Source organism: Paenibacillus ihuae (genome assembly GCF_001368795.1).
Classification (GTDB): domain Bacteria; phylum Bacillota; class Bacilli; order Paenibacillales; family Paenibacillaceae; genus Paenibacillus_AQ; species Paenibacillus_AQ ihuae.
Genome location: NZ_LN831198.1, coordinates 1,250,273 through 1,303,148 on the forward strand (window position 1 = coordinate 1,250,273; position 52,876 = coordinate 1,303,148).

Genomic DNA, 52,876 nt, shown 5'->3' on the forward strand with positions numbered 1-52,876 from the left:
GAAGACGAATATGAAGGTAAAGAAATATAGAGAAAGGCGATACGGTGAAGGTAATCTGTGAGAGGCAATTCGTGAGAGGCAATCCGTAAGAGGCAATTCGTAAATGCCTATCTGTAAAATGACATGGCTGGCTTTGGCGACTCCTGTCTGCTGTATTTTGTGCAACAGATTCGTCACTTCCAGCTTAACAAATTGTTTCTATTGCACTTTGTGCACCAGATTTCTGGAAAACCGCAGATGAGGGCTGGATTTGTGGAATTTAATTGCACAAAATACAATAGAATCGAATTTCTCCTTCATTAAGCTGGATTCTGTTGTGCGAAATACAGTAGAACTCAAAAAACGGACAGCTAGCATGAACTTGAAGTGAATCCGCTGCAGATTGATTGCTTAGCCTAGCAAGCCCTTGGTTAGATGAGGGCTTGCTTTTTATTTGGAGAAAATGAAAGCTAGTGCAAATTTTCTGATGATCACGGTGGGTAGATATTGCTTAGGTGCTGTTATTGCCAATGTTACTGATGGATGTTGCTGTTACGATTGCTTTTGCTGAGCTTTTAGTGCTTGCCCGCGCTGACCTCGGCGATCGCAGCATATTCCAGCAGCGCCGCCGTGCCCGCCGGCGTAAGCGTGTACCGGCCGCGGTTCACCCGGGTGAACCAGCCGTAGTAGTTGCGCTGCAGCATCGCCGCAGCGCCGGGCACACCGCTCCGCCGGCGCAGCTCGGCGGGCGTAATGCCGGCCTGGCTGGGCGCAGCCGCCGGGCCCTCTGCAGGCGCCGCTGCGCCTGCCTTAGGCGCGCGGCTCCGCTTAGCGCGCCCATCCAAGAGGCCGAGCGCAGCATCGGCCTCGGCGGCCTGCAGCGCGAGCGCCACGCGCAGCGCCTTCTCGCGGTAGGCCGTCACGAGCTTGACGCGCGTGCTGCCGCCGGTGTTGTAGTCCCCGCTGCGCTCGCGGAACTCATAGAGCAGCTTCTCGCGCCGCCGCGCGCCGCTGCGGACCTGAGGCGGCGCGTCGCCCGGCTCCGCGAGCACCTCGACCAGCGGGGCCTTCGTCTTGTAGAAGACGATGGTGATCAGCCCGAGGCCGAGGCGGCGGCACAGCCCGCTGAGCTCGCCCCAGCGCTGGTTCACCGCGCCTTTTTTGTCGCGGACGCGTTCCACGGCGAGGTAGACGTTGGGGCTGAGGCGCAGACGTTCAACCCCCTGCAGCAGCAGGGCGAGATTGAACGTTTTTTTCATCTCGACAATAAGCGGCAGCTCCTCCCCCTCCCGCAGGCCGACCAGATCGCAGGTCCGTACCTCGCCCTTGATCGAATAGCCCTGCCGCTCAAAAAATGCCTTCAAAGGAGCATAAAGCTCCGTTTCATGTTTTACCGCCATCGTATTCACTCCTGCGCCTAATTTAACATTATATGTGAAGTTCTAGTTTTTTTAATGATTCTCTATTATAGCACAGCAAAAAAGAGGTCAACTATTCCGGGCTCGCCGCATAGGTATGTAATACACTTTTAAAGCCAATCGAGCAAGTAGGAGCGCAAGAGGAGGCAGCGAGCAATGGATATTTTTGAGCGTATAGCTTCGTATCGGGCTGAGAACGACCGTTTGGCGTGGAGCGGCACCTTCAAGGACTATATAGAACTATTGAAAAAAGACCCCTCTCCCGCTAAAACGGCTCATTCCCGCGTATACGACATGATCAAGTCACACGGTGTAGAAGACATCAACGGACGCAAACGGTATAAGTTTTTTGAACAGGAAATTTTTGGGCTCGACCGTGCGGTGGAGAAGCTGGTGGAAGAGTATTTCCATTCTGCCGCCCGCCGTCTCGACGTCCGCAAACGGATACTGCTGCTCATGGGACCGGTCAGCGGCGGTAAATCGACACTGGTTACTCTGCTGAAACGGGGTCTGGAGCAATATTCGCGGACGGATGCAGGAGCGGTGTATGCGATTGAGGGCTGCCCGATGCATGAAGATCCGCTGCACCTGATTCCGCTGGAGCTGCGCCCGGAGATTGAACGCGAACTCGGGGTACGCATTGAGGGCAATCTGTGCCCCTCCTGCCAAATGCGGCTCAAAAATGAATACCGCGGCGACATTGAACAGGTTAAAGTCGTGCGGGTGATTCTGTCGGAAGAAGAGCGCGTCGGTATCGGGACCTTCAGTCCGTCTGATCCGAAGTCGCAGGATATCGCCGATCTTACCGGCAGCATCGACTTTTCGACCATTACTGAATACGGCTCGGAATCCGATCCGCGCGCCTATCGCTTCGACGGGGAGCTGAACAAGGCCAACCGCGGGGTGATGGAGTTCCAGGAAATGCTGAAGTGCGATGAGAAGTTCCTCTGGAACCTGCTCTCACTGACCCAGGAAGGCAACTTCAAGGCGGGCCGGTTCGCACTCATTTCGGCAGATGAAATGATCATCGCCCATACGAATGAAACGGAGTACAAATCCTTCATCTCCAACAAAAAGAATGAGGCGCTCCAGTCCCGTATGATCGTCATGCCGGTGCCTTACAACCTTAGAGTGTCGGAGGAGGAAAAAATCTACGCCAAGCTGATCGCCCAAAGCGACATGAAGCATGTGCATATTGCCCCTCATGCGCTGCGCGCAGCGGCGATTTTCTCGATTCTTACCCGCCTCAAGGAGAGCAAAAAGCAGGGCATGGACCTGATCAAAAAGCTGCGGATGTACGACGGGGAAGAGGTAGAAGGCTACAAGGAAGCCGATCTGAAGGAAATGCAGTCGGAATACCTGGATGAAGGCATGTCCGGTATTGACCCGCGCTATGTCATCAACCGGATTTCCAGTGCCCTGATCAAAGGCGACCTGCAGTGCATGAACGCGCTGGATGTGCTGAGGGCCATTAAAGACGGGCTGGATCAGCATCCTTCGATCACGAAGGAGGAACGAGAGCGGTACCTGAACTTTATTTCCATCGCCCGCAAGGAATATGATATTCTGGCCAAAAGCGAAGTGCAGAAGGCCTTCGTCTACTCTTTTGAGGAATCGGCCAAAACGCTGTTTGAGAACTATCTCGACAACATTGAAGCGTTCTGCAACTGGAGTAAAATCCGCGATCCGCTGACCGATGAGGAGATGGAGCCGGATGAGCGGCTGATGCGCTCGATTGAAGAGCAGATCGGAATTTCCGAAAATGCCAAAAAGGCGTTCCGCGAAGAAATCCTGATCCGCATTTCAGCTTACTCCCGCAAAGGCAAAAAGTTCGAATACAACAACCACGACCGGCTGCGTGAGGCGATTGAGAAAAAGCTGTTCACCGATCTGAAGGATATTGTCAAGATCACTACCTCCTCCAAAACGCCGGATGAAAGCCAGCTCAAACGCATCAATGAGGTGAGTAGACGCCTGATCGATGATCACAACTACTGCCCGATCTGCGCCAATGAGCTGCTGAAATATGTCGGAAGTCTGCTGAACCGCTAGTCTAATGATAGATAACCCAGGTTTTTAAAAAAAGGGAATATCGCGAAGCCGCTGTTTCTGGCTTTGAGATATTCCCTTTATTGATGCAGTGTTCAATGAGTGAGTGCGTTATTCCTCCCCGTGGCTGGAATCCTTCTCCTTAGATCCGCCGACGGTGAACCCCAGGCCGCCGGTATAGCTGCCTAATTGTCCGGTAACTCCAAGGCCTGCGCCCTGACCCCCTCCGAGCTGTGCCTGTGCCTGGGCTCCGAGTCCATTCTGACCGCCGAGCTGCAGTCCGGCATTGAAGCCTGCACCTTGGCTGATACCCAAGTGACCTTCCGCATCAGCTTGCAGTCCGTACGCTCCTCCCACATTGGCCCCGGTATGAAAACCAGCCCCCTGACCACCGCCGATCTGTGTTTTAGCCTGTGCAGCAACTCCGTATTTGCCGAAGGCCGCAGCTCCCGTATCGATTCCAAGCCCTTTTTGCGTGTCGAGATGGGCGTTGCCCTGTGCTTGAATTCCATAGGAGGCGCCGCCCAGATGCCCATTCGCGTAGAGCTCCGCGCCGTCTTTTGCTACATGTCCGCCTGTATTCAGGCCTAAGCCATGCTTGCCTCCGACTTCGCCGCCGGTTTTCAGGTGGATCCCCTGCCCGCTGCCTGCGCTTGCATTTAAATACCCGTCGGCCAGCTGTTTGGCGGTTGTGCCGGAATGGTCTGCTGCCGGCAGATCTGCCGGGCTGCTGTCTGAGCGGTAGTGATGATAGTAGTGGGCATAGGGAAAAGATTCCTGACTGGCAGTCCGGATATAGCTGTACCGGTAATTTGACGAGACCGGATTTTCGTTCTCAAGGGTCATCCAAGATTCCTCCATTGTTATCAATAGGTTTAAATTAGCCTATTCATCATGGGCATGAAATGATACCTTGTTTTCAGCAGGGACATCCTTTTAGCTGATAAAAGGAGTGTGAAAGCTCTTAGGACCGGGAATGCACGGTAACTGATATATAGCAAAACAGGAACAGTTCTCCCGCAATACAGTTGCTATAATAAAATTACCGTACGGGAAAGGCTGGGTTGCTCAGTGAATTACAGTAAGGATATAGAGAGATGCATTGAATATATTGAGGAGAATATTAAGGAAAATCTGACTGCAGGGCAAATTGCCGCGGTGGCCGGATATTCGCCGTATCATTTTTGCCGTCTGTTCAGCCTGTGCAGGGAGATGTCAGTGATGGAATACGTGCGAAGCCGGAAGCTGTCTTTGGCGGCGGTGGATTTGTTTAGAGGGCGGAGCGTGACCGATATTGCGCTGGATTATGGTTTCGAGACTCATGGCGGGTTTACGAAGGCATTCCGCAAAGCGTATGGTTACCCTCCCTCACAATATGCGGCGCGGATGGCCGGTTATCTTCAAGATGTCCCAAAGTTTGAAATCGGAGGTTATATCATGAATCCTGTAATGGTGAGTAAGCCGGCCTTTAAGGTCGCAGGCTACGGTATTGAAACGAATGTGGCCGGAGGCAATTATACGAAGGATATTGCGTCCTTCTGGATCCATTATGAAGGCGAGAATCTGGAGTCGAAAATGTACGACATTCTCAATCCCCCGAGGCATGGCGAAGTGGGGCTGTGTGTTCCGTCTTTTGACAGCGGCAATGCCACTTACCTGCTGGGTGTGATCGTGGACGATTTATCCAAGGTCACGCCGGATATGCTGACAGCTGAAGTGCCGGAGGCCGAATATGCGGTGTTCACCACGCCGCCAGTAGATACCTCGGGGGTTTCGAAGCAGGAAGATTTTGTGCAGGTGATCAAGAGCACCTGGAAGTACATTTTTGAAGAGTGGTTTAAGGACAGCGGTTATGTCTACGACGAGGGCAAGCTGAATTTTGAATTCTACGATGAACGCTGCCATTCGCGCGTGGATACGGTGATGGAGATTTATATTCCGGTGAGGGTGCGGGCGGAAAAATAGGACTTTAACTGCGCCTCTGCAAATGTTGACCGGGTGTATAAGCTTCACTGCGGAATGTTTGGACTTCCGGCCGCTGTTAAGGTTGGATTTCTTCATTGAACCGCTGTGCAGCGGTGGAAATCCAACCTTAGCCTATGCTTCCGATGCGAGCTTTCCTACGGAAAGCTTTCAGGCGGACGCTATCGCTCCTACAGTTCCAAAATTCCCTCCGTTACGCTCACCTGGGCAGTATTTGCCTTGTATTATTCCTATTTACCGGCCGCTTGGGGTGGCAGCCGTAGTTGGGCCCGCAGCGCACGTAACCGTGCTGGCGGGCCTATTGCAGCATGTAGGTAGCAAATACTGCCGGGTGTATAAGCTTCACTGCGGGAATGTTTGGACTTCCGGCCGCTGTTAAGCCTGGATTTCTTCATTGAACCGCTGTGCAGCGGTGGAAATCCAACCTTAAAGGCGGACGCTACCGCTCCTACAGTTCCAAAATTCCCTCCGTTACGCTCACCTGGGCAGTATTTGCCTTGTATTATTCCTATTTCAAATGACATTCGTAAGATCATCTAATACCAATCATTCCCGGCTGGCACTATAATGGGTTAGGAAATAATTAGGAAAATAACCTGTGCCGGAAAGGAATGTTTGTACATGCCGTTAATTGATATGCCGCTTGAACAGTTGAAGAAGTATGAGGGAAGGAATCCGCGGCCGGCAGATTTTGATGCTTACTGGGAGCGGGCGTTGGAAGAGCTTGAAGCTGTAGAGGCCAATTTTGAGCTGATTCCAAGCGCTTTTCAGACCCCGCAGGCGGAATGCTTTGATCTCTACTTTACGGGAGTGCGGGGTGCTCGCATTCATGCCAAATACATTCGCCCCAAAAAGGTGGACACGCCGCAGCCGGCGATTCTGCAATTCCACGGATACACCGGTGACTCCGGTGACTGGCAGGACAAGCTGGCGTATGCATCGCTAGGCTTCTCGGTCTTGGCGCTCGACTGCCGGGGGCAGGGCGGTTCTTCGGAGGATACAGGAGGCGTGAAGGGCAACACCCATAATGGTCATATTATCCGCGGATTGGATGATCATCCGGACAACCTGCTGTTCCGCCATATTTATCTGGATACCGTCCAGTTAGCCAGAATTGCTTTTGGCCTGCCGGGGGTTGATCCGCAGCGTGTATATGCAACGGGTGGATCCCAAGGAGGCGCGCTTACGATTGCCTGTGCAGCACTTGAGCCCCGGGTAAAAAAGCTAGCACCCACATTTCCGTTCCTATGCGATTACAAACGCGTTTGGGAGATGGATCTGGATAAGGATGCCTATCTGGAGCTGAATACGTTTTTCCGTAAGTTCGATCCGCTTCATGAACGTGAGGATGAGATTTTTGAGAAGCTGGGTTATATCGATCTGCAGTATTTGGCCCCCCGTATCCAAGGGGAAGTTTTATTTTTTACCGGCCTGATGGATACCATCTGTCCACCTTCCACCCAGTTCGCAGCGTATAACAAAATCATTTCACCGAAGCAGCTGGTCGTCTATCCGGATTTTGGACATGAATGGCTTCCCGGCAGTGCCGACCGTGTCATGCAGTTTTTCCTGGAAGAGTAGCTTCATAGATTGATATTCGGCGGATCTTGCAGAAATTGGGGCAATCAGTTAAAGCCCGCTGAGTGTTTCAAATGCTCTAAATAACGGGCACGGATCAGCAGAAAATACAGGATTTGTGCGGCAAGGAAAACGATGCTGACCGTAATAGCCGAATGAACCACCGGCGAATGGAACAGGTTATGCAGAGCATAGAGCGCAACCGAGCTGTGAATGAGCGCGACCGCGAGCGGTACGAAAAACAACAACGCGATCTGTAAAGTTGCCACCTTCTCAAGCTCCTTGACGGTCAGCCCGAGCTTCGATAGGGAACGGTACTTCTGCTTGTCATCATTCAGGTCGGTAAACAGCCGGAAATATAGAAAGCTTCCCGTTGCAACAAAAAATAAGCAACTGACAAACAACCCGACGAAAAGCAACAGATTATAGGTCCGCTTCATTTGTTGCTCCAAATAGGCAGGGGATGCGAACCAAAAACCGGAGGGTTCTGCAGATCCGAGCTGACCGGCGATGGCCTCACCTGTGTCCGCTGTTGAATCGGCGCTGTCCGTATCGTAAGCGATGAGAAGCTGTTCTTTTTTCGGATTGCCCAAGGAGTCATACATCCGGTCCGCAACGATCAACAGCGGTTCATCGGCCATGGGAGGCGTGACCGCCTTTCCGACGGTTTGTTTCAGGTTGAATGTGATGGATGTTCCCTTCACTGACCACTCGTGCTCCGGTAACGGCCGGTTTTTCGTGGTCCAGATAGTTGCGGCTTCATTTCCCTGCAGCGACAGTACCGGGTAATCCAAGGCTTTTGCAAGCTTGTTATACTCGGATAGGTTGATGAAGGTCAGGGAGGGTCCATTTATCGAATCGAAGCTCGCTACATGGACGGACCATTTATCATAACGAACTCCCCGTTTTTTGAGCACTTGTTCGATTATTTTCGTGTGATAGGCTGCCTGCCCGGCATCACCGCTGGTTTGGATGTAATTATAGGCGAACGGGTACGCAGCCGTGATTTGTTTGTGGATGGTTTCCAGAAATCCCATCAAACCGCCCATAGCGCAAATGGCAACTGTCGTAACGATCGTCACGAGAAAGAACATCCGGGCGTTGTCCTTCATGCGGTAAGCCATGTCAGACAGAACGAGCACATTCGTTTTGCGCAAAAAGACAGAGCGGTTGCTTCTTAACCTGCGAATCGCAAACACGCTTAATTGTGTGTACAAAAAGTAAGTGCCGATGATGGTTAGGACCGTGACCGGTAATAGAGCGAAAACGACCGTGGGACCTTTAACCTGGAACGATATGATATATCCGCCAAGAAGAAGGCAGAACGCTGTAATTGAAAGAAAAACGGATGATTTAGGCTCAGGCTTCGGTTTGGCGTTGCTTTTCAGCAGATCGATCGGCTTGCTGGCCCGTACGAACACAGCTGTGAACGCGGAGATGACGAGAAACAACAGCACGAATGCGGAAAGAGTGAGCAGAATGGCTGTGCCAGGCATGTAGTATGGGAGCGGGCTCATGTGCATCACATCGGCTCCAATCATCATGAATAGCTTGGCGAACAGCATGCCGGCGGCAAGACCAGCCACAATGGAACCGAAACTGATCACCATGTTTTCGATAAAGACGATCTGTCGCAGCTGATTATAAGTCATGCCGTGCATGATGAGCACTCCGAATTCCCGTTTGCGGGATTTCAGGAAGGCACTGCCTGAATAGAGTACGAAGAAGATGGAGAACACATATACGATATATTCCGCAACCGTCATTGCCTGAGCCGCCGACCCGTTGAAACCGGAATTTTTAATGGCGGGGTGAAAAATAAAAACAGCATACATGAAAAAGATCATCACCGAAAACGTGCTGCTTAGAAAAAAAGCGGCATATGTCCATTTGTTCCCGCTAACATTCCGGAGGGCAAATTGTCGCAACGTCATTTATTGCCCCTCCCGTAACTCCTCTTAATGGACACGAAGCGGTGAAAGCTCATGTGTGTTCCCTCCCATTAGCGAAAGCATATCGATAATCTGCTGGAAGAAGGCCTGGCGGTTGTCTCCCCTGTAAAATTCATTATAGAGCCGGCCGTCCTTGATGAATACGACCCGGTGGCAGTAGCTGGCGGCGAGAGCGTCATGGGTGACCAGCAGCATGGTCGTTTGATCGGTATGGTTGATAGCCTCCATCATTTCCATGACATCCCGTGAAGATTTGGAATCGAGATTTCCCGTCGGCTCATCGGCCAGCAGCAGTGAAGGGGAATGAATGATGGCCCTTGCAATGGTGGCCCTCTGCCGTTGCCCTCCCGACACTTCATAGGTTCGTTTATTCAGAATTTCGGTGATGCCCAGTTTTTCGGCTACCGGATGAAGCTTGGCATCCATCTCTTTCACACTTTTCCCGTCCAGCGTAAGAGGGAGGATGATATTTTCCCCGATGGTCAGCGTATCCAGCAAATTGAAATCCTGAAAGACAAAGCCCAGCTTCCGTCTGCGGAACAGGGCCAGATCGTGTTTGGATAACAAGTGTGGATTTTCTCCATTAATCAACACTTCCCCGGAGGTAGGCGTGTCGATTGTGGATACTACGTTCAGCAGGGTTGTTTTTCCGCTGCCTGAAGGGCCCATAATGCCGACAAATTCGCCTTTGCCGACAACCAGATTCATATCGCTCATCGCCCTATACGCAATGCTGCCATCATAAACTTTTTCCAGATTGCGCACGATTAACATATCCATTTCAGGTATTCTTCCTTTCATACGGTCGGAATTTCGAATTTCCATGGCTCTCCGTATAATCATAACTGCTCCTTAGGCCGATATCCCATCGATTATTCTTAAACAAACCTTACAATGCTGTAATAAAAAAAGCATGTTCATGAAGCTTAAACATGCGTGATCCCCATCCATATACGTACTGCTGTCCCTTGTCCCTGCTCGGATTCAATTTCGACATGATGATCTAGCCGCGAGGCGATTTCCCGAACCAAGTAGAGACCCATGCCGGTGGATTCGCCGAACTGTCTTCCGTTTTCCCCTGTAAAATAGGCATCGAACACTCGCTTGATATCTTGTTTCGGGATTCCCGCGCCGTTGTCCCGAATCTCAAGAGCGGCTTGCTGTCCGCGCACATCAGAGCTAATCAGGATACGGCTGCTTATTCCTGCCGAATACCGCACCGCATTGGTGATTAATTGCCCGAGTGCGAATGCAAGCCACTTGTCATCAGACATGACCATCAGCCGGTCATCCACCTGGATTTCCGGGAAGACCTTATTGCGGATAAATAAATTTTTGTGTTCAGCCACCACTTTCCCGACCAGCTGATGAAGATGAACCGGCTCCGCCACGAAATCCTGTTCGAACGCATCCAAACGTGAGGTATACAGCACCGTGTCAAGCCCCTTCTTCAGCTTGTCTATTTCCTCTCGAATACTGTCAAAGAAGGGGGCGGTTTCATTCTGAACCGCAAGGTGCATAACGGATAGCGGGGTTTTCATCTGGTGCACCCACTGATTGATAAAGGTGATGTGATCGTTCAGCTTTTTACGGTATTGTTGGATATCATTCTGATACAGACGATACTTCCCCTGGAGCAAATGCCCAAGTGCATCCGCGAGCGGTGCGTTCCCGACAAATTCGGCCGATTCGTCAATGGACAGGAGCGGACGAGTCAGCCTCCGGTAAAACCGGTAATGGCGGATATAACGGTATATCAGGTAAAACGCGAATAAGGCCGTATTTACGATGCAGATGTACGCAAGATCCAAGGTATTCCGGAAACCGGATAAGCGGCACATATAAACAGTCAGCAGAAGCTGTCCGGCATACATAAAGATTAACGGAGCCTGCTCTCTCCAAAATAGCCTCATGGCTCATCCCTCCACAAAGGCCGCAGTCTATATCCGGCTCCCCGCACGGTTTCCAGCGCTTCTTCAACGCCGAGCTCGGATAATTTTTTGCGGATACGCGTGATATTGACATTAAGCGTGTTGTCATCAACTACCTGTTGACTGTTCCACAGCTTGTCCAGAAGATAGTCGCGGCTAACCACCTTGGAGCTGTTTTCCATCAGTGTTTCGATCAGCAAGGATTCTTTATGACTGAGATCTACGGTCTTGCCGGATAAGGTCAGCTCAAGCCTTTCGGGATACAACACGAGTCCTGTGCATTCCACGGTCCGTTCCCTCTTGCCCAGGGCGTAGGAGCCGTAAGCACGGCGAAGCTGGCTCTTGATCTTGGCCATGACCACTTCATAATCGAAGGGCTTGGCGATATAATCGTCCGCCCCGTTCTCCAGCGCCATGACCTGCTCCATCTTGCCGTCACGGGCGGAGATGAACAGAATCGGGCAGGTGGAGACCGTTCGGATTTGCCTGCACCAGTAATAGCCGTCGTAACGGGGCAGATTGACGTCCAGCAGCACGAGATCCGGACGAATGCCCTGGAACACCTCCATAACCCGGTCGAATTCCTGGACTGCTTCAGCCCGATACCCGTATTTCTCCACATAGGATTGAAGCAGCTGCGCCAGCTTAAGATCGTCTTCTACAATCAGGATACTAGACATAGATTGGCTCCTTTTCTGATTTGAAAAAACACCAGCATGCCGTCTCCGAGGAGCGATTGGAACTTACTGAGTTTCTATGGTTTGAATAGGCTGGCTTAGGTTCAGCTGTAAACAATTATAACCTTAAGCGGCACTCTTTCAAGCTGATGAGATACCATTTTACAGGTCCTCTCATCCCACAGGCAAATTTCATACTTGTAAGATTAATGTAAGGTAAATCGATAGCTTAGTCCGGTCTCTGAGGATAAGATTGGAACAAACAAAAATAGAAATTTTTAAAAAGGAGAATCAGGATGAGACTGTTTGAACTGTTGCTTTTTATATCAAACATCGGCTTGTTTGCATTAACAGTCCTTCTAACAAAAGGACGGCGTAGAATTCCAGTGTTTATTGCAAGCGGGATCGCTACACTTTTACTGGTCATTCATTGGACGTTGGAAGGATACAGAGTTCAGCTATTGTTTCCATATTGCCTAACGATCCTTTTTTTAGCCGCTTCAGGGTATAGCTTTTTAAAGAAAAACGGCCCCAAAAAAATTCCGCGATTCATATTGGGTTCAGCTTATAGCGCTATAGCGGTAATGCTGGCCGTAACAGCGGTCCTTATGTATGCTTTTCCTGTATTTAAACTACCTGAACCGACAGGCGAATTTAAGGTAGGATCGCAAACTTTTCATTTCGTGGATACTAGTAGGAAAGAGATTTTCGACGAAACCAGAGTGGGCAATAGAGAATTAATGGTTCAGGTATGGTATCCGGCTCAAGCCGGCACCGGCAAGTATGCTCCCTTTATTCCTGATACCCGAATTTTACGTTACATGGCCGCGGATTATGGACTTCCCGGGTTTACTTTTGGGCACCTGAGGTACGTATCCAGTCATACTTATTCGGGGGCGGAAGCCTCTTCAGCACATACTTCATACCCGCTGATCCTTGCGAATCCCGGCAACGGCTCTTCCAGGTTCCTCCACACGTCGCAAGCTGAATATCTCGCGAGTCACGGATATATCGTGGCAGTGATCGACCACACCTACAATACATTTGCCACCGAGTTTCCGGACGGGCGAATTACGACCAGCACAACCAACGACTTATTCTCGCCCGACGATGATTACCGGACAGGAAGAGAAATTCGCGACAATTTGGGAAAAGTCTTAACCGGAGATGTAGCGTTTGTGCTGGACCAATTCGGGCTCATCCAATCGGGGCAGATTCCAAGTCATCTACAAGGGAAGATTGATCTCGGTCATGTCGGGGTGTTCGGTCATTCCATCGGCGGAGCGACGGCCTATGACGCTGCTTACGATCCGCGAATCGCGGTTGGCATAGACCTTGATGGAGGGCTTTACCGGTTGCGTGACAGAGAGGGGCTGCGAAAGCCATTTTTATTCATTAACTCGGAAAGCTATGCCGAAAAATTAAGAATGGTGATGGATAACCGGGTCTACACGGATGCAGAACTTACCCGTATGGGCTCAACTAGAGAGTGGGAGGACCAAGTCACAGAAGATAAAAAGTTGGAGCTTGAACGGATGCGCGAAACAGCCGGCGCAGGGGGACAAGTCCTATATATCGAAAATACAGAGCATTTAAATTTTACCAACGTACAGTTCATTTCTCCGATTTTCAAAAGGCTGGGCATTACAGGCAAGATTCAGCCCGAAAGAGCGGACTCCATTATCAATGCCTATATGCTGGATTTCTTCGATATGTATCTGAAAAATCAAGGCGGAATCTTAATGAAGGGACCGGATAGCCGCTTCCCGGAGGTGAAGTTCGTAAATTTGCTATTATAAAAAGAAAAGGGCACGGTCTTGCGCATTTCCGCCAGGGAAACACGCTGATCGTGCCCATAATTCCATAATTCTGCTACAAAAACTTCCGCTGCACCTTTTTGCCGTCATAGGTAAAAAGGGCCTTTTTGTCTTCGACCACGGTTTGCAGGTGGACCGTACGGCCCCAGAGGTTATAGATATGCGGGAGGGTGCGCTCCAGGTATTTCAGGTCCAGCTCGATGCTCTCGTAGCGGTGGGCAATCATCAGCTCGCCATTACGCTCGTAGTCAGCATCCTGGATGACCAGGTAGGGTGAGCCGCCGTTGACCCTGGCGAGCACGAGCTGGTCGCGCACATTTTCCCAGGCCTTATCGGTGATTTTCCATTCCGGGCCTTTTTTCTCGAACACGTAGAGGTCCAGGTCATTGACCAGCTGTTTAGACAGGTAGCTGCGGATGAATGAGATGTCGGAGTCGAGCTCGCGGACCTCGAAGATTTTGTCACGGTCCCAGCGGCGCTCGATGTCCTCGAAGATTTTGAGGCCCAGGTAATACGGGTTTAGACTCTGGCGCGAAGGCTGCACTACAGATGAGTTAAGCTTCGAGTACTCAATCGTCTCCTCAGGAGTCAGGTCCAGCTCGCGCATGATGCGCTGATGCCAGTAGGAGGCCCAGCCTTCGTTCATGATCTTCGTCTCCATCTGCGGCCAGAAATAGAGCATCTCGTCCCGCAGCATGGTCATAATGTCGCGCTGCCAGTCCTCCAGCGTCGTCGAATACTGCTGGATGAACCAGACAATATCCTTCTCCGGCTCTGGCGGGAAGGTACGTTTTCCGGCTGCATCGGGCGCTGCAGGTCCGGCTTGGGCCTGATCCAGCTTCCAGAGCTCGCTGTAGGCATTCTCCTCAGCGGCTCCGCCTGCCGGAGCATCCTTGCGCTCTTTCATTTTGGCTTCCAGCAGGTGGGTTTTGCCCAGCTTGCGCGGCTGGATCAGGCTGGGGTCGATATGCTCCTGAATCGCCAGCACCGAGTCGATGAAGCTCTCCACGGTATCAATCCCGTAGGTCACCGAATAGCCGGCAATCCGGTCGGCCGTGGCAGACATGCTCTCAACCATATCACGGTTGGACATGGAGAAGCGCATATTGTTCTTGAAGAAATCGCAGTGCGCCAGGACGTGGGCGACGATCAGCTTATTCTGGATCAGCGAGTTGCCGTCCAGCAGGAAGGCATAGCAGGGATTGGAGTTAATGACGAGCTCGTAGATTTTGCTGAGCCCGAAGTCATATTGCGACTTCATCTTATGAAAGGTTTTTCCGAAGCTCCAGTGCCCGAACCGGGTCGGCATCCCGTAGGCACCGAAGGTATAAATAATGTCGGCGGGGCATATTTCATAACGCATCGGGTAGAAATCGAGCCCAAACCCGGTAGCGATCTCCGTGATCTCGGCAATCGCCCGCTCCAGCGCTTTTATCTCATCTTCTTGAGGCATGCATCCTTCTCTCCCTCCAGCTTGCTGTGTTTGCTGCAACTTATTCTGACTGCGCCGCAAAAGTTCCGCAGCTGCGTCCGGAACTGTTCTTATACAAGTATATGGGGGGTGGGGGGAGAGTATGATGCCGGGATGTATGGGCAGGTGATACAGTGCGTGAGATTAATGAAAATATGCAGGATTTTCCACATAATACGTAGAAAGTTATACCATTCACTATGTATACAGGGGGAATTCAAATGGATGTCGCTTTGTACGAGGGGGAAACACTCAATATTACAGCCGAGATAAGCAGATATAGTGATTCAGAAAAGGAAACAATGATTGATAAATATCGAAAAGCTGCTGAAAAAAAGGCAATGATCTGCCCATTCTGTCACGAGGAGCTGCGACTACGTGCTGGAGAAATTCGTGATATTCATTTTGCTCATCTCAAGGGCAAGTCCTGCCAGGGAGCTGAGGCATACGATACTTATCATAATCAAACGAAACGGGAGAATAAAAAACATACCGTTATCAAGGAGATTATCTATAACGAGCTTAAAGGTCAGGAACTGATAAGACCAGATTTGAAAGTTGAATACGGTTATAAAGAAAAAGCTGAAGAGAAATGGAAGCATTACCCTGACATCTACCTAAATAAAAATGGTCGTGAGTTTGCTGTGTCTGTGATTACAAATGTCCATGAGATTGGTGACGAAAAGATAGTAAAGACAATTAATAAACGGAATAAATACTTTAAGGAAAAAGGTCTTGAGTCCATCTGGTTTGTGGAAGATAGGGAATTAGCGGATGATTACGAGCATAGGGTTCTTCACCTGTGGGAAGCAGAGTACGGCTTGGCCATAAAGACAGAAGAGGACTACAAATGGGATAAATTATTGAAGGAACTGAGTGAGGAATTTCCAGGTCAGAATATTCCTCGTTTATTTGGATACAGAGCGAATGGCGCAATGAATCAAGATGTTAGGAGTCTGTATTATGTTCATTCCATCGGAGATGAAATTACGTTCTCTGTGTATAGATTGATCCTAGATCAAATGCAGTCACCATTCAGAGGATTTGCGCTAACTGAAGGTTATCGAATGAATATTTCGCAAGCTTTGATTATTCGGGATGAGATTCTCCTAAGCGATAAGGATCAGGAGGATATGAACAGGCTCGAATTTGCCAATCAAGTATTATTTCAGATTGAAGCGTTGAAAGCAGAAGCGGCGTTAAGAAGACAAGCCAACGAAGTCAGGTACGGACAGCAGACAAGGGAGGAGTATTATGGATCAACTGTTCAAGAAACAATTGCAGAAGTAGCTGGAGCTTATATGACAGTAGATATTGATGTGGTTGAGTATGTCTCAAAATTAAAATATCTATCACTGTCTCCCCAGGAAGCAGAATCGCTGTTTTATTATCTCAAGGTACATAGAAGAGAACTCGAAGATTATGGATTAACACTAACAGAAGTGAAGAAATGGGTCAGATTTGCTTTAGGAAAAATTAGCGAACCGAAGATCCGCGAATGGCTTGTTGAGATCGAAGTATTATAGGACAAAAAGATAGCCTAACCCATGCGTGATTACGTTTGTGGGTTAGGCTATTCTTCATCTGGGTCAATTCCCAAAAATACATAATGAGACAGTCCAGTATTAGCAAAGTAACAAGCATCCACATACACTTCGCGAAGCTCCTCGTCAATCCTGTAGATAATGATCACATTGCCGATTAGCACCCAGTAGTATCCGTTAAACTCAAAGCCAGGGAAGTCCGAAACTCCATCAGCTTTGTATCTCGGCTCATCGGCTAATACAGACTTAGAACGTCTGAAGACATTCATGGGGTCTACTTTGAATTCCTTCATTCGGGCAAGAGCTACCCGAGCGTAAGTGGTCCACAGAACTTTGAATTGGTCAGATTTCATTCTGGACCTCTTTCAGTAATTGTGCAAACTCCTCTTCGCTGTCACTGTATGTGGAAATTCCATCTTTACGATCTTTTTGAGCTTGCTCCAGCTGGGACAGAACACTTTCATCTTTAAAAATTACTGAAGTCATTCGCTTCTTCTGTTCATCAGTAAATGTAGGCTGTTCATCTTTCCTTTGCAGCGTAACGTTGAATCCAAAGTTCTCTTCGATTAGCTGGACCAAATCTTTAAGATCTACGTATGATTTTCCCTGAAAGCTCTGTTCTAATTGTTCCTTGGAAATGGACATTCTGCTCACCGCCTTTTTGTTATTATAGCATAGGGGAAGCACCTATCTAAAGTTGATAAATGTTAATACAGTGTTGTAAATGATCTCTTTCTTATCTGTAGGGGTATAATGGAACTTATTATAGTGGTATTATAATTATGGGTATTATTTCCTAGTCATTAATAATAATGAGGTGCGAAATATGCAAGAGCTGATTTCAATGTACAGAGATCGTTTGACGGATCTTACTGCAAAAAATAAAAGTTTGAAGTTAATGAAAATTTATAACAAAAATCATTTTGATATTCACTCTTTCTCAAATATAGAAAATGGACTGGATATTGTCATTATGGAAAAGATATGTGCACTAGAAGAAGAAATTAGTTTGATTCCACAAAACAGCTTAGTAGAAGAATCTATATTAGCAAACCGTAAGTTGGTTCAACTTAAAAGAGAAGTTGATCTGATTGAACAAGAAACGGGTAACAATCCGTTTTACGTTGCCTATGGGTTTCTTGAAGGGTTTCTAGTGCCTAATTTTTTCATTAGATGCCCAATATTATTCATCCCAGCTAGGCTTTACAAGGCTGCCGTAAATAATAAACCTTATTGGGTACTTGGCGTTGGAGAAGAGGCCAGCCCTTTCATTAATCAAACCTTTATTATGGCAATTCAAAAATACATAGGTGGGGACATTAGTTTATCTATTCAGGATGAGATTACCTCAGCTTTACCATCGAACTTAAAAGATATTTTGCCGTTTATTTACGAACTTCTGCGGAAGCATGATATATCTTTAACATTGGAAAGTGATCAAAGTATCGCTCCTTTTAAAAATATAAAAAAAGAGAACATACCAGAAGGGAAAAAGGGCTTTACTTTATATCCGTATGCTGTAATGGGTAAATTCCAGCAATCAACGAGTACATTATTGAATGATTACAATTTACTGTTAGATAATTTGCCCGAAAATGGGTTTTTGGATGCATTAATTAATGGGTCTGAAGAAAATGAAGGTGATTTTGAGGAAATCTCAGAGGAAGAATTAAATCAAGTACATCCTTCAGAAAACTTCTTTGTTCTAGAAACCGATGCTAGTCAAGAAGCAGTTGTTGTAGCTGCTCGCAATAGAAAAGGATTAATAGTACATGGGCCACCTGGCACAGGTAAATCTCAAGTTATCGTGAATTTAATTGTGGATCGTATGTCTAAAGGTCAAAAGGTTCTGTTGGTCTGTCAAAAACCAGCGGCGCTGGATGTTGTGTATAACCGACTGGGACAAATCGATTTACAAAATCATGTTGCTCTTGTTCATGACTTTAACAAAAATAAAATTGATGTGTATAGAAAGATTGCTTCTGTAATTGATCGGAGTCTCCCTATAAAGGGACAGGACGTAGACCGTATTTCAAATGAAAAGTTTGCATTGGCTCAGAAGTTGAATAAAACAGCATTATCTTTACACCTAGAGCGTCCCTTCGGTAAAAGTTTATTCTTTTTGTATAGCAAAGCTAAATGGGATCAGATGTTGATTATCGAGGCTGAAGATTTATTGGGGAATCTTACTTTTGATGAGTTAGAAATGACTCTAATTGAGTTAAAGACTGTAATTGAATTGAAGCAGAAATACGATACTTCAAATCACCCATGGAAAAATCGTAAAAGTTTCTCAGGTTTTTCAGTTAAGCAACATTTAGATTTGAGCAATATATTGAATTCAATAGTCGAGGATGTTAAGCGAGTAGCTAACCATAAGGAAGAACTCCATTTATTATTCGAACCTGTTTATTATCTGGAGAACATTCATGTTCTTTGTGAGATGCAGAAAGTGATGAATGTTTTAAAAAATAGAAATTTACACAAACACATCTTAAGGTTTTTTAGTGATGAAAATGCTCACCAGGTAACTGAGAATGAAAAACATCTTGGAATCATCAGAATAAAGTTTGAGTCATTTCAAAAACAAATAAATATACTAAATGAGCGTCCAGAGGCTGTTACTGGTCTTCGGTATGAAGACGCAGTGAAATGGAATGAGAAACTAAAACTTTTTGGTGAGCTAAATAAGAAATTTACTCGGTTTTTTAATCATAGTTGGTATTCATTAAAAAGAGATATCCAAGATCATTTTAAGGTCAATGGAATATCGTTTGACAAGCAATCACTTTACGAGTATCACGCAAAGGTCGAGACATTTATACTCTTTGAAGAAATCCGAAATGAAGCAAATCTTATCTACTTCTATTCTGATGCACCAATAGAAAATCAACTAGATAAGTGGAATGCTTGGATTAAGTTAAAGGAGAATGCCAAAGATTTTATTGAAGCCTTTGTTGAAACACAAATTTCTTTCCCCAACTGGATCAACAATCCAAGTACGCATGATCACTTAGGAGAATTCTTAAATGAGCCCTTCAGTAATGAAATGAAGGGATTAATAAAATTAGCAGAGCAAACCAGAGAGTTAAATGTAAAAATACGTAGCTTAGATTCATACTTGAATCGAGAAACCGTTAATGAATTTATTAAACAGTTAAACGAAGGGATTTACAGTATTCCAGAATACGAAGGAATGTATAAAACACTGGACCAATTTGATAGCTTGTGCAGATTGGATCAAATGAAGGATGAAATGGGTAGCCTGAAAATAGTATTACTTGAACGTTGTGCCCAAAAAGCTCCACTTGAAAGTACTCCAGATGTAGTGAATTATTGGCTTAATCTTATTCGAAATAGCTTTTTACACGCTTGGATTCTACAAATTGAATCTGTCGAGCCGCATGTGAAAGACGTGTCGACTGAAATTTATAAATCCAACTTAGAGCGTTTCCAAAAATTATTGAAAGACAAACGAAAAGCAGTCCCAATACTTATAGACTCATTACTTGCTAATGCAGCAGTCCAAGTTGTGGGGAGCACACGGCAAAAATTAAAGCACGAGTCTAATAAAAAAAGAAAATTAATGCCATTACGTCAAGTAGTAGGGCATTTTTACGATGATTTATTAAAACTGGTGCCTTGTTGGCTATGTACACCTGAAGCTGTTAGCGCTATTTTTCCATTACATCAGGATATGTTTGATCTTGTTATATTTGATGAAGCCTCTCAGTGTCCAGTAGAAAATGCAATCCCATCCATATATCGAGCTAAACATCTCATAGTAGCAGGAGATGAAAAACAACTTCCACCTAGCTCATTCTTTCAAGCATCTATCGACGATGAGGAGGAGGATGAAGATGATAATACGATCTATGTAGATAAAACAGATAAACATGCAAAAAGTTTATTAGAGTGGGCTAAACCAAAGTTCCCTGATAAATGGTTAACTTGGCATTATCGTTCAGAGTACGAAGAGTTAATCAACTTTTCGAATTACGCTTTTTATGATAAAAGAATACAAATTGCTCCATCAGTAAAGAAAGATACTGGTTCAAGGCCAATTGAATTTATTAAGGTAGACGGCCAATGGGAGAATAGCTCAAACCGAGTTGAAGCTGAAAAAATCGTGGATAGTGTTATTAATATTCTTCAAAATGATGATTCCCAACCAACTCTTGGAATTATCACGTTTAATAAAGATCAAGCAGATCTAATTAATGATGTATTCGAAGAAAGAATGGTGAAAAGTCCTGAACTCAGATTGTTAATTGAGGAAGCTAGATCTCGTAAGAATGGCGATGAACATATAGGACTATTTGTTAAAAATATTGAGAATGTGCAGGGTGACGAGAGAGATGTTATTCTTTTCTCGGTAGCTTACGCGAAGAACTCTGAAGGTAAAATGGTAAGCCAATTCAGTGCACTTTCTAGGGACGGTGGCGGAAATCGCTTAAATGTTGCTATATCTCGTGCGCGGAGAAAAGTAATTATAGTTTGCTCGTTTGAACCGAGTGAATGGACAAGAGCAGAGACTTACGCGCAGGGAGTTAAGTATTTAAAACGATATTTAGAGTATAGTAAAGCGATATCCGACGGAGATTATTCGCTCGCGCAGTCAATTTTAAACGGCTTAGTCGATGCAACTAATGTGAAGGACTTAAACAATCAACTGATATTTGATAGTGGATTTGAAGAAGAAGTATGTAATTCACTAAGAGCTTGTGGATACGATGTACACACTCAAGTTGGTTTTTCTGGTTACCGCGTTGATTTGGCAATCGTAGACCCTATAGGAAAAGAAAGATACATCTTAGGTATAGAATGCGACGGGGCAACTTACCATTCTTCAAAGGTGGCCAGGGAGAGAGATCTTTACAGACAACGTTTTTTGGAAAGTAAAGGATGGAAAATACATCGGATTTGGAGCCGAAACTGGTGGTTAGCAAGAAATAAGGAAATTGAGAAAATACAAAAAGTGATTGAAGGTATTTTAGAGGGAGGGGAAAATGAACGGAGAATACACTGAAAAGTTACCAACCAGTACGGGAAAGATTGTTGTAACTAAACACAGTTGGCGTATTAATTTTTATTTTTCAGGGCCTGATTTAAGATACAATGGAACAATTTTCAACATTGCTAGCGGTTCCATTGATTCATATATTGAGGCATATGGGCCAAACAAAGGGCTGAAGAAGTAAAAGAACTTCTGAATTCGCTTTAAAGATTAAAACTGGATGTTTAAATAAAAGGAAATCGGAAATAACCTTCATTGCTTTAATAAAGGCAAATAGAAGCTCGTTGTTTGATTTTTATATTATTTTTGGAGGGGTTACAAATGGAAGAAGTGGTTAGTCTGTTGTCTGATATTTTATCTGAATTAAGGGAGTTAAACGTAAGGGTTTCAGCAGTGGAAGAGTAATTATATTCGATTGGTAATGATACTTCAACAATGGGATCAAGTTTGAGTTCTATCGACGTGGACATAAATTCAATAAAATTAGATATTTCAACAATAGACAGCAATGTCAGTTCTATTGATTCAAACATTAATGGGTCAATTCCCCAAAAAATTTAATGCGACAACCCCGTATTTGCAAAGTAACAAGTATCGACATACACTTCACGAAGATCCTCGTCAATCCTGTATATAATAATCACATTTCTCATTAACACCCAGTAGTATCCGTTAAACTCAAAACCAGGGAAGTCAGAAACTCCATCAGCTTTATATTTGGGTTCATCTGCTAATACAGATTTAGAACGTCTGAAAACGTTCATGGGGTCTACTTTATAATACTTCATTCGGGCTTCTAGAAGATGGTGGTCGCCAAGGGGAAGAGATTGGCAATATCAGTCTAACTTCAACCTTCAGTTCTTCGTTTGCGGTATGAAACGCAATCACGCCATCTTTGGATTGGAGTAGTTATTCGGTCACTTCTTTCGGGTCTTGTATAGCACGGATTAGTGCGACTTCATCTACAAACTTTGTGTTACCTACTGTATGTAACGAAAGGATGTGCAGCTTGATTTATTGATCGGGATATATCTTACGAACTTCTTCCCATTGCACGGTTGGCACCTCCAGTTAGGTTGGTCCTTTTATTGTATCAGATTATTAGTAATTAAAAAGCTCTCCTTGAATGAGCGGAGCGGGAATTGGAAACAAATCGTCTTGATCGGCTCGGCAATATTAGCGCGATCTACGGATATCTCTGCTCTGACTACCATCCGGCGTTGATTGAATTTGCTGGTCATGCTGGAGTCAGGAAGAGACCCTGCAAGAAGCCGCCATATGGCTCCGGCGGCAGCGCTAGGACACGATGCGTGGATGAGTCGAAGGAGGCGGGCATGCAGCTTTTCGAAGTCAAATGCCAGATGGACAACTTCCCCTCTAGGGGGAAGGATGAACTGCGATTGGGAGGGGCGAATACATATGCAATTAGAGAGGTGAGGGGGTTGGAATTGGTAAATCTGGCGGATATGGAATATGCTTCTTACCTTTTATATCAAAAGAAGATTGCGAAACTTCGTATCGGACGAATTTGATGGGAATGGACAGCGGATTTATTTGCGAGAAAAAGGGGGATGCCGAACGGGTGAAAGCGACACAGCGGAGACGCCCCCGCATAGACGGCAGGCGCCGGCATGAAAGAGGCGCCTGTCGCATAAATAATTAACATTGTCGCTGGTTTCCTGTTGGACTAGCATCGCTAAGGAGCCTTTTGCTCTCCATGCGTCCAGTGCAGTAACATGGAAATAAGCGGAAAAGTGCATTGATGGAGCTAAGATGTCACAGAGAGCGGCTCCTCGTTCCGTTCGGGCCACTATTTGCAGGCTAAGAAGGGAGGTCGGCTGCGCTGGACGGTGGCAGGGTCACGACCGACTCACGCTCGATGATCTTATGCGGGAAATAATTGTTGCCTCTGCGCGGCATCTGGGTCGGATCGGACGCCAGCTTGACCAAATATTTGAACGCTTCGGCCCCGATTTCGCCGAACGGCTGCTCGACCGTTGTCAGCTTGGGCATTGACATGTTGGCGATTGTCAGATTGTCATAGCCGATGACGGAGATGTCCTGGGGCACCCGCAGTCCCGCGTCGTGGATGCAACGCATTGCCCCGATCGCCATCTCATCAGTCGCTGCGAATACGGCTGTGATCCCGGTCCGGTCGAGGTCGCTCAGCAGGCGTCGCATGGCGGCATATCCTTCTTCGTAGCGTATGTTTCCATATGCGACATGCTGCTCTGTGAACGGAAGCCGATAGAAGTCGATCGCTTGCTTGTAGCCATTGAACCGGGAACTCTCCCCACCGTTCAAATTACCTGAGGGAGGAGCAATCATGCCGATGCTGCGATGTCCCCGCGAGACTAGATAGGCAACCACGTCGAAGGACGCTCTGATGTCGTCTACCTTGAAGGCGGGCAGCTTGGCATTCTCGTGGGAGGCCAGCAGCAGTACGACTGGTATGTCCGTCTGCTCGATCCACTCGTCGTAGTCGGCTGGCATGTAGAAGCTGGCGAGCAGAATGCCGTCTACCCAGTGCTGCTTGGCGAAGTTGTACGCTTGGGTCAGCCCATCCTTGCTCATGTTTTCGATATTGAGTTCGTAGAGCAGCAGATGAATGTCCTGGGTCTGGGCCATCCGGCTAATGCCAGTGTACAGCTCTCCGAAATAAAATTCCGTAATGTAAGGAATGATGACGCCAAACGTCAGTTTTCTGCTCTTCAAATTGGCGACTTGTGTCTTCTCTGCGGTGAAATAGTTGAGCTTTCGGGCTGCGTGCATGACGCGCTCTCTCGTATCGGCGTTGACGAGCTCGGGCTTGTTGAGTGCCCTCGACACCGTTGCGATCGAGAGGTTGGCGTATTTGGCAACATCGTTAATCGTCGTCACTTCTAACCCTCATTTCTTCCGGGAGATCGTCCCGATTCCTTCGACGAACGAACGACATTTGGCGTTCAGCCCTTGACAGAGCCACCCAAAAGCCCCCGTACGAAATATCTTTGCATGAAAAAGAATACAGCAAGCGGTAAAATCATCGACACAAAGGCGCCTGCAGTGAGCAGATGCCAGTCGCTGCCGTAAGAACCCACCATCTCGGAGAGGCGGATGGAGAGAACCTTCTCCTTCGGCTGGCTGCCGATAAAGATCAGGGATACGAGGTAATCGTTCCATATCCACAAAAACTGGAAGATGCCCAAGGAGGCCAGTGCTGGAACGGAAAGCGGGACAATCAGCCTCCTGAATATCGTAAAGTGGGACGCACCTTCCATAAACGCGGACTCTAGCAATTCCTTTGGGAGTTGACTGACGTAATTATACATGAAATATATAGCCAGAGGTAGTCCGAAACCTGTGTGTGCCACCCAGACCGACAGGAATGAGCCGTTGATGCCCAGAGATAAAAAGTCCTTCATAATCGGTATAAGTGCGATCTGAAGAGGGACGGCCAGCAGAGTAATCACAATCCCGAACATCAGCCTGCGGCCCCTGAAGCGCATCCAGGCGAAGCCGTACGCGGCAAAGGTCGCGATGACAATCGGGAAGACCGTGGCCGGAACGGCGACGATCAGCGTGTTCTGAAACGCCTGGGTCAGATTTTGGTCCTGACCGTTGGTGCCCTCGCTTTTGCCGCCCAGCACGGTTTTATAATTTTGCAGCGTGAAGGAACTGTCTGCCGTCCACTTGCGCGTATAGACCGAGACAGTCAGGTCTCGGCGCTGTTCCCACTGCAGCTTGACTTGGCCGGAAATCGCGATCCCGTCCCTCAGCTGTCTGTCCGTCACGTCGTATCCCTGAATGCGCAGAGAGCCCTTGGGATCGGTGCCTGTCGGTAGTGAGATCGTGTCGGTCTGCACCCAGGCGCGATGGGGCAGTACACTCCACCAGCCGGTCGATTTGATATCGTTCGGCGGCCGGAAGGAGGAGACGAACAATCCGAGTGTCGGGATGATCCAGATGCAGCAGATGATGAAAAGCACCGAATTGACGATCCACTTCGATCGGGAAGGGGTGATCGGCTTTGTACGGCTGGAAACTCTCACATTCGTCCCTCCTTCCTGAACATGCGCAAGTTGTAATAGATGATCGGCGTGATCATCAGCAGCAAGACGATGGCAAGCGCGGAGCCGTAACCGAAGTTGCGGAACTGGAAGTACTGTTTGTAAAATTGGGTGGCGATGACTTCCGTCTCGTACTGGCCGCCGGTCATGACCATGACGATATCGAAAATCTTGAGCGTGAATACGACGGTTGTCGTGGCCACGGTCCATATCGTGCTCTGAATAAACGGAATAATAATATGAAAGAAAATTTTCGTCTCGTTCGCACCGTCAATGCGCCCCGCTTCGAGCAGCTCCTCGGGTACTCCTTTGATTGCCGACGAGAACATCACCATCGCGAATCCCGTCTGTGTCCATACCATAATCGCGATCAGCAACAGATTGTTCCATGGCCGTAGCAGGGTGAGCCACGCCTGGGGCTCCTGGCCGAACAGAGTGGTGATCGCGTTCAGCAATCCGATCTGCTCGTCGCCGGACTCATAATAGAAGACGAACTTCCAGATGATGCCTGTCGCCACGAAAGAGATAGCCATGGGCATGAAAATAATCGATTTAGCCGTATTTTCGAACGAGCTGCGGTCCGCTAAAATCGCGATCGCAAGACCGAAGCCGACCGAGAAGAAGGTACCGGCTGCAACCCACATCAGATTGTTGCGAAGCGTGAGCAGCAGGCTGCGCTCGGTGAAGACGGCTACGTAGTTGGCCAGCCCGACGAAACGGATCGAGCCCGCGTCCATGAAGCTTAGATATACCGTGCGGAAAATTGGAAACAACAACAGCCATGCCATAAGAAGTATAGCAGGACCGATAAACACGTACGGCAGCCACCGCTGCTGGCAGCGCTGCGAATACTGTCCGGTCAGCCAGTTGAATGAAGCGTAGAAGAAATAAAGGCCGAAGCTACCCCACAATAGGGCGACGGCAAGCGTCGCGATGTGGGGCAAATCCATGCGGCCGAGAAGCTCGAACATCAAGGTGTGCAATGCTGCGTTAGTCAAGAGAACGCCAGCTAGTAAGAAAGCTTTGCGCGTTTGGGATGCGCTACCTGTGATGGTGTTCACGGCGATTACTCCTTTATTGCGGACCGAGGGTGAAGAGAGGGCGGACGCCCTCTCTTACTCGTTCCGTTATTTTTTCCATCCCGCTTGAATTTCGTTTAATGCCTGATCCAGGTCGACCGCGCCGCCTACGTAGTCCGTCATGCCTTTCCAGAACGTCCCGGAGCCCACTTCGGCAGGCATCAGGTCGGATGCGTCGAATCGCACGGTGTCCGCGTTCTGAATAATTTCCGCGACGCCCCGGTCGACCTTGTTGGTGTACCAGCTCAGATCAGCGTCCTTGTGCGGCGATACGACTCCTCCTTCTTCGATCCACGACTTCAGCGATTCGCCTGTTGTGAAGTACTCCATCAGCGCGCGCACTTCCGGACGATCATTGAACATCGCCATTATCTCACCGCCGACGAGTACCGGCTTTCCGTATTGTTCGTCGATCGGCGGGAAGTAGAAGAAATCGTAATCGTCCGTCTTCGTGCCCTGCGGGAACATACTGTTCGCGAAGCTGGGCATCTTGAACATCATGCTGCCGTTTGGCTCGAACAGTGAGTTCGCAGCGTCCGTTACGGAGGTGCTGACGATCGACTTCACACCGCCTTCGACATAATCCGGATTGAACCAGATGTCCGACAATAACTCGGCGGCATGCTTGACTTCCTCGGAGGTGAACGGAAGCTCGCCCTGCGTCCATTTGTCATAATTGTCCAGCGAAGTCGTGCGGAGCAGGATGTCTTCGATCCAGTCGGTGGCGACCCATCCGGTTGAAGCTTCGCTCTCTATTCCGATGCTCCAAGGTGAGATCCCGTCTTCAACCATTTGATTAGACAAGGCGATCAGCTCGTCCCATGTATTGGGTACCTGGTACCCGGCCGCGTCGAACTCCTTCTTATTATACCAGACCAGACTTTTGGCGCTGACGCGGTGCCATATGCCCGCCATAATCTTGCCGCTTGGGCTGTCCATCGTGGTCATGTCAAGCCAGCTTTGGTTGTAGTTCGCTTTCACTTTATCCATGTCAAGGAATGTACTGACGTCGACCACTTTGCCCGCTTCGGCAAAGTTGGCGAGCAGGCCGGGCTGCGAGAAGTTCGCAATATCGGGCGCATTGCCCCCGTCCACCCGAACGGAGATCGTGGTATCGAACTGCTGTGAGCCTTCATATTGTACATCAACACCGGTTTTGTCTTCGAAGGCTTTGAAGGAGCGTTCCAGCTTCGCTGCATCGATGTCGATCATTTTGCCGTACACGGTTACGGTTTTGCCTTTGTAGTCGCCATTGTAGGCTTCTTCTAGCGGTGACTTGGACGCTTCGTTACCGGCCGAGGTGGCGGTCGCCTCTGCTAGTTCGTTGGCGGACCCGCCGCAGGCGGACAAGACGAATGGAAACGCGAGCAGTGGAGCGAGCCATTTGCGGTTTTGATGCATGTGTAGTCATTCCTCTCATTTTTGATTTTCATGAATGTGATTTAAATTTACATTCAATGTTTTCTTTGTTTACAATAATACGCGGTACTTCGATTCGTCAATGGAATTACCTTAAATTTCGACAATTTCCTGAAATTATTGACTTTTTGAACAAGAAACATGATGTATTGTGACAAAATATGTTGCATTAACTGACATTGATCTTGACAAGGGGAGGTTAATTCAATATATTTCATTTTATGATTTGTTTTTTCATCAAAAATGTAAATTATAATGGAGGACAATGAAGATGAACAAAAAATGGTGGAAAGAAGCCGTTATTTATCACATTTATCCACGTAGCTTCCGGGACAGCAACGGTGATGGAATAGGCGATTTGCAAGGCATCATCGAGAAGCTGGATTACATCCAATCGCTCGGGGTCGATATTATCTGGCTCGGTCCGGTATATGCGTCTCCCAACGACGACAACGGCTACGATGTAAGCGACTACTATCAGATTCACGATGATTTCGGCACATTAGAAGAATGGGAACGGCTGAAGGACGACATTCATCGGCGCGGCATGAAGATCATGATGGACATTGTGCTGAACCATACTTCGGATGAACACGCATGGTTCGAAGCTTCCCGTCTCAGTCGAGACAATCCATACCGGGATTACTACCACTGGCATGAGGGCAAGGAAGGCCGGGAGCCGAACAATTGGGGTTCAGTATTCAGCGGCTCCGCGTGGGAGCAAGATCCAAAGACTGGCGATTATTACCTACATCTCTTTTCGCGCAAGCAGCCCGACCTGAATTGGGGCAATCCGAAGGTTCGGGAAGCGATGTACAGCATGATGCGTTATTGGCTGGACAAAGGTGTGGACGGCTTCCGCCTTGACGCTGTCAATCTGCTGTGCAAGCCGGACGGGCTGCCTGATTCCCCGTTGGCCGCCGCAGACTCCGAGTTCGCTCCCTGTGGCCCGCTGGTCGCCAACGGCGAAGGCATACACGGCATATTTCAGGAGATGAACCGCGAAGTGTTCAGCCCCGCCCAGACCTTTACGATCGCTGAAATGGCCAATGTGACAGCGGAGGAAGGTCTGCTCTATACCGCTTCAGACCGGCTGGAGTTCAACAGTATCATAGGTTTCGAACATATGGATGTGGACAACGGCCCGAACGGACGATGGGAGACGATCCCCTTTGACCTGGTCGCCCTCAAGCGCATACTGAACAGCTGGCAGACCGCCCTGAACGGGAGAGGTTGGTTCGGGTTATACTTGAACAATCATGACCAGCCCCGCGTCGTCTCCCGCTGGGGAAACGATGTCGCTTACTGGAAGGAAAGCGCCACGATGTTTGCCACCTGCCTTCATATGATGCAAGGCACCCTTTTTATCTACCAGGGTGAGGAGATCGGGATGACCAATATGAAGTTTGCAGATATCACGCAGTATCGGGATATAGAGACACTTAACTACTATCGCCATGAAACGGCCATGGGTCGGCCGCAGGAGCAGGTCATGGCAGATATTTATACCAAGAGCCGCGACAACGCCCGCACGCCGATGCAGTGGAACACCGAGCCGCATGCGGGCTTCAGCTCATCCGAGCCTTGGATCGGTGTCAATCCGAACTTTACGGACATTAATGTCGAAGCCCAGGAAGACGATCCTGCCTCGATTCTGAACTATTATAGGCTGCTCGTGCAGCTGCGCAAGCGGCATGACGTGATCGTCTACGGGGACTTCACACCGCTGCTCGAGGATCACCCGGCCATATATGCCTACCAGCGTACGCTTTGCGGGGAGAAGTTATTCGTCGTCGCCAACTTCACGGCAGAGGAGCAGAAGCTGACAGCCGTAAAAGCGCCGGAGAATGCCAAGCTGCTGCTGGCCAATTATGAGAAGGCGGACGGGGAACCGGACGAGCTTGTCCTGAGACCTTACGAAGCGAGAGTATACCTGGCCGGGACGGCCTAGTGCGCAACGGCTCACCTTCCGTCGCCTGCAACAGCCTCTATATAGTGTGCTACTCATGACGATTAACTAGGTGGTGAAAGTCTACTGTGGGGGGAGTTACTAACGACTAGCCAAGAGCAAGGATGCCCATCGTGAGGTGGAATCTGATGGAAGCTGGAGGTGGAATTCCGAACCAAGGAACACGAACATCATGAGGCATAGGATATGGGATGAGTTTGCTATACAAAAACGAAGTCCAATAAACTACATGGACTTACCAGTATAAATGATGTGTGTACTAGGTGGGAAAGTAAATCGTCTTTCCGTGGGAGGTCTTATAGACGTGAGGAGAGGCACTTCGAGACACGGTTGAAACAGAGATCAGGTAATCCATTCTGGACGGGGAATACCGTCTAAACAAGCCATAGCTCAAGTACTCACGCCCATATACGAGAAGCAGTACTCGAAGAACAAGCTAGAGAACAGTGGGCATAGGTTTGTTCGGTATACGGCGATTTTTAAGTTTACGCGGTGATTTTGTTGATGTGAGTATCCGAGTCCTTTAATCATGTTATTTCCGAGGGATTTGGTGAGGATGGGGCTATTGGAGGTTCTCCAGTAGCTCTTTCTTGTGTTGGGTATTTTGAAATAGTCGATCCATCCCCTAATGTAGCGTCTATGTTTCTCTGCACGGTAGTCATTTTCTACTCCATTGCTTCTCGGTGAAGGGAAGAATGTTCTCTAATGTCCGTTTGTGCGGTGGTGCGGGAGGTCGGCTACTCAGCTAATGGGTAGCCGACCTCCCGATTTAGTACTCAATACACGAACCTCCGCTGCGCCCAGTAGCTGAACAGGAAGATCGAAATTTCGGTCAGAATCTTAGCCGCTACCAGCGGGATGATCAACTGCTCATTATAGAAGTAGAGCAGCCCGTAATTGAACAGCAGCACTAAGATCACCAGTGAGAAGTATTTGGGCAGAGATTGGAGTCTGGACTTCTTGCCGCCGGTGAAGACATATTTCCGGTTCACGGAGTAGTTGAAGATCGAGCTGCATAATCTCGCACCGGCTACGGACAGGAACAGGTTGTGGGTCAGACTCTGGAACAGGAACAGCAGTGTGAAGTCGAGCAGGGCTGACAGCAGCGATGAGGTGCTGAACATCAGAATCGGCAGATAGATCCGGAACGAGTCGACAAGCGGGCGGAAATGGGATGATTTATTGTGGTCCAGATACACGGTATCAATGAACTCTTCAGTGATTTTATAGCCCTCCTTGCGGGCGGTCAGCAGCATGTTCATTTCGTACTCGAACCGGTCCCCCGGAATCTGGCACAGCCAATCCAGCATCGAGGGGGAGAAGCCGCGCAGGCCGGTCTGGGTATCATAGATTTTCGTAACTGTAGTGAAGGAGAAGACCCCTCTTGTCACCGAGTTTCCAAAGCGGCTGCGCAGCGGAATCTTTCCGCTGAAGCGGCGGCTGCCGAGCACAATCCCGGGGGTGGGCTGGTTCAGCAGGATATCGGCAATCCGCTTGATATCATGGGGCAGATGCTGCCCGTCGCTGTCTGCGCAGACTACATAGCCGGGCAGTCCGGCCTCCTGAATATACTTGAAGCCGGTCTTTAGAGCCTGTCCTTTTCCGAGATTGACCGAATGAGTCAGGACATCGCAGCCAAAGGCTTCAGCAGTCTGGAAGAGTCCGCGGTAAGCCAGGCCGCTGCCGTCATCCACAATGACAATGGAGCCAAGCTCATAGTCTTGCAGCTTTATAATCAAATGGAGCAGCCGTTCGTCTGGTTCATACGCAGGAATTAGTATAGTTATCATAAGGGTCACTCCTTAATATAAAGTATGTCGCTTACACCGCGTTCCTGGTTTTTGCCCTGCGGGTTGTTGACGACCCGTCCCATGAAATACATGGTGGATGAACCGCCGCCGTCAAGATTGTAGGCTTCTGTGGCGCCGAGATCCTGCATCAGATCAGCGAGCTCGGTGAGTGTCATTCCGCGGCTGTAGCCTTCGTTGCGCCCGTCAACCACAACGAATACATAATGGTTCGGGGCGATCATCCCAATCGCCGTCCGCGGATTTGCATTTTGGATCAAGCGGTTGCCGAAGTTGGTGTCGATTTTGACATTGCTGAAATCACTGGTGATCTGGCCGTCCTGAATCAGAATCGGACCGAATGAGAGTGTATTGGTAACCCCTTGCGCCAGCAGCTCAGACGAAGAAATCTCTTCCTCGTTATAGGTCTGCATCGTCCCGTCCTCGAACAGCGCCATCGCGTCCCGCACGGGATCATCCCGGTACACTGTGCCGTTACGGATAATCACGCCGTCTTCACGGAAGCCGTAGTAGTCGCCGTTGATCGCAAACAGTGCATCGTTGCTGGCTGCAATCTCTGAAGTAACCTCTGTGATGTTCGTGCCGAAGCTGTTGTCGGCAAAAGCGGAACGCAGGCTGCTGGAATTCTTAAGCACGACATCAGCGACAAAGTAAGTGATCTGGTCGGAGCCGGATCCGGTCTGCACCTCGTCGATCTTGATCTGGATATCGTCGCTGCTGTAGCTCCAGTCATCTGAAGTGGCATTAACCTGAGCGGCAGTCGTGGCAGTAGTGGTAGTAGTGGCATTGGTTGCGGCTGTACCGCTTGTGCTGTCTGACGAAGCCGCTTCATCAGCTACAACGACTTCTACATGCTCGATTAAGTAACGGTCTGCCAGCTTATATACCACTCCGCCAACTACCAGCAGAAAGACTAGGATTCCAATCCCTATTTTTTGTTTGAAGCTTCGGGTTTTCTTTTTGTCCATTTGTGCCATTACAGGATCACCTCTATGTTTAAGTTCTTAAAAAGCATGATACGCGCGATACCTTTAATGAATCTGAAATTACTTAAGAGTAGCTATTTACGATGCAGCCTGCCCGCTTCCCAGCATTTGTCCGTGTTGATCTATAGTAGAAAGAACCGCTAGCGGTTGGTATACTTTAACAAAGAACCATTCCTTTCCAGTATTCTTAAGGAGGACCGGCATCCATGCGCATGTCACGAATCTGCTCAAGACGTTTGCCGAAGATCAGGAAGATTTCAGCACTTCGCTTGGCTCTGTTGACTACTCTGACCGGGCTGCTGGTGATGCTCGCCTTATCAGGCTGCTCCCTGCTCCATCAGGAAAAGGCGGGTGGTCCTCTCAGCCATGAGATCAACGAACAAGAGGACGTTATCTATTCTCACGGCTATAAGATTATGAATCTGGACCTGCTGGATGACTTCATGGAGCGGCGAAGCGGCAGCCTGCGGGTGATACAGTATACCCCGGAGGGCGGTCCGATCTATAAGGAACTGCGTTATAAGGGCGGAAAGCTGGTTATTGCCTATGACACTACGGAAGACGAATTTGGCCCTAAAGAAACAGGGACATTTCTGTGTACAGCACTTAACCGCAAGGAAGAGAGTACAGTGCTGAAATACACGCTGACGGGCTGCGAGGGGGAATACCCGGAATCTGCCCTGTTATGGATCGGATATGAGCTGTCAGAGATGGATGATTTCGGATTCGTGCTGAAGTACGGGGTGAACCTCAGAAATGAGATCAATACCATCCAAGAGAAGCTGGTAAAAGATCTCCAGAACGGCTCTGTTGCCGGGACCAGTGATTTTAAGCTGTCACATGAGCAGCTGCAGATGATTTTCAGGGAACTAGTGCTGGCCAATTATATGCAGGACAAAACTTTAACGGATTCATGCAACATCAAGCCGTCTGTGAGCTATGAGCTGCAAATAGACATTAATGATCATGAGCAGCAGTTTACGTGGAGCGAATGTGACCAGAGCGCAGACGGCAAGGAAATGACAGCGCTGGCCCGTTATATCATCGGCATGGTGCAGGAGGAAAAGCTCTATAAAGAGCTGCCAGACATCCGGGGCTATTATGAATGAGCTGAATATTGCTATACTTTAACTAACAAATAATAGAGTTCTGGGGGAGCTGCCGTGCTACAGCGTGTACTGTTAATCGAAGATGATGAAGATATAAGCCGAATGGTAAGCTCGTATTTGGCAAAAGAAGGCTATGAGGTGGATACTGCATTCGACGGGGAAGCGGCAGAACGGAAGATCGTCGGCGGCACAGCCTATGCTCTGGTGCTGCTGGATCTGATGCTGCCGAAGCGCAGCGGCATGGATGTGCTTCAGACGATCCGTGCCGGAAGTCTGGTGCCGGTGCTGATAATGTCGGCTAAGGACAGTGATGTGGATAAGGCACTCGGACTTGGTTTTGGTGCGGATGATTATATTACCAAGCCGTTCTCGATGATTGAGCTGGCGGCCCGGGTGAAGGCGGCAATCCGCCGGGCGGGTTATGCAGCAGCCGGTGCCAAAGCAGATGAAGCAGTGACGTCCCATGAACAGGGAAAGGTCATTTTGCTGCGCGGCCTGACGGTGAACCTGGACACGTTCTCAGCGCTGAAGGATGGGGATGAGGTCAAGCTGACCGCCAAAGAGTTTCATATCCTGAAGCTGTTCGCCGCGAATCCGGGCAGAGTGTTCACGAAGGCGCAGATTTACAGCCTGGTCTGGGAAGATGATTACTATGGGGATGAGAATGTCATTAACGTACATATGCGCAGGCTGAGGGAGAAGATCGAGGATGATCCGTCCCATCCGGAGTACATCAAAACGTTATGGGGCATCGGTTATAAGCTGGGGGATGTGCTGTTATGATTATTCTGTTTAGCGGGGGGCTGGTGCTGCTCCTGCTTGTCATCCTGTGGCAATATTTGCGGCTGCGGGAGCACGGACGCCAGCTGGAGTACATTCATTCCAAGCTGGAGAGTATTATGGACAGGGGCTCGCACGAGAGGCTGCTTCTGTTTGGCAGTGATCCTGCGCTGCAAAAGCTGCTCGCGAGTCTCAACTCGCTGCTGGATGTCAATCACAAAGGTGCGGTGGAAATGGCCAGGATGGAGCAATCCATGCGTCATATGCTGGCCAACATTTCCCATGATCTCAAGACCCCGCTGACCGTAGTGCTCGGCTATATTGAGACACTTCTTCAGGATCATTCCATGCCTGCTGAGGAGCGGGAGAGGATGCTGCGGACGATTCATGCCAAAGCGGAAGAAGTGATTACGCTGATGAACCGTTTTTTTGATCTGGCTAAGCTGGAGTCAGGCGACAAGGACATTCCGCTGACCAAGGTCGAGCTCGGTGAACTGTGCCGCCGTAATATTCTGTCCTTCTATGAACTTCTCAGCGCGAAAGGCAGCGAGGTGCAAATCGATATTCCGGATGAACCCCTGTACATCATGGGCAATGAAGAGGCGCTGGACCGGGTGCTAGGCAATCTGTTGTCCAATGCCATTTCCTACGGCGATGCCGGCGGGGTGCTCGGTCTGCGGCTGTACAGTCAAGCGGACAAGGTCTGCATAGAAGTATGGGACAAGGGCAAGGGCATTGCTGAAGACCACCAGGATAAAATCTTCGAGCGGCTGTACACCCTGGAGGACTCGCGCAACCGGACATATCAGGGCAGCGGGCTGGGCCTCACGATCACCAAAAGACTGACCGAGCAGATGAACGGCACCATTAAACTGACCAGCAAACCCTACGTCAGAACAGCCTTCACCCTGTCTTTCAGCAGACTGGATTTTTAACCGTTCCACACAGCTTAAGAATTTCGTAAGAATCAGGTAATAAAAAAGAAAATTCCGCCCTGTAATATAAGAAACAAGGAAAACAATGAAGGCAAAGGGGATAACGGAAATGACAACGATACTACGGACATGGGACTTAACCAAGGTTTACGAGGGCAAGGAAGCCGTGAATAACGTTAACATGAATATTAAGCAGGGTGAGATTTACGGATTTTTGGGACCGAACGGGGCCGGCAAAACAACCGTGATGAAAATGATGACAAACCTGGTCAAACCGACTGCGGGCGAGATTGAATTTTTCGGCGAAAAGATGACGGAGCGTTCCTATGAAATGCTCAAGCGTATGGGCTGCATTATTGAATATCCCGTGTTCTATGACAAGCTGACCGCCAAGGAAAACCTGGAGCTGCACGGAGAATATATGGGCTACTATGACCCGAAAGCGATGAAGGAAGCGCTGGAACTGGTGAAGCTTACAGGCATTGATAAAAAGCCGGTGAAGCAGTTCTCTCTGGGGATGAAGCAGCGGCTGGGCATTGCGAGAGCCGTGATGACGAAGCCGGAGCTGCTCATCCTGGATGAGCCGATTAACGGGCTGGACCCGCTGGGGATCAAAGAGCTGCGCGAGGTATTCCGCATGCTGAGCCGTGAATACGGGATGACACTGCTGATCTCCAGCCACATCCTGGGTGAAATTGAACAAATCGCCGATACGATCGGCCTCATCCGGGATGGGGTACTCCTGGAAGAAGTCACGATGGATACGATCCGCAGCCGGGATACCGATTATATTGAGTTGGTTACAGAACAGAGCACGAAGGCCGTATATGTTCTGACACACACTCTGGGCCTCGGCAACATCAAAGTGATGGGTCCCCGCACGGTCCGGATCTACGACCCGATCCCGCAGCTTGAACTAAGCAAGGCACTCACAGCGGCTAATGTGGAGCTGGAAAGTCTGAACAAGAAGCATCATTCGCTGGAAGACTATTTTGTAGAACTGATGGGGGGTGAAGTCGTTGCTTAAACTGATTCGGCTTGAAATGCGAAAAAACAAAATCAATCTGCTCCGGGCTGTGCTGATCACCGATGTAGCGATTCTGCTCTTAATGATTCTTATCGCATTCACAGGAATAGACGAAGCGAGCGACTTCAACACCTATGCCGATATATTTGAGGGTGTGCACATTTTTGTAAAAGTTATCTTTATGATTTTTGGTTCTGTTCTGATCAGCAAGCTGGTCATTGATGAGTATAAGAATAATACAGTGACTGTACTCTTCATGTACCCTATACCACGCAAAAAGCTGATAGCAGCCAAGCTGCTCATCGTGTCGCTGTTTATCCTGATCACCATCTTCGTGTCTAATGTGCTGATAAGTGCTGCTCTCGTCGGTTTCAATCACTACATCAAGGAGGCTATCACGGGAGAAGTGACACTGAAGCTGATTACGTCGCAAGTTACCATGTCTGCTTTGGATGCGGTGTATTCAGCAGGGATTGGGCTGATTCCGTTGTTCTTCGGACTACGCAAAAAATCAGTACCGGCCACTATCGTATCCGCCGTATTGATTGCCAGCATCCTGTCTTCCGACTTCGGCAATTTCCGGCTGGGCAATCAAGTAGGCGTCTCGTTATTTCTCGGACTGGTTGGTGTGGCTGTTGCTTATCTGTCCATCCGCAATATTGAGTATCAGGACGTTGCATGATCTGAAGGGATAGTCCAAAATACCTGTAAAAACCGCTTGGCGCCTGTGTTTTCTTGGCGACCACAAGCGGTTTTTTTTGCTATAATAGATTTTGATTCAGGAATTTCAACAAATATAGAGAGTTTCCGCATATACGGAATAACAATAGCAGGTTTAGAGCAGTGAAGGAGTTGGGCTATGCAAAAAGACTGGGCTGCCATTTTGGGCAGGGTGCTTTCTGAGGAAAGTGCTTATAAAGCGTTATATGATCATCATCCTGATTTGATTATTGTGCTCGACAGGCAGGGAAAATACGTTGACAGTAACCGTGCTTTGAGTGCTGCAGACGCTGGCGGACTGGCGCGTATCCGTTCAAATGGGGAAGAGTTCCCCCAGATGCTCCCCGGTGAAGCGCATTTTGCAGCAGCCCTCGAAGGGATGACCTCCAGATTTGAACTTGTGGACGAACCTATCCAAGGTGAATCCGTTCCCTGCACTATTTCCTATGTTCCGTTGAAATCTGCGGAAGGCATCGCTGGTGTATTCGCAATTATTCATCATGACCGTTCCGCTCAGCTCCCCGAAGTGCTGCTGGACTGGCTCAGTGAGTTGGCGGCAGCCGGACGTGAAACCGGGAGGGAAGAGCAGACCGGGCTTGAATCAGGAAATCCGAAACTGCCGGAGCTAATGCTTGAAATGGCAGAAGATAAGCGTATGAGCCTGATTCTGAATTCCGTATCGGCTGGGATATTCGGTCTCGATACAGAGGGGCGTACCATTTTTATTAACCGTGAAGGTGCGGATATGCTGGGCTATGACGCCTCGGAGCTGGCCGGAGTTCATCTAATGGATCAGATTCAGCATATCCGCAGCAGCGTTTCCCCTAACTCTCTGATAGAAAGTCCGCTCAGGAATACGCTGGAAGACGGGATTACCCGCATGAAGAACGATGGGATTTTCTGGCGTAAGGACGGCACGAGTTTTTTCGTGAATTACCGGATTGCACCGCTGCTGGACAACGGTAACATCTGCGGGGTAGTGGTTTCCTTCAGTGATATTACGAATGAGCGGGAGATTCTTCAGGCGAAGGAATCGGCAGAGCAGGCAGCCCAGGCCAAATCAGATTTCCTGGCGATGATGAGCCATGAAATCCGGACTCCGATGAACGGGATGATCGGAATGGCTGATCTGCTGCTGGAGACAGAGCTTGAGGAGGAGCAGCGCAGCTATGCGGAAATTCTGCGGAGCAGCAGCTACAGTCTGCTGCAAATCCTGAACGATATTCTCGATTTCAGCAAGATGGAAGCAGGAAAGATGCCGCTGCAGTCTGAGACCTTCGATCTGCGCGAAATGCTGGAGAATGTTATTGACCTGTTTACGCCCAAGGCAGAGGAGAAGAAGCTGGCCCTGCGCTGGTGGGCGGATACCAGTGTCCCTGAAGCAGTGACCACCGATCCCAACCGGCTGCGGCAGATCATTGTAAATCTGGTCGGAAATGCCCTGAAATTCACCGAGCGGGGGAGTGTAACCTTGTCGGTGAAGAATATTCCGTTGCCGGGTTCTCAGGAATATCTGCTGGAGTTTTCGGTTCGTGATACGGGTGTAGGCATTGCCGACAGCAAGCTGAACCTGCTGTTTCAGTCCTTTTCGCAGCTGCATCCGTTTATTAACCGCAAATATGGGGGAACGGGTCTGGGCCTCGCCATCTGTAAGCAGCTTGTGGAGCTGATGGGCGGAACCATCTTTGTGGAGAGTGAAGAGGGTCGGGGTTCCATCTTCCGCTTTATGCTGCCCTTCGTGAAGGAAGCGATGGAAGTGGAGACAACATCATATTAAGAGCCGAAAGGCTGTCCATGCTGCTGCCGGGACAGCTTTTTTGATGTGCGGAGGGTAACAGGTACAGATAAAAACGAGCAGGCTGCGGAAGATCCCGCAGCCTGCTCGTTTGGGCAGACCTAAGAAAGTAATAACACACTAATGCATATACATGAGTCCTACAGTAGCCGGGCCACAATGGCTGCCGATAACACATCCGGCATGGATGACAGCAATTTCTTCTACATCGGTCTGCTCCCGCAGCGCCGTCTCCAAGAACTTGGCATCTTCTTCAGCCAAAGTATGGGCTACAATCAACAGCTCTTTATCCATCGATTTAGCATTCAATAGCGCATGCTGCAGCATTTGTTCCACGGCCTTTTCCTTCTTGCCGCGGATCCTGCTCACCGGTACGATGGCGCCGTCAATCAGCCGCAGTACCGGCCGGATCTTCAGCAGGCTGCCGATAAAATTCTGCATCCCCGAGCAGCGGCCGCCCATATATAAGTAGTCCAGCGTATCCACAACGAATTCTGTCTCTACCCGGCTGCGGCACTGCTCCAGCATGGCGGCGATTTCCGCGCTGCTGCGGCCTTTGGCTGCCGCCCGGGCAGCCTTCATGACGAGCAGGGCAATGCCTCCGCATAACGTCTCGGAATCGACGACCCGTACACGCCCTTCCGGGAATTCACCTGCAGCCAGCAAGGCATTCTGATATGTAGAGGATAATGCAGAGGATAGGCCGACGTATACAGCATCTCCGCCGCTGGCGATGACCGGCTCGAAGGCCGCTATGAAATCGGCAGGTGATGGTGCAGCTGTTTTCGGCAAAGCCCCGTCCGCAGCGACCCTTTGGTAGACTTCCTCTGGTGTAATGTCCACACCATCCTTGTAGGTACCGTCCTGAAACACTACATACAGCGGAATGATGCCGATATCATACGTTTCCTTCCAGCCTTGCGGCAAATCGGAAGTGCTGTCAGAAAAGATTTTTACGATAGACATGAGTTTCTCCTTCACCGAATCTCGGATGACAATATGCATATGTGAGCCATATAATCTGTTTATTATACCAAGCCTATGCCGAATCTCAAAATAAAAAATTAGGATCTGATAGAAAAAAGACTACCCGGAGCGGATAGTCTTTGACCGTATACTGCATTGCCGTGAAGGCATGCTGCTTATTTCTTAACGACAGGAATCCACACTTCGCATACATAATCGTCAGCTTGCGGATCGCCGGGAGGATAGAGCTCGAACTCCGGCCCGCTAGCATGCTCATAACCAGTGCCCGGGAACCATTCCTGAAAAATCCGCTCCCAGACGTTCTGGATGGCATGCGGCATCGGGCCTGTTGAAGTGAATACCGCCCAGTTAGCCGCTGGAACAACGGCAGTTTCAAAGCCCTGCGGGTCAGTGCCTGCATCTGCTTCCACACCGATCCAGTAAGACAGCAGCTCCTTCTCCATGTCCATGCTCATACAGATTCCAAGCCAATTTTTGTCCGCAGCGAGTTCAATCAGTTGGTCCGAAGTACCGTCCTCGTTACATTCATTCCAGAACTCCGGGATTCTGCGATGATTCTCCCCGTCCCGGCAGGTAACCTCCATTGATTTGCCGATAACGGTAAAAGCAGGTTTCTCGACGATCTTGTAGTCCATTTCCTGATCTCCCTTCAATGATAGATGGAAAGAGAGGCGGGGGAACGCCTTTAGCTGCACCCCGGGTTCGCGTGCGGCAGAAGGAGACAATCCGTGTGCCTTGCGGAACGCCTTGGCGAACGACTCCGGAGAATCATATCCGTATTTCAGCGCCACATCCAGCACTCTGATCTTTGAGCTGGCCAGCTCCTGGGCGGCCAGGGTCAACCTGCGCCTGCGGATATAATCTGCCAACGTAAAGCCGGTCAGCATGCTGAACATGCGCTGGAAATGGAATGGAGACACATGAGCAATCTTCGCGATATCCTCGATGCGCAGCGTCTCTGTCATTTTCCTCTCCATATAATCCAGGGCTTCCTTCATTCGGATCAGCCATTCCAAGTGTGCCATCTCCCTTTGACTTCATCCTATCATGCCATGAGTGACCAGTCCTGTTATTCTGTGCTCAATAATGACAGGTTCGTTTCCACAGTATAACCGATTAGAGGACAGGCTGTCAGTTCCCTAAACGGTAGACTCTGGCTTCATAAGGGCGCAGTGTTCCCCGTTCTCCGGCTGCCGGTTCGTCAGGATAATTGCCGATAATGGTTTCTTTTACGGCGGCCAGCTTAGCAGGAAGCTCAACCGTCTGCGCGGTCTCGCTGAAATTCAGCAATACCAGCCATTGTTCATCCTCCAGCGTACGGGTGTAGGCATAGATATCCTCATGCTCAGGCAGCAGCAGCTCGTAATCGCCGTAAGCCATAATGAGATGCTTTTTGCGCAGGGCGATCAGCTTCTGATAGTAATAAAAGACTGAATCCGAATCGGCCAGCGCCTGTTCAACATTGATCTCTGTGTAGCGCGGATTAACCTTCAGCCAAGGTGTACCTTCGGTAAAGCCGGCATTGTCTGTGGCATCCCACTGCATTGGCGTACGCGCATTGTCTCGGCCTTTGATGTGGATCGATTGCAGAACTGCATCATGATCTGCGCCGCCTTCGGTGACCTTTTCCCGGTACATGTTCAGTATTTCGATATCTTTGTAATCTTCCAGCAGCGGGAATTTGACGTTCGTCATCCCGATTTCTTCACCCTGGTAAATGTACGGCGTACCCTTCAGCGTGTGCAGCAGAGTGGCAAGCATTTTAGCAGAGATGACCCGGTATTCCCCGTCATTGCCGAACCGCGAGACCATCCGGGGCTGGTCATGGTTGTTCAGATATAGGCTGTTCCAGCCCTTGTCGGCAAGGCCCACCTGCCATTTGTGCAGAATGTCGCGCAGCCCCTTCAGGGTCCAGGGAATGACATTCCATTTGCCGCCGGGGCCGGAATCGACGTCCATATGCTCGAACTGGAACACCATCTGCAGCTCGTGACGGTCTTCGTCTGTATACAGAATAGCATCTTCCACACTGGCTCCGGGCGTTTCACCAACCGTCATGACATCGTATTTAGACAGCACTTCACGGTTCATTTCCTGTAAAAATTCATGGACCCGCGGGCCGTTCATATAATATTCACCGCCGCCGGCCAGTTCGCCGGGAGCCAGTCCTTCGTGATAAGCCGAAGGCAGGCCTTCTACTTTGGAGATCATATTGATTACGTCCATGCGCAGCCCGTCTACTCCTTTGTCGAGCCAGAAAGCGATCATCTTATGCAGCGCTTCGCGCAGCTGCGGATTCTCCCAATTGAGGTCAGGCTGCTTGCGAGAGAACAGATGGAGATAGTATTCACCGGTAGCCTCATCCAGCTCCCAGGCCGGTCCGCTGAAGATCGAGCTCCAGTTGTTCGGCAGCTCGCCATTTGGACCGCCCGGACGCCAAATATAGTAATCGCGGTAGGGATTGTCCTTGGAGGAACGGGATTCCGCGAACCAGGCATGCTCATCGGAGGAGTGGTTAATGACAAGGTCCATCATCAGCTTGATGCCGCGTTCATGCAAACCGGCCAGCAGCTCCTCCCAGTCGTGTAAGGTGCCGAATTCATCCATAATATCCTCGTAATCACTGATGTCGTACCCGTTGTCGTCATTCGGCGACTTGTAGACCGGCGAGAGCCATACCACATCGACGCCTAGCTTCTGCAGGTAATCCAGCCGGGAGATAATCCCCTGCAGATCTCCGATTCCGTCTCCGTTGCTGTCCTGGAAGCTCCGGGGGTAGATCTGGTAGACTACGGCTTCTTTCCAAAAGGCTCTGTTCATTTCAACGACTCCTTTGAGTTTGGTTGGTTATACCCACACAAATAATCTAAGCTGAACTTTGAAATTTTACTAGAATGGGCAGCAGTAACGGAGGGGAAGCTTGGAACTGTAGGAGCGATAGCGTTCGCCTTTGTTCACAGATTTCAACCGCCTATCGGTTCAAATCAAGAAATCAGTGAACAACAGTGACCGGAAGTCCGAGCATTCCCCGCAGTTACGGCGTAAGCCTATTGAGCAGATTTTCCGGTTCAGCTTACATAAAAAGCCCCGAAAGCGCAGAAGCCTCCGGGGCATTAAGAATTATGCCGTTACCGGGGTGCCCTCAGCAGTAACGCTGCTTAGCCCGTTCACAGTATACTCCTTGCCGTGAATCGTAAGTGCCGCCGGAACATCGGTTTCATTGACAACCGTAACCTGTAGATCAGTAACGATAACCTTCAGCCGTGAGCCGCGGAACATGATTTTGAACGAATACGAGGTCCAGTGTCCCGGATTGGATGGTTTCAGGATCAGGCGGTCTGCTTGAACGCGCAATCCGCCGAAGCCGTGTACAATCGACATCCACGTTCCTGCCATGCTGGTGGTGTGGCAGCCGTCTTCCGTATCATTATTGTAGTTGTCGAGATCCAGTCTCGAAGTGCGCAGGTACATTTCGTAAGCCTTTTCCTTGTAGCCCAGCTCACAAGCCAGAATGGCGTGGATGCAAGGGGAGAGGGAGGACTCATGAACGGTAATCGGCTCGTAGAAGTCGAAATTCCGCTTTTTGGTGTCCAGATCATAACGGTCGCCAAGGAAATACAATCCCTGAAGCACATCGGCCTGTTTAATGAAGCAGGAACGCAGGATGCGGTCCCAGGACCATTTTTGGTTAAGCGGCAGGTTCTCCGGCAGAACGTCCTTTACCTGAATGATTTCCTTGTCGAGGAAACCGTCCTGCTGCAGGAAGATACCGAGCTCTTCATCGGACGGATAATACATTTTGCTGATAATTTCATTCCACTGGGCCGTTTCGCTGTCTGCAAGCTCCAGTTTGTCGGCCAGCTCTGCATAGCGGGAGCTTTCATTTTCCTGCAGGTACGCCAGCGCTTCCAGTGTATATTCCATGGTCCAGGCAGCGATCCGGTTCGTGTACCAGTTGTTATTGACATTGTTCTCGTATTCGTTCGGACCGGTTACGCCTAGCATCACATACTGATCCTTGCGCGGCACATAGTGTACACGTTCCTCCCAGAAGCGGGAGATCTCCACCAGTACCTCAAGGCCGTATTGGCCCAGGTAAGCCTTGTCGCCGGTGTAGTTTACATAGTTGTAGATAGCATAGGCAATGGCACCGTTGCGGTGAATTTCCTCGAAGGTAATCTCCCACTCGTTGTGGCATTCCTCGCCGTTCATTGTGACCATCGGATAAAGCGCACCTTTTTTGAAGCCGAGCTTGCGGGCGTTTTCTTTGGCTTTTTCCAGATGCTTATAGCGGTAGATCAGCAGATTGCGGGCAATGGTGGAATCCGCAGTACTTAAATAGAATGGCACACAATACGCTTCGGTATCCCAGTAAGTACTGCCGCCGTATTTTTCACCCGTGAAGCCCTTAGGCCCGATATTCAGCCGGTCATCTTCGCCGGTGTAGGTCTGATTAAGCTGGAAAATGTTAAAGCGGATCGCCTGCTGTGCGGACACATCCCCTTCAATAATAATGTCGCTTTCCTTCCATTTGTCGCCCCATGCTGCAGCCTGTTCAGTCAAAAGCGTCACAAATCCGGCTTCCCGGGCGCTGTTCAGCGAGGTATGGGCCGCGTCTACAAGCTGGCCGAGTCCGTAATTACGGGAGGTCACGTTGGCGGCATATTTATAGATAACCACCTGATCACCGGCCTGTACCGCAAGACTTACTTTACTAGCTACGTATTTCTCCTGTTCAATTGCTTCAGGCGTTGTTGTAAGCTTTTCACCATTGACGAGAATGTCGAATGCAAATGCCGAAGTCACGTGGAAATCGAGCTTTTTCGTTTTGAGGGTCAGGTATCCGCCTTCCGCTTCGCTTTTCTTCTCCACTTCGTTCCAGAACTTCTCATCATAGTTGGAGTCCTTGTTCTTAATGTCGCCGTCGAGGTAAGGAGTAATCGTAAGCTGTCCGGCAAAATTCACCGGAATAATGGAGTAGCGGATGGCGCCGATCTCGTGGCGGGCCATGCTGACGATGCGGATGCTCTCCACCTGAACCTCTTTGCCGTCTTCAAGTGTGGCTGTGAAGCTGCGGGAGAGCGTGCCTTCCTTCATATTAAGCACACGGCGGAACTGGCTCACTGTGCAGGCAGCCAGATCGAGCGGAGTACCGTCCAGGTCAATATTAATGCCGATCCAGTTGGTGCTGTTAAGCACTTTGGCAAAATACTCCGGATAGCCGTTTTTCCACCAGCCGACCCGTGTTTTGTCCGGATAGTATACACCCGCCATATAACTGCCCTGCAGGCTATGCCCGCTGTACTGCTCTTCAAAGTTCGCTCTGCCGCCCATATAGCCGTTCCCGATGCTGAACACGCTCTCGGAGATTTCCTGGGTCTGCGGATCGAAAGACTCTTCAATGATGGACCATTCATCAATTTTCAAATATTGTTTCATTGTTTTTTGGCTCCTTTTAAATGAGGGATGAGGATATAATATGAACTAAATTTTTTGTATTAGAATTCTGGTGATGGCGTCGCCACTGCGCAGAATGTTTGGACTTCCGGCCGCTCCTACAGTTCCAAAATTCCGCTCCGCGGCTTCTTCACCATAATGCTAATAGTGTATTTTTAATTCATTTTATAAAGAGAGTAGTGCATGAACAAACAACTCATAGTTAGTTGTTACTATTCATCAAACAGCTGCGAATAATTCCTGCAGCTTAGCGACGCTGATCTGGGCGAGGGAAGGCACGACGAAGTTCGCTTCAGACAGCGTTTCGGGTGAACCAATGCCTACGCTGCTCATGCCCGCACGTGTAGCAGCAAGGATTCCTGCTTCTGCATCTTCGAAGACGACGCATTGCTCTGCCGGTACAGACACCGCCTGGGCACCCAGCAGGAACACCTCAGGATCAGGTTTCGCTGCGCTGGTATGCGTACCGTCGATGATTGCATCGAAGTAGGGAGTCAGGCCGGTGTTGTTCAGGATCGTCATCGCATTTTTGCTGGCTGACCCGAGGGCAACCTTGATGCCTGCTTCACGGCATTCCTTGAGGAAAGATAATGCGCCCGGCAGAATCTCGGAGCTGTCCATTTTGGCGATGTATTCCACATAGCGGTTGTTTTTTTGCTCGGCAAGCCGTGCTTTTTCCGCTTCGTCCAACTCAAGTCCGCCAATTTCCAGCAGGATATTCAGCGAAGCGGTCCGGCTGACGCCCTTAAGGCGCTCATTGTCCTGCTCGGTGAACACAAATCCGAGTTCTTCGGCAAGCTCTCTCCAGGCGATAAAATGATATTTGGCGGTGTCGACGAGCACGCCGTCCAAATCAAACAGACAAGCTTTAATTGCTGACATGTTGAACCTCCTAAAAGTTTTGTGAGCTTAACTTCCTGAATGGCTTCGTACAAAACTCGCTTCGGAAGCATAAGCCTAAGTTTTGTGAGCATAGCTTCTTGAATGGCTTCGTACAAAACTCACTCCGAAAGCGTGCAGCTAAGTACTTATGGATGAAGGCTGTTTTAACGCTGCAGGTTTAGCGCAAACGTTTGTACAACATTCGAAAAAATAAATGAAGCAAGGGACTGCTTCATTTATTCTTGAATCTTAGTCATTTCTTCCCTGGAGCATACATAGAAGATTCTCTAACGATCAAACGGTGGGGAATGACGAAACGGTTTGTATATCCGGCATCATTATCCGGCTTCTGGATGCTTTGGATTAGCACCTGGGAGGCCGTATAACCAAGATGATAAATACCGATGTCAATACTGCTGATCGGCGGGCTGGACAATTCCGAGAGCGGGATGTTGTTAAAGCTGACAATCGCCAGATCCTCGGGTACCTTGTATTTCAGTTCGTTCAGACCGCGCAGTACTCCGAAAGAGACCATATCATCGACGGCAACAAGCGCTGTCGGGCGGTTCGGAAGATTCATAAAGAATGACATGGCCCGGTAGCCGCTATCCTGCAGAAATTCGCCCTCCACAATCCATTCCGTCCGCATCTCCAGACCGCTGCTCAGCATAGCTTTGCGGTATCCTTCAAGACGGTCGCGTGAAACGATGAGATTAGGCGGCCCGCTGACAAAGCCGATGCGCTCATGTCCCATAGAAATCAGATGGTTCGTAGCATCAAAGGCTGCCATGACATTATCGTTATCCACGGATAATATATCCTCATAGCGGTCGCTTCGTCCAACAAGGACAAAGGGATAACCGCCGGATTCGAGAAAATCAATAACCGCATCATCTTTACGTGAGTACAGCAGAATAACGCCGTCTACCCGGCGCCCTTTGAGCAGGCGGGAGACAGCCTCCAGCTCTTCCTTCTCGTTTGCTCCGGAACTAATCAGCACATCATAGCCAGATCTGCTGGACTGGGTAACAATCCCGCGGATCAATTCCATAAAGAACAGATTGGAGAAAAGCTCTTCAGCAGGCTTCGGCAAGATAATACAAATGCTGTTGGTTGTTTTCGAAACCAGGCTCTTAGCCATCATATTCGGAGTGTAGCCCATTTCCTCCATGATTACTTTAACTTTACGGGAAGTTTCTAGGCTGATTCTGGGATGGCCTGACAACACCCGGGATACCGTGGAGGGAGAAACTCCCGCTTTCTTAGCCACATCCTTAATGGTAACTGTCATAGAAACCTCCTTCATGGAACCGTTTGCTTTACAAAGTAATATTAATCGAAGTGCTGTTAATTGTAAATAGAGAAAGTCCCGCTTCAGGCTGTTTCCAGGCGATTTTGGAAGAATTGCAAGGAAAAGCGGCCCATTATTGCATGTTTCTACAGAGAAATCGGCAGGACCGGAGAAAACCGGTCAAACAGGAGCAAAGCCAAAGCAGAGAAGGGAAATGAGCCGTAATAAAGTGTGCAAACGGTTTTTGCTGAAAAAATCATTTCAATAACAGCTATATGAGTCTTTTTCTGTGCAACTTTGTGCAACGTAATAAAAATATTTTCAGCGATAACTATACCGCATTTCCATGCATTTAATAAAAATGGCTGTTGACAACGCTTTAATTTACGGAATAATATGGTTAACAGAACTTAGAAGCGCTTACATGTGTTTATTTCGGGCGATTTTTGCTGTACGCACAAAGGTTTGTCTGCTTTAGGTCAGTAACCCTTTTATTGCAAACGTTTGCGCTAATGTTCACTGGTTTCAATGAGCCATTCAGCGATTTTGAGAAGGAGGGTGTGGGCTTATTCAGGTCTAAGCAGCCGGGCGACCGGAAGTGGCGGTAAATTTAACATGAATGCACTACCCGCACAACTGAAGGAAAACATCATTAGGGGGGCTTAAAGGAATGAAATTAGCTTTATGGAGTAAAAAAGCTTTTGCCGTCAGTATGATTATTGTTCTAGTGTGCTCCTATTTTTCTTTTCCGGCATCAAAAGTACAGGCTGCTGCAACCAAGGCATTTCTGGTCGGCACACTTCAGTCGGAATTGTCTACAGAGGCGAATCCTACGGATGACTGGAATCCGGCAGCCACTGTAACGGAAATGACGTATACAGACAACGGCACTTATAAGTTTACTGGCTTATTGCCTGCTGGAACCTATGAGTACAAGGTTGCGCTTAACGGCACCTGGGATGAGAGCTATGGCTTCAGCAGCTATACCAATCCCGGCGGGAAAGACAATGGCGGCAATATTGTGCTTACACTTGCTGCCGAGACAACCGTAACCTTTTATTACAACGACATTACTAAGAAAATCGCAGATTCCACGTATTACACACCGCTAGCGCAGGATAAGCTGCCAAGGCTGGTTGGCTCTCTGCAGACAGAGCTGGGGGATACCAGTGATAATTCGGCGGCTGATGCCCAGACAGTGCTTGCAGACACTAATTTTGACAATGTGTACGAGAATAGAGTTAATCTGCCCAAAGGCGAGTATTCATACAAGATTTTGGTTCCTGGAGCCACTCCGGCAGATGACAAATCGTACCCTGACGCGGATCTGACCCTGAGCCTGCCTGCGGATCTGCCGGTAACCTTCCAGTATAATGCACTGGATCACGGGGTGGATGCTACATTCACTGCTCCGGTAAACCCGGGAACCGTGAAGCCGATAGCTGAAGGCAGTATCCGGATTCACTACAGCCGTACCGCAGGTGATTATACCGACCAGGGCCTGTGGTTGTGGGATGATGTAGCGGCTGGTTCGGCGGGCTGGCCATCGGGTGCGACGGCATTTCCCGAAGGACAGACCGATTCCTATGGTGCCTATGTGGATATCCCGCTCAAAACCGGTGCCAAAAAAATCTCCTTCCTCGTCGTTAACCGCTCGAATGAAGCTAAAGACGGAGGAAATAAAACTTTTCTTATCAATACTCCTCAAACCAATGAAATCTGGATCAAACAAGGCTCTGATACGGTAACGCCTTATGAGCCGGTATCCCTGCCTGCGAATACGGTCCGGATTCACTATATTAGAGCAGATAGTAAGCAGAGCGACTACGGATTATGGCTGTGGGATGATGTGGCAAAAGCGCCAAGCACCTGGCCGTCCGACGCAGTTCCTTTTGCGGCTGAGCATGTGGACCACTTCGGTGCTTATGCCGATATCACGTTGAAAGACAATGCGAAGAAGCTCGGTTTCCTTGTCGTGAAGCCCTCAAACGGTGATAAAGACGGTGGCAACAAAGCTTTTAGCCTGCTGGACCGCTACAATCAGCTGTGGATCAAAGAAGGCGATAATAATGTTTACGTCTCTCCGTTCGGCGAACAGCCGGTGGGACTAGTATCGGCGGAAGTACTGTCCGCCAGTAAAATCCTGCTTGGATTTACCTTAACCGATGGATTGGATGTAGCAGCGCTGAAAACTGCAATCACAGTGAGGGACAAAGAAGGTGCCGCTGTACCTGTGTCTGCTGTGAAGATCACGAGCACTACTTCAATTGAAGTGGACACCGCTGCTTTTGATCTGGAGAAGACACCGCTGAGTGTCACTTATTCCGGTAAAACCGTATCCGCTTCCAGCGGTTGGAGAATGCTGGATGAGATGTACAATTACACAGGTGATGACCTTGGGGCGACCTATCATGCGGCTGACAAATCGGCCACGCTGAAGTTATGGGCACCTATGGCCAGCACTGTTGTTGCGAACGTGTACAATAAGTCCAACTCAGCCGAAGTTGTCGGCCGGGTAAGCCTGACCAAGGGGGAGCAAGGAGTCTGGTCGGCAGAGCTGACGTCATCCGATATTACAGGAGTAAGCGGTGAGCAGGATGTCCGCGGCTATTACTACCAGTATGAGGTAACGAATAACGGGGTCATGAAGCAGGTACTAGATCCTTATGCCAAATCAATGGCCGTATTCACCGTTGATACTACTGGCGCAGCAGGTGCGGATGGAGATACCGTGGGCAAAGCGGCGATCGTTGATCTGAGCCGGACCAATCCAGACAGCTACCATGCAGCGGATATTGCAGGCTACGAGAAACGTGAGGATGCCGTCGTTTACGAAGTCCATCTCAGGGATTTCACATCAGATGTCTCCATTGAGAGTAGTCTGGGCGGCGAGCGCTGGGGTTCCTATGCCGCTTTTGCCAAGAAGCTTGATTATATTAAATCTTTGGGTATCACCCACATTCAGCTGCTCCCGGTAATGGCTTGGTATTACGGGGATGAAACGAAGATGGGACAGAGAGAATCGGACTATTCGGCCCAAAACAACGAGTACAACTGGGGTTATGATCCGCAGAGCTATTTCTCCCCGGATGGAGCCTATTCACAGAATCCGGCCGATCCTGAAGAGCGGATCAAGGAATTGAAAGGTCTCATTGATGCCGTACATGAAGCCGGAATGGGTGTCATTCTGGATGTCGTGTATACCCATATGGCCAAGAAGGAATTCCTGAACGATATCGTGCCGAATTATTATGCGTTTCAGGATGCAAACGGCAACTTTATCGGCGGATTCGGCAACAACCTGGCTACTAATCATAAAATGGCCGAGAAGCTGATGGTCGATTCCGTCAAATACTGGTTCAGCGAATACAAAGTAGACGGCATGCGCTGGGATATGATGGGCGATGCCACTCAGGAAGCCGTTCAAGCAGCGTATGATGCTGCTGTGGCGATCAATCCGAAAGCCTTGTTCATTGGTGAAGGCTGGGTAACCTTTGGCGGTGCGGCTTCCGATCCTTCACTTGCAGGCCATGGTGCCGACCAACAATGGATGGACACTACCGACAGCGTCGGCGTGTTCTCCGATGAATTCCGCAATGAATTGAAATCCGGCTATGGTTCGGAAGGGGAGCCGAGATTCATCACAGGCGGTGCCCGTTCCATTTCCACCATCCTGAACAATATCAAGGCGCAGCCTTCCAATATTCCTGCAGATGATCCGGGTGATGTTGTACCGTACATCGAAGCTCATGATAATCTGACGCTGCATGATGTTATTGCGCAGTCGATTAAGAAGGACCCGGCTATTCCAGCGAATGAACTGGAAATTCAGCAGCGGATCAGACTCGGCAACACGCTTGAGCTGACTTCACAGGGAACGGCTTTCCTGCAGGCGGGTCAAGAATATGGCCGTACGAAGCAATGGCTGGGTACAGGTGTACCTGAGCAGAAATATACCGAGTTGAAGGATGCGGCCGGCAAGTCTTTTGGCTATTTTATCCACGATTCTTATGATTCATCTGATGCAATCAACAAGTTTGACTGGGCAAAAGTAACGGATGAAGTGAACTTCCCGGTTCAAAACACGACTAAAGATTATACAGCGGGGCTCATTAAGCTTAGAAAGTCCACGGATGCATTCCGGCTGGGCGACATGAGCATGGTGAATTCCAATGTCACTCTGATCCAGGCTCCTGAAATGAAGGCGAGCGATCTGGTGATCGGCTACAAGAACAAAGCGACGGATGGCACAGGCATTTATTATGTCTTTGTTAACGGAGATGATGAAGCAAGAACGCTATCGCTGTCTGAGGATTTGACCGGGGGTGCTGTACTTGCTGATGATGATGAAGCTGGCGTAACAGCTATCCCGGCTGCAGAGCAGAGCGGGTTTACGCTGACCTCTACTTCTATTCAGCTGCAGCCCTTGACGGCCGTTATTATCCGGATGGATGCAGCGGCAGCAGTCTTTACTTCTGTGGAAGCAGACAGCACGGATTACATGCTCCAGATCGGCACCGCGCATCAGTCGGCTGTCTATGCCAAATACGATGACGGCAGCAAACGTAATATTACGAACGCAGCAGTCTATGTTTCCGATAAACCGGATGTGGCCGCCGTTAATAGTAAAGGTGTAGTTACAGGGATAAAAGCTGGAACGGCAACGATTACGATTTCATACGGCGGGCGTTCCGCGGCTGTAACCGTTAAAGTTGTTAAAGAAGCTGTAGACAACAAGCGTTATGTTGAATTCACCTATGTCCGTCCCGACAAGGATTATACCGACTGGAATATCTGGGTCTGGAATACAGGGGCCAAGAATGACCAGATTGATTTCACGACCTTTAAAGACGGCAAGGCCAGCGTGCTGATTGAAGTAGCACAGAATGCTACAAGTGTAGGTTTCGTACTCCGCAAAGGCACAGACTGGAATACAGGCAAACAGGATTATCCGGATGACCGTGTTATTCCGCTGACCGCAGGCGAGCAATTCACCAAGGTTATTGTAACCAGCCAGGTGAAGGAGCTGGACATTAAGCCATTTATAAGCGGTCCGGTGATGAAGGACGGAACAATAACCTTCATGTACCGTGATGATGCGCTGTTCCGCAGCGGAAATCAGGCTGACATTGAGCGGGCAGTGGTAAAGGTAAACGGTACCGAGTAT

General features: G+C 49.1%; 37 protein-coding genes and 1 pseudogene. 16 read left to right on the forward strand and 22 right to left on the reverse strand.

Annotation, left to right across the window (positions count from 1 at the left end; translation table 11 throughout):
• Positions 1 to 554 precede the first annotated feature (554 nt).
• On the reverse strand, positions 555 to 1,379 hold the full coding sequence (locus tag AQR02_RS05480; RefSeq protein ID WP_054939711.1) for a DUF2161 family putative PD-(D/E)XK-type phosphodiesterase: 825 nt from the start codon (positions 1,377 to 1,379) through the stop codon (positions 555 to 557).
• A 174-nt stretch (positions 1,380 to 1,553) separates the two neighbouring features.
• Between AQR02_RS05480 and AQR02_RS05485 the strand changes: the two genes are divergently transcribed.
• Positions 1,554 to 3,449: a PrkA family serine protein kinase gene (locus tag AQR02_RS05485; protein WP_054939712.1), complete on the forward strand. Its 1,896-nt coding sequence runs from the start codon at positions 1,554 to 1,556 to the stop codon at positions 3,447 to 3,449.
• Positions 3,450 to 3,557: 108 nt separating this feature from the next.
• On the opposite strand, the gene AQR02_RS05490 is transcribed toward AQR02_RS05485, so the two are convergent.
• Complete coding sequence (locus AQR02_RS05490) at positions 3,558 to 4,292, reverse strand: hypothetical protein (protein ID WP_054939713.1); 735 nt, start codon at positions 4,290 to 4,292, stop codon at positions 3,558 to 3,560.
• A gap of 225 nt (positions 4,293 to 4,517) precedes the next feature.
• On the opposite strand from AQR02_RS05490, the gene AQR02_RS05495 reads away from it, so the two are divergent.
• The gene (locus AQR02_RS05495) at positions 4,518 to 5,411 is read left to right on the forward strand and encodes an AraC family transcriptional regulator (protein WP_054939714.1); all 894 of its coding nucleotides are present in this window, start codon (positions 4,518 to 4,520) and stop codon (positions 5,409 to 5,411) included.
• A 639-nt stretch (positions 5,412 to 6,050) separates the two neighbouring features.
• Positions 6,051 to 7,010, forward strand: a complete 960-nt coding sequence (locus AQR02_RS05500; protein WP_054939715.1) for an alpha/beta fold hydrolase — start codon at positions 6,051 to 6,053, stop codon at positions 7,008 to 7,010.
• 44 nt (positions 7,011 to 7,054) lie between these two features.
• Here AQR02_RS05500 and AQR02_RS05505 read toward each other — a convergent pair whose 3' ends face one another.
• From AQR02_RS05505 to AQR02_RS05520, 4 genes are all read right to left on the reverse strand, one after another.
• Positions 7,055 to 8,941, reverse strand: coding sequence for an FtsX-like permease family protein (locus AQR02_RS05505; RefSeq protein ID WP_054939716.1), 1,887 nt, complete (start codon positions 8,939 to 8,941; stop codon positions 7,055 to 7,057).
• Positions 8,942 to 8,965: 24 nt separating this feature from the next.
• A complete protein-coding gene (locus tag AQR02_RS05510; protein ID WP_054939717.1) occupies positions 8,966 to 9,739 on the reverse strand; it encodes an ABC transporter ATP-binding protein in 774 nt (257 codons plus the stop codon).
• Positions 9,740 to 9,885: 146 nt separating this feature from the next.
• Positions 9,886 to 10,872 (reverse strand): sensor histidine kinase, encoded by a 987-nt coding sequence (locus AQR02_RS05515; RefSeq protein WP_054939718.1) that lies wholly within the window; start codon positions 10,870 to 10,872, stop codon positions 9,886 to 9,888.
• Positions 10,869 to 11,570, reverse strand: a complete 702-nt coding sequence (locus AQR02_RS05520; protein ID WP_054939719.1) for a response regulator transcription factor — start codon at positions 11,568 to 11,570, stop codon at positions 10,869 to 10,871. Before AQR02_RS05520 ends, AQR02_RS05515 begins: the two co-directional genes overlap by 4 nt.
• A 293-nt stretch (positions 11,571 to 11,863) precedes the next feature.
• Here AQR02_RS05520 and AQR02_RS05525 point away from each other — a divergent pair, with 293 nt between their 5' ends.
• Positions 11,864 to 13,366, forward strand: a complete 1,503-nt coding sequence (locus AQR02_RS05525) for an alpha/beta hydrolase family protein (RefSeq protein WP_054939720.1) — start codon at positions 11,864 to 11,866, stop codon at positions 13,364 to 13,366.
• A gap of 73 nt (positions 13,367 to 13,439) precedes the next feature.
• Here AQR02_RS05525 and AQR02_RS05530 read toward each other — a convergent pair whose 3' ends face one another.
• The gene (locus AQR02_RS05530; RefSeq protein ID WP_054939721.1) at positions 13,440 to 14,837 is read right to left on the reverse strand and encodes a SpoVR family protein; all 1,398 of its coding nucleotides are present in this window, start codon (positions 14,835 to 14,837) and stop codon (positions 13,440 to 13,442) included.
• 239 nt (positions 14,838 to 15,076) lie between these two features.
• Between AQR02_RS05530 and AQR02_RS05535 the strand changes: the two genes are divergently transcribed.
• On the forward strand, positions 15,077 to 16,381 hold the full coding sequence (locus AQR02_RS05535) for a competence protein CoiA family protein (RefSeq protein WP_054939722.1): 1,305 nt from the start codon (positions 15,077 to 15,079) through the stop codon (positions 16,379 to 16,381).
• Positions 16,382 to 16,428: 47 nt separating this feature from the next.
• Here AQR02_RS05535 and AQR02_RS05540 read toward each other — a convergent pair whose 3' ends face one another.
• Positions 16,429 to 16,752 carry a hypothetical protein gene (locus tag AQR02_RS05540; protein WP_054939723.1) on the reverse strand — a complete coding sequence of 108 codons (324 nt, stop codon included), beginning with the start codon at positions 16,750 to 16,752 and terminating at the stop codon, positions 16,429 to 16,431.
• On the reverse strand, positions 16,742 to 17,044 hold the full coding sequence (locus tag AQR02_RS05545; RefSeq protein ID WP_054939724.1) for a hypothetical protein: 303 nt from the start codon (positions 17,042 to 17,044) through the stop codon (positions 16,742 to 16,744). The genes AQR02_RS05540 and AQR02_RS05545 overlap by 11 nt, the downstream gene beginning before the upstream one ends.
• A gap of 181 nt (positions 17,045 to 17,225) precedes the next feature.
• Here AQR02_RS05545 and AQR02_RS05550 point away from each other — a divergent pair, with 181 nt between their 5' ends.
• From AQR02_RS05550 to AQR02_RS33005, 3 genes are all read left to right on the forward strand, one after another.
• A complete protein-coding gene (locus AQR02_RS05550; protein ID WP_054939725.1) occupies positions 17,226 to 21,428 on the forward strand; it encodes an AAA domain-containing protein in 4,203 nt (1,400 codons plus the stop codon).
• Entirely contained in the window at positions 21,409 to 21,600 is a 192-nt protein-coding gene (locus AQR02_RS05555; RefSeq protein ID WP_054939726.1) for a hypothetical protein, read from the forward strand. The genes AQR02_RS05550 and AQR02_RS05555 overlap by 20 nt, the downstream gene beginning before the upstream one ends.
• 958 nt (positions 21,601 to 22,558) lie before the next feature.
• Positions 22,559 to 22,948 (forward strand): hypothetical protein, encoded by a 390-nt coding sequence (locus AQR02_RS33005; RefSeq protein ID WP_209444127.1) that lies wholly within the window; start codon positions 22,559 to 22,561, stop codon positions 22,946 to 22,948.
• A 289-nt stretch (positions 22,949 to 23,237) separates the two neighbouring features.
• Here AQR02_RS33005 and AQR02_RS05565 read toward each other — a convergent pair whose 3' ends face one another.
• The 4 genes from AQR02_RS05565 to AQR02_RS05580 form a co-directional block, all read right to left on the reverse strand.
• Positions 23,238 to 24,296 carry a LacI family DNA-binding transcriptional regulator gene (locus AQR02_RS05565; protein ID WP_054939728.1) on the reverse strand — a complete coding sequence of 353 codons (1,059 nt, stop codon included), beginning with the start codon at positions 24,294 to 24,296 and terminating at the stop codon, positions 23,238 to 23,240.
• A gap of 65 nt (positions 24,297 to 24,361) precedes the next feature.
• Positions 24,362 to 25,447 carry a carbohydrate ABC transporter permease gene (locus AQR02_RS05570; RefSeq protein WP_054939729.1) on the reverse strand — a complete coding sequence of 362 codons (1,086 nt, stop codon included), beginning with the start codon at positions 25,445 to 25,447 and terminating at the stop codon, positions 24,362 to 24,364.
• On the reverse strand, positions 25,444 to 26,526 hold the full coding sequence (locus AQR02_RS05575) for a carbohydrate ABC transporter permease (protein ID WP_245237145.1): 1,083 nt from the start codon (positions 26,524 to 26,526) through the stop codon (positions 25,444 to 25,446). The genes AQR02_RS05570 and AQR02_RS05575 overlap by 4 nt, the downstream gene beginning before the upstream one ends.
• A 66-nt stretch (positions 26,527 to 26,592) precedes the next feature.
• Positions 26,593 to 27,945: an ABC transporter substrate-binding protein gene (locus AQR02_RS05580; protein ID WP_054939730.1), complete on the reverse strand. Its 1,353-nt coding sequence runs from the start codon at positions 27,943 to 27,945 to the stop codon at positions 26,593 to 26,595.
• Positions 27,946 to 28,234: 289 nt separating this feature from the next.
• Here AQR02_RS05580 and AQR02_RS05585 point away from each other — a divergent pair, with 289 nt between their 5' ends.
• A complete protein-coding gene (locus AQR02_RS05585) occupies positions 28,235 to 29,914 on the forward strand; it encodes a glycoside hydrolase family 13 protein (RefSeq protein WP_054939731.1) in 1,680 nt (559 codons plus the stop codon).
• A 408-nt stretch (positions 29,915 to 30,322) separates the two neighbouring features.
• On the opposite strand, the pseudogene AQR02_RS35470 reads toward AQR02_RS05585, so the two are convergent.
• The 3 genes and pseudogenes from AQR02_RS35470 to AQR02_RS05595 form a co-directional block, all read right to left on the reverse strand.
• Positions 30,323 to 30,598, reverse strand: a pseudogene (locus AQR02_RS35470) (hypothetical protein); the annotation flags it as partial.
• A 110-nt stretch (positions 30,599 to 30,708) separates the two neighbouring features.
• Positions 30,709 to 31,722, reverse strand: a complete 1,014-nt coding sequence (locus AQR02_RS05590) for a bifunctional glycosyltransferase family 2/GtrA family protein (protein WP_245237147.1) — start codon at positions 31,720 to 31,722, stop codon at positions 30,709 to 30,711.
• Between the two features lie 5 nt (positions 31,723 to 31,727).
• Positions 31,728 to 32,708, reverse strand: coding sequence for a phosphodiester glycosidase family protein (locus AQR02_RS05595; RefSeq protein WP_054942006.1), 981 nt, complete (start codon positions 32,706 to 32,708; stop codon positions 31,728 to 31,730).
• A gap of 224 nt (positions 32,709 to 32,932) precedes the next feature.
• Between AQR02_RS05595 and AQR02_RS05600 the strand changes: the two genes are divergently transcribed.
• The 6 genes from AQR02_RS05600 to AQR02_RS05625 all read left to right on the forward strand — a co-directional run bounded on the left by AQR02_RS05600 (position 32,933) and on the right by AQR02_RS05625 (position 39,074).
• Positions 32,933 to 33,835 (forward strand): DUF4362 domain-containing protein, encoded by a 903-nt coding sequence (locus tag AQR02_RS05600; protein WP_054939732.1) that lies wholly within the window; start codon positions 32,933 to 32,935, stop codon positions 33,833 to 33,835.
• A 102-nt stretch (positions 33,836 to 33,937) separates the two neighbouring features.
• Positions 33,938 to 34,618: a winged helix-turn-helix domain-containing protein gene (locus tag AQR02_RS05605; RefSeq protein ID WP_054942007.1), complete on the forward strand. Its 681-nt coding sequence runs from the start codon at positions 33,938 to 33,940 to the stop codon at positions 34,616 to 34,618.
• The gene (locus AQR02_RS05610; RefSeq protein WP_054939733.1) at positions 34,615 to 35,550 is read left to right on the forward strand and encodes a sensor histidine kinase; all 936 of its coding nucleotides are present in this window, start codon (positions 34,615 to 34,617) and stop codon (positions 35,548 to 35,550) included. Before AQR02_RS05605 ends, AQR02_RS05610 begins: the two co-directional genes overlap by 4 nt.
• Positions 35,551 to 35,659: 109 nt before the next feature.
• Positions 35,660 to 36,577, forward strand: coding sequence for an ABC transporter ATP-binding protein (locus AQR02_RS05615; protein WP_054939734.1), 918 nt, complete (start codon positions 35,660 to 35,662; stop codon positions 36,575 to 36,577).
• Complete coding sequence (locus AQR02_RS05620; protein ID WP_245237148.1) at positions 36,561 to 37,259, forward strand: ABC transporter permease; 699 nt, start codon at positions 36,561 to 36,563, stop codon at positions 37,257 to 37,259. Before AQR02_RS05615 ends, AQR02_RS05620 begins: the two co-directional genes overlap by 17 nt.
• Positions 37,260 to 37,436: 177 nt before the next feature.
• The gene (locus AQR02_RS05625; RefSeq protein WP_054939736.1) at positions 37,437 to 39,074 is read left to right on the forward strand and encodes a PAS domain-containing sensor histidine kinase; all 1,638 of its coding nucleotides are present in this window, start codon (positions 37,437 to 37,439) and stop codon (positions 39,072 to 39,074) included.
• Between the two features lie 138 nt (positions 39,075 to 39,212).
• Here AQR02_RS05625 and AQR02_RS05630 read toward each other — a convergent pair whose 3' ends face one another.
• The 6 genes from AQR02_RS05630 to AQR02_RS05655 form a co-directional block, all read right to left on the reverse strand.
• Positions 39,213 to 40,058 (reverse strand): DegV family protein, encoded by an 846-nt coding sequence (locus AQR02_RS05630; RefSeq protein WP_054939737.1) that lies wholly within the window; start codon positions 40,056 to 40,058, stop codon positions 39,213 to 39,215.
• 176 nt (positions 40,059 to 40,234) lie between these two features.
• Complete coding sequence (locus tag AQR02_RS05635; RefSeq protein ID WP_187388760.1) at positions 40,235 to 41,095, reverse strand: AraC family transcriptional regulator; 861 nt, start codon at positions 41,093 to 41,095, stop codon at positions 40,235 to 40,237.
• Positions 41,096 to 41,210: 115 nt separating this feature from the next.
• A complete protein-coding gene (locus AQR02_RS05640; protein WP_054939739.1) occupies positions 41,211 to 42,899 on the reverse strand; it encodes a glycoside hydrolase family 13 protein in 1,689 nt (562 codons plus the stop codon).
• 300 nt (positions 42,900 to 43,199) lie between these two features.
• Entirely contained in the window at positions 43,200 to 45,518 is a 2,319-nt protein-coding gene (locus AQR02_RS05645) for a glycoside hydrolase family 65 protein (RefSeq protein ID WP_054939740.1), read from the reverse strand.
• A 237-nt stretch (positions 45,519 to 45,755) separates the two neighbouring features.
• The gene (gene pgmB / locus AQR02_RS05650) at positions 45,756 to 46,418 is read right to left on the reverse strand and encodes a beta-phosphoglucomutase (RefSeq protein WP_054939741.1); all 663 of its coding nucleotides are present in this window, start codon (positions 46,416 to 46,418) and stop codon (positions 45,756 to 45,758) included.
• Positions 46,419 to 46,671: 253 nt separating this feature from the next.
• The gene (locus tag AQR02_RS05655) at positions 46,672 to 47,709 is read right to left on the reverse strand and encodes a LacI family DNA-binding transcriptional regulator (RefSeq protein ID WP_054939742.1); all 1,038 of its coding nucleotides are present in this window, start codon (positions 47,707 to 47,709) and stop codon (positions 46,672 to 46,674) included.
• A gap of 670 nt (positions 47,710 to 48,379) precedes the next feature.
• Here AQR02_RS05655 and AQR02_RS05660 point away from each other — a divergent pair.
• On the forward strand, positions 48,380 to 52,876 hold a 4,497-nt coding region (locus tag AQR02_RS05660; RefSeq protein WP_245237150.1), incomplete at its 3' end, for a pullulanase.

Excerpts from the sequence above, each read along its gene's own strand:
- AQR02_RS05480 (WP_054939711.1), bottom strand. The coding sequence starts at position 1,379 with ATGGCGGTAAAACATGAAACGGAGCTTTATGCTCCTTTGAAGGCATTT.
- AQR02_RS05485 (WP_054939712.1), top strand. The coding sequence starts at position 1,554 with ATGGATATTTTTGAGCGTATAGCTTCGTATCGGGCTGAGAACGACCGT.
- AQR02_RS05490 (WP_054939713.1), bottom strand. The coding sequence starts at position 4,292 with ATGACCCTTGAGAACGAAAATCCGGTCTCGTCAAATTACCGGTACAGC.
- AQR02_RS05500 (WP_054939715.1), top strand. The coding sequence starts at position 6,051 with ATGCCGTTAATTGATATGCCGCTTGAACAGTTGAAGAAGTATGAGGGA.
- AQR02_RS05505 (WP_054939716.1), bottom strand. The coding sequence starts at position 8,941 with ATGACGTTGCGACAATTTGCCCTCCGGAATGTTAGCGGGAACAAATGG.
- AQR02_RS05510 (WP_054939717.1), bottom strand. The coding sequence starts at position 9,739 with ATGGATATGTTAATCGTGCGCAATCTGGAAAAAGTTTATGATGGCAGC.
- AQR02_RS05515 (WP_054939718.1), bottom strand. The coding sequence starts at position 10,872 with ATGAGGCTATTTTGGAGAGAGCAGGCTCCGTTAATCTTTATGTATGCC.
- AQR02_RS05520 (WP_054939719.1), bottom strand. The coding sequence starts at position 11,570 with ATGTCTAGTATCCTGATTGTAGAAGACGATCTTAAGCTGGCGCAGCTG.
- AQR02_RS05525 (WP_054939720.1), top strand. The coding sequence starts at position 11,864 with ATGAGACTGTTTGAACTGTTGCTTTTTATATCAAACATCGGCTTGTTT.
- AQR02_RS05530 (WP_054939721.1), bottom strand. The coding sequence starts at position 14,837 with ATGCCTCAAGAAGATGAGATAAAAGCGCTGGAGCGGGCGATTGCCGAG.
- AQR02_RS05535 (WP_054939722.1), top strand. The coding sequence starts at position 15,077 with ATGGATGTCGCTTTGTACGAGGGGGAAACACTCAATATTACAGCCGAG.
- AQR02_RS05540 (WP_054939723.1), bottom strand. The coding sequence starts at position 16,752 with ATGAAATCTGACCAATTCAAAGTTCTGTGGACCACTTACGCTCGGGTA.
- AQR02_RS05545 (WP_054939724.1), bottom strand. The coding sequence starts at position 17,044 with ATGTCCATTTCCAAGGAACAATTAGAACAGAGCTTTCAGGGAAAATCA.
- AQR02_RS05550 (WP_054939725.1), top strand. The coding sequence starts at position 17,226 with ATGCAAGAGCTGATTTCAATGTACAGAGATCGTTTGACGGATCTTACT.
- AQR02_RS05555 (WP_054939726.1), top strand. The coding sequence starts at position 21,409 with ATGAACGGAGAATACACTGAAAAGTTACCAACCAGTACGGGAAAGATT.
- AQR02_RS05580 (WP_054939730.1), bottom strand. The coding sequence starts at position 27,945 with ATGCATCAAAACCGCAAATGGCTCGCTCCACTGCTCGCGTTTCCATTC.
- AQR02_RS05585 (WP_054939731.1), top strand. The coding sequence starts at position 28,235 with ATGAACAAAAAATGGTGGAAAGAAGCCGTTATTTATCACATTTATCCA.
- AQR02_RS05590 (WP_245237147.1), bottom strand. The coding sequence starts at position 31,722 with ATGATAACTATACTAATTCCTGCGTATGAACCAGACGAACGGCTGCTC.
- AQR02_RS05595 (WP_054942006.1), bottom strand. The coding sequence starts at position 32,708 with ATGGACAAAAAGAAAACCCGAAGCTTCAAACAAAAAATAGGGATTGGA.
- AQR02_RS05600 (WP_054939732.1), top strand. The coding sequence starts at position 32,933 with ATGCGCATGTCACGAATCTGCTCAAGACGTTTGCCGAAGATCAGGAAG.
- AQR02_RS05605 (WP_054942007.1), top strand. The coding sequence starts at position 33,938 with ATGGTAAGCTCGTATTTGGCAAAAGAAGGCTATGAGGTGGATACTGCA.
- AQR02_RS05610 (WP_054939733.1), top strand. The coding sequence starts at position 34,615 with ATGATTATTCTGTTTAGCGGGGGGCTGGTGCTGCTCCTGCTTGTCATC.
- AQR02_RS05615 (WP_054939734.1), top strand. The coding sequence starts at position 35,660 with ATGACAACGATACTACGGACATGGGACTTAACCAAGGTTTACGAGGGC.
- AQR02_RS05625 (WP_054939736.1), top strand. The coding sequence starts at position 37,437 with ATGCAAAAAGACTGGGCTGCCATTTTGGGCAGGGTGCTTTCTGAGGAA.
- AQR02_RS05630 (WP_054939737.1), bottom strand. The coding sequence starts at position 40,058 with ATGTCTATCGTAAAAATCTTTTCTGACAGCACTTCCGATTTGCCGCAA.
- AQR02_RS05640 (WP_054939739.1), bottom strand. The coding sequence starts at position 42,899 with ATGAACAGAGCCTTTTGGAAAGAAGCCGTAGTCTACCAGATCTACCCC.
- AQR02_RS05645 (WP_054939740.1), bottom strand. The coding sequence starts at position 45,518 with ATGAAACAATATTTGAAAATTGATGAATGGTCCATCATTGAAGAGTCT.
- pgmB (WP_054939741.1), bottom strand. The coding sequence starts at position 46,418 with ATGTCAGCAATTAAAGCTTGTCTGTTTGATTTGGACGGCGTGCTCGTC.
- AQR02_RS05655 (WP_054939742.1), bottom strand. The coding sequence starts at position 47,709 with ATGACAGTTACCATTAAGGATGTGGCTAAGAAAGCGGGAGTTTCTCCC.